The sequence below is a fragment of the Streptomyces sp. NPDC088194 genome (assembly GCF_040702025.1).
In the GTDB taxonomy this organism is placed as follows: domain Bacteria; phylum Actinomycetota; class Actinomycetes; order Streptomycetales; family Streptomycetaceae; genus Actinacidiphila.
The window spans coordinates 63,935-113,978 of the sequence record NZ_JBFBIV010000024.1; the positions used below are offsets into that span (position 1 = coordinate 63,935).

Below are 50,044 nucleotides of genomic sequence, written 5' to 3' on the forward strand. Positions count from 1 at the left end.
GTCTTCGGCGCCATGAACACCGCGATCGGCCTGGCCACGGACATGCAGACCGGGCTGAGCAACACGGCCCGTTCGGCGGCGCCCGTGAGGGCCCATGCCGCAGCCGTCCCGTGCCGTCAGTGCCGTCAGTGCCGTCAGTGCCCGCGACCCGGGCTCACGCATTGGCCGACCTCACAGAATCCGCAGCATGGGCTGCAAGCCCGCCCGGGTCCACCAGACCGGGGCGACCGCGATCCGGCGGGGGGGTGACTCGCCGTTTCAGCCGGCGCTCTCGATGCGGGCGAGGGCCTTGTCGGAGATCCGGTGCAGTGTGCGGAGTTCGTCCGGGTCCAGGACGTCGATGAACAGGTCCAGCACCCGGGCCACGTGTCCGGGTGCCGCCTCTGCCAAGTAGGCGTAGCCGGCTTGGGTCAGGATCGCTTGCGTGTACCGCCCGTTGTGCGGGTCGGGCTCGCGGCGCACGAACCCGCGCTTCTCGAGCCGGCCGACCATGTGGGACAGGCGGGACAGTTCCGTGTTGGCCAAGTCCGCGAGCTCGCTCATTCTCGTACGGCGCTCGGGCTGCTCGGACAGGTGCGCCAGCACGTGGTACTCGATGAAGCTGAGCTTGGAGTCCTGCTGGAGCTGCGACTCCAGCGCCGCCGGCAGTCGCTGGAGGAGTTTCACGAACCCGCGCCACGCCGCCAGCTCGTCACCGGTGAGCCAGCGTGACCCGGAGCCCTCTGGCTCCCCTGGAACAGACATGTGCGCAGTCTACCGAGAGACACTGACTTGAATCTTCATGTAAGGCGGGCTAGGGTTTCACTTGAATATTCAAGCGTGACCGGATCGGAAGGACCGTCCATGAGCAACTTGAAGCTCGCCGTCATCCTCGGCAGCACCCGCCCCGGCCGTAACGGCGAAGCGGTGGCGAACTGGGTGCTGACCAAGGCCAAGGAACGCGCCCATGCCGACTACGAACTGATCGACCTGCTCGACTACCCGCTGCCGCACCTGGACGAGGCCGTGCCCGCGAGCCGGGGCGTATACGCGGGCGAGCACACGAAGGCCTGGTCCACCAAGATCAAGGAGTTCGACGGGTACGTCTTCGTCACCCCGGAGTACAACCACTCCACCTCGGGCGTGCTGAAGAACGCCATCGACTACCTCTACGCCGAGTGGAACAACAAGGCCGCTGCCTTCGTGTCGTACGGCTCGCTCGGCGGAGCGCGGGCGATCGAGCACCTGCGGGCGATCGCGAGCGAACTGCAACTGGCCCACGTACGCCAGCAGCTGAGCTTCTCGCTGCTCACCGACTTCGAGAACTTCTCGGTGTTCAAGCCCTCCCCGATACACGACGACGCCGCATCCGTCCTGTTCGACCAGCTGGAGTCCTGGGCCCGCGCACTCGCGTCCGTCCGAAGCTGAGCCCCGATGCGGCTCTGCGGTCTTGAGGAGCACTTCGTCACTACCGACGTGGTCGAGGCGTGGAAGCGGCGCGACCCCCGGCTCGCCGAACCGATGATGAAGTGGGCCGTCGCCAGTGACATCACGTCGGCGTTGCCGGACCTCGACAGCGAACGCATCGCCGCGATGGACGACGCCGGGATCGACGTGTCGGTGCTGTCCCTCACGACGCCGGGGCCGCAGAACCTCGACACGGCGGAGGCGGTTGCCGTGCGGACGCCCACGAACGACGCGATCGCCGCCTCCGCTCCGTCGGCCGCAGCCGCCGAACCGCGGCGCGCGGTCACCGAACCGGGGCTCAACGGCACGCTGGTCAAAGCGAACTCCGATGGCCGGGCTCTGGACGCGCCGGAATTCTGGGACGTCCACGAGGCTGCCGAGGATCTGCGCGCGCCCGTCTACGCGCAGCCCAACGTTCCGTTCCCGGCTGTCACCAAGGCCTACTTCCGCGGTTTTCGGCGCGCCGGTGGACGACATGGCGGCCACCTGCGCGTTCGGCCGGCACTACGACACCGGGCCGACCGTGCTCCGGATGATCATCGCCGGCGTCTTCGACCAGTTCCCCGGGCGGCAGCTCGTCCTGGGGCACTGGGGCGAGGTCGCGCTGTTCGCCGACGCGGGCGGGGGGTCGGCCCTCATGCGACAGCTCGCCCGGCACCTGCCCGGGACGGAATAGACCGTCCTCAAAGGAACCGTGGGCGCGACCTGCGCCCACCCGGAGAAGGACGGCGCGAGCCACTGGGCGGCGAGCGCCCGCGCCGACCCCGCCGGCTCCGAACACGAGTCAGTCACCCCGGAACACCCAGCGAGGACACGTATGAATGCTGCTGCCGATCCTGCCGTTGCCTACGACCGGTTCATGGTCGAGCAGGCTCCCGCCAGTCGCGGTCAGCGTCCCTGGACGCCGGCCGAGGGCCCGATGCCCGCGCTCTACCTCAGCCATGGCTCTCCGGCGCTGTTCGAGGACGCGGTCTGGATGAGCGAGCTGTTCGGCTGGTCCCAGGCGCTGCCCAAGCCGACCGCGATCCTGATCGTCAGCGCGCACTGGGAATCCGCGCCGCTCAGCCTGTCGGCGACGCGCCCGGCCACACCGTTGGTCTACGACTTCGGGGGCTTCGCCGACCGGTACTTCCGGATGACCTACGCAACACCGGACGCCGGCGAACTGGCCGCCCGGGTCGCGGCCTCGATGCCGGACAGCGAACCGGTCCACCAGCACACCATCCGCGGCCTGGACCACGGTGCGTGGGTCCCGTTGAAGACCATGTACCCCTACGGCGACGTCCCGGTCCTGCAGATGTCCCTGCCCACCCACTCCCCCGCCCGGCTGATGGCCATCGGCCGCCGGCTGCGGGGCCTGCGGGAGGAGGGCGTGCTCGTGGTCGGGTCGGGCTACATGACGCACGGGGTTCCGTTTCTCACCCGGGACCAGTTCGTGCACAACGTCGTTCCGTCCTGGTCCGCCGACTTCGACGCCTGGGCGGCCGACGCCCTCACCCGTGGCGACGTCGACACCTTGGCCGACTACCGCAGCCTCGCCCCCGCGGTGCACTACGCGCACCCCACCGTCGAGCACTACACGCCGATGTTCGTCACCCTCGGAGCCGCGACCGCCGCCGGAGCACCCGTACGGACGACGATCGAGGGCTACCGGTTCGGCCTGTCCAAGCGATCCTTCCAAGTCGCTTGATGCCAGGTGCGGCTATGCCGCTCCGCGCGGCATGAGGGCTTCTTCGGCGGCCTTGGCCCGGCCCTCGTCCCCTCGACTCGGTTCGGCCCCGACGAGGCCATCTCCCTCCGGAAAGGCGCGCGGGAGCTCACTTCACTGCGCGAACGGGCACCGCGATGCCTCCGCACGTGCACGGTCGCGGCCGTCTCCCCCGGGTCCGAATCCGACGGTGCGCCACGTCTCACCTCACCAGCAGCCTTCGAAGGGGGCTCCGCCGGACGGCTTCGTCATGCCGTCGTTCGGTGCAAGCCGTCGAGGGCGGTCTCGAAGAGGGGTTGCAGGTAGTCGGGCGATTCGTTGACCTTGGCGATGGCGACGATCAGGTCGAAGACCTGCTCCAGCGTGAGGTCGTCACGGATCTGTCCTGATTCCTGGGCCGCGGCCAGCAGGGGACGACCCACTTCGATGGCTCGGCCACGGTGGCTGGTGATGCCGTCCCGGTCGGTGTGCTCCAGCAGTTCAGAAATGATCAGCCGTTTGTGCGGAATGAACGCGATCTGCAGACGAAGCCAGGCGATCAGAGCTGACGCGGGGGTCTGGCCAGGCTCGATCGTTGCCGCGGCGCAGATCTGATCGACCTCGTCCGCGTAGAGCGCTTCCAGGAGTTCCTGCCGGCCGGGAAAGTTGCGGTACAGGGTGGCCATACCCACCCCGGCGCGACGGGCGATCTCCGCCATGGAGATGTCGGGGACAGGATCGGCGAACGCCTCCCGGGCCGCGTCGAGGATCTTGTCGCGATTGCGTTCCGCGGCTGCCCGCCGCCTGGGGAACGCCGTGTTGCCCGCCTCCATGAACTCCTCCACGCGTGCTCTTCGTGTTCGGGTACGCCAGCCAGGGCCCGCACCTCCCAAGTGGACAGCCTATCCGGTATCGCCCTACGCTTAGCGGACAGGCTATCCGGAAACTTCGAGGAGCAGAGCCATGCCCAGCCGATCACACCCCTTCCCAGACGCCGGCGCATCCGCGCCGTCAGAGGCGGGTCCCTCACACGGGGTGGCCAAGCGCGGTGTGGCGCTCGCGGCCGTCGCGGCCGTGGCGTGCGTGGCGCAGTTCATGGTGGTGCTGGACTCGTCCATCGTGAACGTGGCCCTGCCGGCCATGAAGTCGGGCCTGGGCCTGTCGCCCTCCGCCCAGCAGTGGGTGGTCAACGGCTACCTGGTCGCTTTCGGCGGTCTGCTGCTCTTCGCCGCGCGGGCCAGTGACCTGTTCGGACGCCGCCGTGTCTTCCAGATCGGTCTGGTCGTCTTCTCGGTGGCGTCCCTCGCCGGCGGCCTGGCGCAGGACGGCTGGATGCTGCTGGCGGCCCGGGTGGTGCAGGGCTCGGGAGCGGCGGCGCTCGCACCGTCAAGCCTGAGCCTGATCACCGCCAGCCACAGCGAGCTCGCTCAGCGCACCCGCGCCATGACGTGGTGGGGCGTTGCCGCCTCCAGTGCCGGGGCGGCCGGCATCGTGGTCGGCGGACTGCTGGCGTCGGTGAGCTGGCGGTGGGTGATGCTGGTCAACGTGCCCATCGGCGTCGGGCTGCTGATCGCGAGCCTGACGTGCCTGGCACCGACCGCGACCGGACAACGGCGCTCCCCGATCGACCTTCCCGGCGCGATCACCGTGACGCTGTCGGCCGCGGCACTCGTCTACGGTGTCTCGGCCGCACCTGACGCGGGCTGGGGAGCGGCCCGCGTGATCGTCGCGCTCGTGGCCGGTGCGCTCCTGCTCGCGGCGTTCGTGTCCATCGAGCGACGCACCAGTGAGCCGCTGGTCCCGTTGGGGATCTTCTCCATCGCCAACGTGCGCATGGGCAACGTCCTCACGCTGTGCATGGGCGCCGTCCTCACCGCACCGCTGTTTTTCCTCTCGCTGTATCTGCAACAGGTTCTGGGACAGGGCGCCGCGCGCGCCGGACTGTCCCTGCTCCCCATGGTCGCGGTCATCAGCGTCGGAGTACTGCTGTCCCAGAAGCTGATCCCCCTCGTCGGAGCCCGCCGCCTGGTGGTGACAGGCGGGACCATCGCCGCTGCGGGCCTGGTGTGGGTGGGGCAGCTTCCCGCCCACTCCGACTACGTCGCCCACGTTCTGCTGCCCACCGTGGTCGTCGGTGCGGGCACCAGCCTGACGATGATGCCCGCGATCGTCGCATCGACCAGCGGCATCGACCCCCGCAACGCCGGCGTCGCCTCCGGGCTGATCAACATGTGCCGTCAACTCGGCGCGGCCCTCGGCCTGGCTGTCCTCGTCACCATCGCCGCCACCGTCACCAGCCACAGCACCAGCAGCGGCAACTCGGCCGTCGTGGACGGCTACCGCGTCGCCTTCTACGCGCTCGCCGCCCTCAGCCTCGTCACCGCCGCCCTGGCCCTGCGGCTCAAGCCCGCCCCGGGCACCGCGGCCGCGACGAACCCGGCGGCCGCCGACTGAGCCATACCGCCACCACGGTGGAGACCCCGTTCACCCCGGCCCCCACCGTGGCCCCGCCTCAATCCCCGCACCAGTCAGAAGGAAGCAACCCGTGCCTGTCAACGCCCCCTGCGGACCCATCGTGGGAATCACGCGCGAGGCCCACACCGCCTACCTCGGTATTCCCTACGCCCGCGCCCCCTACCCCAGCCACGCCTTCGACACCCCCCAGCCGCGCGAGACGTTCACCACCTGCTTCGAGGCGACACGTCACGGACCCAGCCCCGCTCACCCCCACGTCGGCCAGGAACTCTTTCCCGACCCCGTCGTCGCGGGCGATGAAGCCCTCAACCTCAACGTCTACGCCCCGTCCCACGGCGACGGGCCCTTCCCGGTGATCGTGTGGCTCTACGGGGGCGGCTTCTTCACCGGCAGCAACGCCAGCCCCTGGTACGACGGAGCCTCCTTCGCCCGCGACGGCGTCGTCTTCGTCGTCCCCAACTACCGTGTCGCCGCTGAAGGGTTCATGATCCTCGACGACCTGGTCGCCAACCGCGCACTGCTCGACATCACCGCCGCCCTGGCCTGGGTACGCGACAACATCGCCGCCTTCGGCGGCGACCCCGCCAACGTCACCCTGGCTGGACAGTCCGCCGGCGCAACAGCCGCCCTCGCCCTGACCGGTGCCCCAGCGGCTCGCGGCCTGTTCCGTCGCCTGGTCGTCATGAGCGCCGGGACTCCTCTGCTCACGCCGCTGGAGCGTATGCGGCAGCTCTCCGCCGACTTCGCGGACCAGCTCGGCATACCGCAGACCCGACAGGCCATCTCCGCCACGCCGACCCCGCGCCGCATGGAACTCGAACAAGCCTGGCTGCCCGGAGAAGTGCGGGCGCTTGCCGAGAGCGTCGACGACCGCGCCCGCCAGGCCGGCCGGGACGCACTGCGCTGGCAGCCCACCCTGGACGGCGACGTCGTCACCACCACACCCGAACAAGCACTCTCCGACCCCGGCGCGGTGGAGGCCCTGCTGATCGGCACCACCACACAGGAATGGAACTTCATCCTCGGCGACCTCACCACCGCTCCCAGCACCGACGCCAGCCTGAAGGGCATGGCCAACCTCGGCCTCACCGCCGACGACCTCGACACCTACCTCGACCGGCTCGGCAGCAAGAATCCGGGCCACGCACTCGCCCAGGCGTTGAGCGACCGCACTTTCCGGCGCCCCGCTCGCCGCATTGCCGACACCGCCGCCAAAGCCGGCATCCCCACCTACACCTACCAGTCCGCCTGGCCCGTTCCCCTCTTCGGCGCCGCCCACTGCGCCGACCTTCCCTTCGTCTTCGACCACCTGGACGCACCCCAGGCCCCCGAGCTACTGGGACCAGACGCTCCCCAGCACATGGCCGAGCGCATGCACACAGCCCTCATCCGCTTCGCACACGGCGACAATCCGGGCTGGAGCGCCTACACCGTCGACGAGCGCCGCACCATGGTCTTCGACCACGATTCCTACGAATGCTCCGACGGCCTCGCCAAGACCCCCAACAACTTCAGGAAGTTCACCTGATCTTCCTCGTTCACGCCGGTCAGGTCCCTGTTCTCGAAGTGTTCCCGCCTGGCGCACTGTCAGGTCGGACGACTTGGTGACGTTCCACTGCCGTCCTCGGCAGGAACGACATGGCGACCAACCGTCACCCCGAATCCGATGAGGTCCATCAGCATGTCCGACCAGCCCGATTTCGATCATCTCGACACCGACTACGACCGGTTCCTCCCCCTTCTCCAGGGGGCCGACGACGGCCTGCTCGCCGCGCTCAAGGCCGTCCCCGAGTCGGGCAGGGTGCTCGACCTCGCATGCGGAGTGGGGGAGCCGGCAGTGACACTGGCACGGCAGCGTCCCGACCTGCGGTTGACAGGCATCGACATCTCCGAGACCCAGATAGCAGCCGCGCGAGCACGCGCCACGCAGCTCGGAATCGACGGTGTGCGATTCGAGGTCATGTCCATGGACGCCCTGGAGCTGGGCACCGGTTCGGTCGACGCGGTCATGTCCCGCATGGGGGCCCTGATGATGGGCGATCCCGCACGCACCGCCCGGGAGGCCGCGCGCGTACTCACCCCCGGCGGCAGGCTCGCCGTCGCAGTATGGGGAACGCTCGACATGCACGCCGCCATGCGGCTCGGCCTCCGCTGCCTGGAATCCGTGCTGCCCGCGGAAGAGGTACCCGACTTCAGCGCCTTCGACCGGCTGGCCGCTGCCGGCGTACGTGACGGTGTCCTCCGCGAGGCAGGTCTGACCGCGGTCGAGTCGCACACCCTGCGCTGGACCTTCGAACGCGCCGATTTCGAGAGCTGGTGGTCCTTGGTCCTCAGCATCCCCGGCCCCATGCAGGACGCCTTCCGCCGTCTTGACCAGGACGCTCTGAGCCGGGCACGCCGCACCATGGCCGAACTCGCCGCCCCCTGTCGCCGTCGGGACGGCTCGTACGCGTTCCCCATGGGCTGCCAACTTCTGAGCGGGCGAGTCTGAGAGGCCGGTACGTGACCTGTCACGTTCGACGCGGGCACAGCACCCGCGGGCACCGCGTGACAGCACGTCCAACCGCTGACCGGCGACTGCCGACCGGGGCCGGATGCCCGCCCTCGGCCAACTGCGCCTTCGGGCAGGTCAGCGCCGAAGAAGCGGTAGCGGACCAGGTCGATGCGGCGGCGGATCTCACCGACCGCGTGATGCCGGCGGAGCTGCCGGACTCCAGGGCCGCACCCGCACCACCCCGATCTCTCCCGTGACCGACACGGCGGGGCGGCGGGGCGGCGACAGGGAACTTCCCGGGTTCGCCCCCACCGCAGCGCGCGGGTCCGCCGGAGACGTCAGTGGCCGGTCAGGCTCCAACCGGGCTCCACCGGAGGAAGAAGCCCGTCAGGGGGCTTTGCTGCCCTCGACGTTGGCGACCATCCTGCGCAGCACCTTGAGCGCGGCTACGTACTCTTCGTCGCTGATGCCCTCGTGGACCACGCCGCGCAGCTCGGTCACCAGCTCGCGCAGCCGCACCCTGGCGGCCTCCCCGGCATCGGTGAGTTGCAGGCGCTGCCCGGTGTCGATCCTGAGCCAGCCGCGGTGGAGCAACTGGTCGATGACACGAGCGATCTCGTGCGGCCCGTCCGCGAGGGACGTCAGCTGGACGACGACCTCCTCGCGGCTCGGCGCCGCGGCCCCACCGTTCACCCGGTTGAGCACCCAGTACTGCGGCTGCGTGACGTCGATCCTGGCCATGGCGTCACGCAGCTGCCGGGTGACAGCCGCCTGAGCGAGGCCACTCCAGTATCCGATGGGCTGAGTGGCCAGCATCTCATCGGGGGCAGCAGGATCGGCCGGCGCCTGGTCGGTGGCAGTGCCAGTCAGGGGTCTCATGATGACGACGCTATATCCCCGTGTTCGGCGTCACGGTGGTCGTCATGCCGGGGCGGGCGTGTGGCGACCGGAGCGTCGGGGAGGCGTGCGCTGAACGTGCTCGCGGTAGGCGGTGTGGGGCGGGTTCCCGAGGACCGGGCGCAGAACGCGCTGGCGCGCGCGTACGTGAAGGTGGGACCGCGTACGGCAGAGCGACGACATGGCCGCGTACGTGTGCCGGATCATGATCCACGCGCACGCCGACCGGTTCCGCAGACGGGCCGTACGTGAGTGGTTCACGCCGCGGCCGCCGGCCTGCCGGTGGGACCGGCCCCCGTGGACGCGGTCGTTCACCCGGGCCGGAGCACGGCACTGGCCGCCGCCGTGCTCGTTCCCGCCTCCGCCGTGGGCCCTCACCGTCACCGTCCCGCGCCGCTGACGGCACGATCCTGGCGCCCCAGACCCAGTCCACCGGCGGCTGACCACCCGGAAGGAGCTCCGAGACCGCCCCCCGAGCAACCGTGGAGGGTTGTGGGTGAGCTGAGTCCAGCTCTTGCTGGGGTGGCGAGGCCGGTGCCCGCAACGCACGAAGCTCCCGTGCCGCTGAGTGAGGTGTTCGACGTCTCAACTCATCAGCTCGGGAGCCTCGTTGCGGACACGGCACCGGGGCTGCTGAAGGTACCGCGGGAGACGGGTCGGGTCGGGTCGGATCAGCGAACGGTGAGGACCACTTTGCCGGTGATCCGGCCGGTGTCACCGAGCGCATGGGCCTTCGCGGCCTGCTCCAGGGGGAAGGACGCCTCGATGACCGGACGCAGGGCGCCGGTCCTGACCAGCTCCGCCACCGCGAGCATCCCCGCCTGATCCGCCTCGACCAGCATCAGTTGGTGACGTACGCCGAGTGCGGCGGCTTCCTCCGTCAAGGTGCGGGTGTTCGAGAGCACCAGGGAGACGAGGACGCCGCCCTTGCGGAGCGTCCGCAGGGAACGGGCCGCGTAGTCGCCGCCGATGAGGTCCATGACCACGTCGACCTTTTCGGTGGCGTTCTCGAAGTCCTCGGTGCGGTAGTCCACGATCTCGTCGGCGCCGAGCTCGCGGAGCAGGTCGTGCTTGGCCGCGCTGGCGGTGCCGACCACGTGGGCGCCCAGGGACTTGGCGATCTGGACCGCGATGTGGCCCACGCCGCCGGCAGCCGCGTGGATCAGGACGCGCTGGCCGGCCCGGACATCGGCCGTGTCCACCAGGGCCTGGCGGGCGGTCAGCGCGGCGAGCGGGAGCGCGGCGGCCTGGACGTGGTCGAGTTCGGCGGGCTTCCGCACCAGAGCGCGGGCGGGAGCGGTGACGTACTCGGCGAAGGCTCCGTGGCCGTGGGGGTAGGGCAGCATGCCGAAGACCTCGTCACCGGCCTTGTGCAGGGAGACGCCGGCACCGACCGCCTCGACGACACCGGACACGTCCCAGCCCAGGACCAGGGGAAGCCGTCCGATGAAACCGGGAAACTGCCGGTGCTTCCAGTCACTTGAGTTCATGCCCGCCGCATGGACCCTCACCAGGACCTCGGACGGTCCGGGGACGGGCCGGTCGATCCGGACTTCCCTCAGCAGGTCGGGGCCGCCCAGTTCGTCCTGGCTGATCGCCCGCATCGTCGCCTCCGTCATACGCCCACCCTTCCGCTCCGTCCGCCCGGCCCGACAGCCGCCCGGCGGTCACCAATTGAGAGTTCCAGCCACGTGCCGTGCGTCGAGCGGCGCCGCCACTCTCCCGGCGACCCCGGCACCCCCGCCGATCCCGAGCGACCCTGGGTGCCCCCGACGGCCCCGGCGATCCCGGGTGCCCCCGCCACCGGCACCGCCCCCGGGCCACCCGTCAGGGCTTCGCCGCCGACCCGATCTCCAACGTCCTGTGGCCCAGTTGGCGCATCAGGTCAGCCATGTCGAACCACGCCGAGCGCTCGATCACCTTCTCGCCGCGGAACCGGTCGATCCCGACGGCGGCGAAGGTGGCCGTGCGGCCGCTCGGCGGCAGCCCACGGAAGGGGCCGAGTTGGGTGCCCTCGCAGACGACCCGGGTCACCACGACATCGCCTTCCGAGATCTGCTCCTGCACCAGGTCCTTGATGTCCGGGAACGCCGTACGGAAGGCGCGGACCCAGATCCGGACGCCCTCGGGGCCGCGCAGGTCGAACTGCGGCCAGTGGAAATCCTCGTCGAACAGTTCGTCCGCAAGGTGTAGTTCGCCGCGCGTGATGATGTTCTCGAAAAGCATCGCGATGCGCTGCTTTCGGGCTTCCGCGGATGTCCCGGAAGGGACCGCCATGACGTGACTCCTCTCGGTCGCCGGTGGTACCCAGTCATAGAACAATCCACCCCGCACGGCCAAGAGCAGCCAATGCGGAAGATACGAGTTGGGCAAGTCCGACAACTCGCCGGCACATGTCGAAGAGGCGTTGCGACCGCACGGTGCAACAGTGACACTGGAGCCAGGCCGCACCCGGGAAACAGGAAACAGGGAGACGTCGAATGACCGGTGGTCACCTGAACAACGTCGGGAATGTTGACCGGTTCTTGGAGAGACTGCGGTCCTTCGAAGCGAACGAAGCCCTGATCTCCGACAATCGCCGTTTCCGTTACGGTGAATTGCTGGAGGCCGTCCGGGACTGGCAGCAGTACCTGGATTCCCAGGCGGTGGGTCCGGGGTCCGTGGTCAGCCTGGAGGGCGGCTACTCCCCCGGCAGCTGTGCCGCGTTGCTCGCCCTGATCGGGCGCGGCGCGATCGTCGTCCCGCTGGGGAGGCTGCCGGAAGCCAGACGCGCGGAGTTCCTCGACGCCGCCCAGGTGGAGGTCACCCTCGACGTGGGCGCCGACGGCGGACGGCGCGGCGCGTCCACGGGGCGTACCGCCGACCACGAGTTGTACCGCCGGCTACGGCTGGCCGGCCTGCCCGGGCTGGTGCTGTTCAGCTCGGGCACCACCGGGCGCAGCAAGGCGTCCGTGCTGGACTTCGACAAGGTGCTGGGGCGCTACCGGGCCCTGCGCAAACCCCTGCGCATCCTTTCCTTCCTCAGTCTCGACCACATCGGCGGGATCAACACCCTGCTGCACACGCTCAGCCAGGGCGGCACGGTGGTCACCGTGTCGGAGCGCACGCCGGACACGGTCTTCGCCGCGATCGCCGGGCACCGCGTCCAAGTGCTGCCGACCACCCCGACGTTCCTCAGCATGGCGCTGCTCTCCGGCGCGGCGGCCCGCCACGACACGTCGTCCCTGGAACTCGTCACGTACGGCACCGAGCCGATGCCCCAGCGGACGCTGCGGCACCTCGGGGACGCATTGCCGACGGTCCGGTTCAAGCAGACGTACGGCCTGTCCGAACTGGGCATCCTGCCCACTCGGTCCAAGAGCAACGACACGGTCTGGCTCAAGCTCGGCGGCGAGGGATTCGAATACAAGATCATCAACGATATCCTCTGGGTGCGTTCCGAGATGGCGATGCTCGGCTATCTCAACGCGCCGACACGGTTCGACGACGAGGGATATTTCGACACGCAGGATGTCGTCGAGGTGGAAGGCGACTACATCCGGATACTCGGCCGCCGTTCCGAGATGATCAATGTGGGCGGCGAGAAGGTCTACCCCGCCGAAGTGGAAAGCGTGTTGCTGGATCTCGAAAACGTGGCGGATGCCACGGTGTCCGGAATTCCCAGCCCGGTGACCGGAATGGCGGTGAAAGCGGTCGTGCGGCTGATAGCCGACGAGTCGGGTGAAAGCGTGGAACGCAGGCTGAGGAAGGCGTGCCGGCAGCGGCTCGAACCCTTCAAGGTTCCGGCGGTCGTGGAGGTGTCGGGAGACCCGCAGCACAATGACCGCTTCAAGAAGATGCGCGGGCTGTCGTGAGCGCCGCGGCCGCGCAACCGCGCACGGCGGTGGTGAGCGGCGGCAGCCGCGGGCTCGGCAGGAAGCTGGTGGAGAGGCTGCTGGCCGACGGTTGGCGCGTCGCGACCTTCAGCCGGAAGGCGAACGGTTTCATCGAGGAGCAGCGGGCAGCGCACCCCGACACGTTCTTCTGGCAGTCCACCGACGTGCTGGAACCCGGTGCGACACGCGAGTTCACCGACGCCGTCGACGCGCGGTTCGGCCGGATCGGCCTGCTGGTCAACAACGCGGGGGTGTTGCACCAGGGGCTCCTGCTGACCATGCCGCCGGCCCAGGTCAGGGAGTCGCTGACGGCGAACCTGCTGGCCCCGGTCGAGCTCACGCAGGCCTGCGTGCGGTCGATGAGCCGGACCGGCGAGGGCGTGGTCGTGAACGTCTCGTCCATCAACGCGGTCCGCGGCTACCGCGGGGTCGCCACCTACGCCGCCGCCAAGGCGGGCATGGAGGGGTTCAGCCGGAGCCTGGCCCGGGAGCTCGGCCCGATGGGCATCCGGGTCTGCACGGTCACTCCGGGCTACTTCGACTCGGACATGACCGCCGGCGTCACCGACCGCAACCGCGAGCGGATACAGCGGCGGACTCCGCTGGGCCGGCTCGGCACGGCCGAGGAAGTGGTGGACGCGGTCCTCTTCCTGGCCTCTCCGGCCGCCGCGTTCATCACCGGACAGTCCCTTGTCATCGACGGAGGCATCTCATGTTGACCCGTGAAGAGCTGACGAGCGTGATACGCGAGAGGATCGGCATGATCCTCCTGGACGACCTCGACGACCTCGGCGAGTTCGACCAGCACGACGACCTCGACGGCGCCCCGGGCACGGGTGCCGCTGCCTACCGCGGCACCGACAACCTCGTCGACATCGGCCTGAACTCCCTGATGCTGGCGCGGCTGGTCATCCAGCTCGCCGCGGAGTTCGGCGGCGATCCCTTCTCCGACGGGAGCGCCACCCTGGCGGACGCGCACACGGTGGACGAGCTGGTCACCGTCTACGAACGCGCCCTGCGCAGCGGCTCGGAGCAGCCGGCATGACGGTGACCGCCCCCCATCTGCGTCTCGACTCGATCGACGAGTACCTCGGCCCGGCGGAGCGGCGCTTCTTCGGGACCGGCTACCGCCGCGCGTCTCATCACGTCAGTGAGGTGCGCGTCCTCCCGGACGGCGGGGCGGACCAGGTCGTCACCGCGCGGGTCACCATCGGGTATCCCGGCGACTGGTCCAGAAAGAAGGACGAGATCGATGTGCCGCCGCACGTCAGCAGCATCGACACTCTCGTCCTGGGCCTCCAACTGGCCGAGGCCCACCTGGCGCACGGCTACCGGCTCGGCCCGGAGCAGCGGCGCGCCGCCCGGCTGCGCCGGATCACGCTCATCGCCGGCGGGACGCCGCAGGAGGAGCTCGCCGACCTGCCGGCGAGCGCGCGGCTCCGCGGCACCAGGCCGCTGCCGGAGGCGCCGGGCGCCCGCGTCTCGGTGTACGAGTGCCGCATCGGTGTGATGCGGGCGCGGTACGAGATCGCCCACGCGGCCCCGGCCGGCTCCGGCCGGCCGACCGGGTTCCCGCGGCTCGAGGACGCGCTGGGTCCGGCCGGGACGCGGTACTACGGCGCGGGGTTCGCCCTGCGTGGGCAGCGGTTGGCCGATGTCACGGTGGACACCGCGCAGTTGTCCGCGCATGCCTCGGTGCTCATGGAGCAGCCGGGGGCGATGCCGGACGGCGTCGAGGGCGCGACGACTCCGGTGTTCTCCCCGGTCGACTGCTTCGTCTCCTGCCTGCAACTCGCGCAGGTGCTGATGTACGAGATGGACGGCATCCGGCGCAGCGACAGCAACACCCTCTGGATGCTGCGGACTTCGCTGGACACCACCCGCCCGCGGGTCCCGGTGGAGTCCGGATCGCGGTATCCGGTGCGGACCGAGGTGACCGCGTCCCATCTCCTGCCGCTGCGCGGCAGGTCCTGGCGGAACACCGAGATCTCCGGCGAGCTGGCCGGCATCCGTCTGCGCTGCTCGCTCGCCCACGCTCTGCCCGAGAAGACCGAAACGACCGACGCCCCCGCCAGAACGCCGTAAGGAGCCGAGACCTTGAAGCTGGCAGTTTCCGGTACCTACTCGTCCGGCAAGACCCTGACCGTCATGACCCTGGCGCACTACACCGGCATCCCGCGCACGCTCGCCGCCACGATCCGGGAGATCATGCCCCTCGCCGTTCCCGGGAAGACGCTCTCCCAGGTCACCCCGGCGGAATACCTGCAGCTCGCGATGCGCCGGCACGTCGGGCGCGCGGTGGCGGAGTCCCGATTCCCCGACGGGTTCCTCTCCGACGGCTCGTCGCTGCAGGAGTGGATCTACGCGGCCACCCGTCTGGCGTACGGGATGGACCCCTCCTCCACCAGCCACCTGGAGCGGATACCGAGGGAGGAACTGACCCCGGAGATGCGCTTCTTCGAAGCGGTGGTCGCCCAGTACGGGCACGCGTTCAAGCAGCACGTGAAGGCGACGTTCGACTCCTTCGTCCACCTCGCCAACGAACTCCCGCTGAGCGCCGACGGTCACCGGCCGATGAACTCCGCCTTCCGGGACGAGTGCGACGCGATGCTGCTCGGCACGCTCGACGAGTTGCGTATCCCGTACCACGTGATCAGCGGTTCCTTCTCCGAACGGCTGGGCAGGATCGTCGACTTGTTCGGCTTTCCGGTGGTCATGCCGGTCGACGAGGCCATCGCTCTCGGCCGGCGGGAGTACGCACGGATCGACAAGCGGATGGAGGCCGACCGCGCCGCGGCCGCCGCCTGACCTGACCTGCCGCCCGCGGCCCACCGACCCCGCGTGCGGAACACGATCAACCCATGGCAATCCGCACATGACCACCAGAAGGAGAACCGACACCATGCCTGTCGACACCGGGCTCCAGCACTCCGGCGAGTTCACCCGCGTGGACTCGGCGAAGGACTCGAACTGGTTCATCCGCTTCATGGACCTGGCCAACGCGCTGCCCGAGTACGGGGCGGTGCGGCGCACCCTGGCCGAGGGGCTGGGACCGCTCACGGGCAGGCACATCCTCGACGTCGGGTGCGGCACGGGGGACGACGCCCGCGAGCTGGCCGCGCTGGTCGGCCCCGAGGGCCGGGTGACCGGCGTCGACCTGAGCGAGGCGATGGTCGGCGAGGCGCGCGGGCGCAGCGCGGGCTCGCCGCTGCCGGCCGAGTTCGCGGTCGGGGACATCCGGCGGCTCGACTTCGCGGACGGGTCCTTCGACGGGGTGCGGGTCAAGCTCGTCCGGCAGCACTGCCCCGACCTGGACGAGGCCGACCACGAGGTGCTGCGGGTGACGCGCAGGGGCGGGCGGATCGCGGTCTTCGACTACGACTTCGACACCCTGACCGTGGACCACCCGGACCGCGAGGCGACCCGGACCGCCGTACACGCCTTCTGCGACAACCACCGGCACGGCTGGAACGCCCGCTCGCTGGAGAACCGCTTCCTCGATCTGGGTGTGACCGGGGTGACCCTGACTCCGCACACCGTGCGGATGTCGTACGCCTTCTTCCAGGCCTCGCTCGGCGAGTTCGTGAACACCACGGTCGCATCGGGCGGCCTGGCCTGGACGCCCGAGGAGTTGGCCGCCTGGTGGCAGCCGCTGGAAGAGGCCGAGAAGCGGGGCAGGTTCTTCGCCTCGATCAGCGGCTTCGCCCTCTCCGGCACCCGTTGAGGCGGTCGAGGCGCTGAATCGGGCCCGTCTCCCGCGGGCCCCGTCTCCCAGGGGCGCGGCTTCAGCGCCTCGGGCCTCAGCGCCTCGGGCCCCGGGCCTCGCCGCCCGCAGGCTCCGCCCCAGGCCCTACGGTTCCTCCGCCACCAGGATCAGCTCGCGCAGCAGCGCGCCCAGCCGCTCCCGCTTCGTGGCCGAGATCCCGTCGAAGAGCTCGGCCGTGGCCTTCGCGTGCGCCTGCACGCCCCGCTCGGCCAGTTCCCTGCCCTCGTCGGTGAGAGCGACCAGCAGGGAGCGGCGATCGTTCGGGGCGAGCCGGCGGGTGATCAGTCCGCGGTCCTCAAGGCGCCCGAGCCGCTTGGTGAGACCGGGGCCGGAGATGAGCAGCCAGTGGCTCAGCTCGGTCGGCGTCGTCTCCCCGGCGGGTCCGCTGCGCAGCAAGGTGGCCAGCACGTCGAACTCGCCGCGGTCCATGCCGAGCGGAGCCAGGCACGCGGTGGCGAGGTCCTCCAGGACGCGCGCCATCCGCGTGATGCGTTTGGAGACGGCCATCTGCTCCAACGGGAGGTCATGGGTCCGCCATGACCACTGCCCCAGCATCCTGTCGATGGAGTCCTGTCGGTCCATGAGGCAATCGTACCCGACCGCAAAGCCGGGGAATAATTTTCCAGCTAATACATATCCAGCTAAGCAAACTGCTAGGGTCGTGCCTATGACTAGCCAGGACTTGAGCCGGCCTGTGCCCCGCACCCGCGAGGCGACGTCGGAGCCCGTCGGCCGCAGCAGCCTCGCGGTTGCCTTCATCACGCTTCTCGTCATCGGCACCGACCTGTTCGTGGTCTCGCCCCTGCTGCCGGACATCGCGCACCAGTACCACGTCTCCGCGTCCGTGGCCGGGGTCACCGTCACCACGTTCTCGCTCGCGTACATGATCGGCGCTCCGATCATCGGCACCCTCGCCGACCGGGTCGGCCGCCGGACCGTCCTCATCGGCGGCCTGACCGTCTTCGGCCTCGCCAACGCCCTGACCGGCCTGTCGCCGTGGTTCGGCATGCTGCTGGCCGCCCGGGTGCTCGCGGGTCTGTCGGCCGCCGCCGTCACGCCCTCCGTGCAGACCCTGGTCGGCCTGGCCGCTCCGCCCGAACGCCGCGCCGGCTGGCTGGCCGTCGCCGCGTCGGGCTTCCTCATCTCGCTCGCCACCGGCGCCCCCACCGGCACCGCCGTCGCCTCGCTGCTGAGCTGGCGGGAGACCTTCTTCGGGATCGGCGGGGTGACCCTCGTCCTCGTGGTGGTCAACCTGTTCTCCTGGCGCAGCGTGGCGCCGGGCGGCGCTCCGGGCGCCGGCCGCGCCCCCGCGGCCGGCCCGCGCAGCAGCGCCGTCACCAAGGCCCGGGCGGTCTCCGTCACCGGGCTGTGGGCCTTCGCCGTCTACAGCCTCTACACCTACGTCGGCACCGCGCTGACCGACAACGCCCACCTGTCGACCGGCATGGTCGCCGTCGCGCTGGTCATCTACGGAGTCGGCGCCGTCGCGGGGAGCCTGAGCGGAGGCCGGCTCGCCGACCGCTACGGTGCGACGCGGGTCGTCACCGGCAGCCTGGTGGGCCTGTCGGTGCTCGAAGTGCTCCTGGTCCTGGCCTTCCACGCCCCGACCGCGGTACTGCTCCTGGTCCTGGGCCTGTTCGCGCTCAGTGCCTTCCCCTGCCTGCCCGCCTTCCAGTCCCAACTGATGCACACCTTCGGGAGCGAGATCGGCTCGGTCATGGCGTGGAACAGCAGCTTCATGTACCTGGGCACCTCGCTCGGGTCCGCGGCGGGCGGCGTGCTGCTCTCCTCGGCCGGATTCTCCTGGATCGCCCCCGTGGCCGCCGCCGTGGGCCTGTTCGGCGCACTCGTCCACGCACGGTGGGCCCTGCCCGTCGCCCGGCCGGCCTGAATCGGCCCGCCCCGTCGAGACCGCAGGAGGCAATGACCCATGACGCCCCATCCGTTCACGGAGTCGACCGAGGTGGTTCTGGAGGTGAACGGGACGACGCACCGGCTCTCGGTGCCCGCCCGGATGACCCTGCTGGACGCTCTGCGCGACCTCCTCGGGCTCACCGGCACCAAGAAGGGCTGCGACCGCGGCGAGTGCGGTGCCTGCACCGTGCACGTCGAGGGGCAGCGGATCAACTCCTGCCTCGCCCTGGCGGCACAGCACGACGGACGGTCCGTCACCACCGTCGAGGGGCTGGGCGGCCGGACCGGCGAGCACCCCGTGCAGCAGGAGTTCGTCGCACACGACGCCCTGCAGTGCGGCTTCTGCACGCCCGGCCAGATCATGTCGGCCACGGCCTGCATCCGCGAGGGCCACGCCGATTCGCCGGAGGAGATCCGGGAGTGGATGAGCGGCAACATCTGCCGCTGCGCCGCCTACCCGCAGATCGTGTCCGCGGTGGCGGCCGCACGGGCCCGGACGGAGCGCGCCGGTGCCTGAACCCGGATACCTGCGGGTGGCGGACACCGCCGCCGCGCTTGCCGCACTGACGCGATACGGCCCCTCCGCCCGGCTCCTCGCCGGAGGTACCGACCTGGTCAACCTGATCAAGGAGGGGATCGAGCGGCCGGACGTCCTGGTCGACATCGGCCGGCTGCCGCTGGACACCGTCCGGGCGGACGGGGACGGCCTGTGGATCGGCGCTCTCACCACGATGAGCGCCGCGGCCGGACACCCGGCGCTGCGCTCCGGATATCCCGCCGTCGCCGAGGCGCTGGAACTGTCCGCCTCCCCGCAGATCCGCAACGCGGCGACGATCGGCGGCAACCTGCTCCAGCGCACCCGCTGCCCGTACTTCCGGGCGGAGACGAAGCTGCCGTGCAACAAGCGACAGCCGGGTTCGGGCTGCGCGGCGAGCGCCGGCCACGACCGGACCCTGGCGGTGATCGGTGGGAGCGACGCCTGCCGGGCCTGCCACCCCTCCGACCTCGCCGTGGCGCTGGTTGCCCTGGACGCGGAGCTCACCACCGAATCCCCGCGGGGCGGCCGCACCCTGCCGCTGGCGCGGCTCTACCTCCTGCCGGGCGACGCCCCGGAACGGGAGACCGTACTGGAACCCGACGAGATCATCGTCGCCGTCAGGGTGCCGTCCTCCCCCGCCGCCGCGCGCTCCGGCTACCTCAAGGTGCGGGAGCGCGCCTCGTACGAGTTCGCCCTCGTCTCGGCGGCCGTCGCCGTGGAGACGGACGGGGCGCTGATCCGCGACGTCCGGATAGCCCTCGGCGGAGTCGCCCCCCGGCCCTGGCGGCTGTACGAGGTCGAACGACGCCTGGTGGGAAGGGAGTTGACCGAGCCGGTGGTGCGGGAAGCGCTGGCGTCGGCGCTGGACGAGGCCCGCCCGCTGAAGAGCAACGGTTTCAAGATCGAGCTGGCCCGGCGCTCGACCCGCCGGGCACTGCTGGAACTCCGGGACAGAGGGGTGGTCCGCACGTGAGCACCGAAGTCACCCGCACGGACGCCTTGGCGAAGGTCACCGGTCAGGCGAAGTTCGCGGCCGACCAGGCGGTCGAGCCGCTGCGGCACGCGTTCCTCGTCACCGCCACCGTGCCGAGCGGCCGGATCTCCTCGCTCGCGACGGAGGCGGCGGAGCGCTCACCGGGTGTGGTGGCCGTGCTCACGCACCTCAACGCGCCCCGGTTGTCGCCGCCCCAGGGGCTGTACATGCACCGGCTGCTCCCGTTGCAGGACGACGAGGTGCACTACGAGGGCCAGCCGGTGGCCGTGGTGGTCGCCGAGCGTCCCGAGCAGGCGAAGGCGGCAGCGGAGGAGCTGCGCGTCGGCTACCTTCGCGAGTCCGTCCCGACGGTGCTGGACGACGCTCTCGGCGAGGCATGGCGGCCCACTCCCATCCCGCGCTGGGGCCCCGCGGACACCGCCGTGGGGGATGTCGCCGCGGGCCTGGAAGCCGCCGACGTCGTCCTCGAACGCCACTACCGGACGGCCAACCGGCACCACAACGCGCTGGAGCCGGCCGCCACGACCGCCCACTGGGACGAGAAGGCCGGGCTCACCCTGTACGACGCAACGCAGGGCGTCGCCAACGTCCGCACCGTCGTGGCCAGTGCCCTCGGCCTGGCACCGGAACTGGTCCGCGTGCTCTCCCCCTGGACCGGCGGCGGCTTCGGCAGCAAGGGCCACGTCTGGCCGCACCAGATCATCGCCGCCATGGCCGCCCGGGCAGTGGGCGGAGGGGTCCGGCTGGTGCTGACCCGTGCGCAGAGTTTCACCTCACACGGCTACCAGCCCGCCACCCGCCAGACCGTCACCTTGGGGGCCACCACGGACGGACGGCTGCTGGCGATCCGCCACGCCTCGGTCAACCAGACCGCGCGCTACGCCGAGTACCCCGAACTGGCCGCCACCGGCACCCGGACCGCGTACGCCTGTCCGGCGATCGAGACCACCCACCGGGTGGCACCGGTCGCCACCATCGTGCCGACCCCGATGCGAGCCCCGCACGAGGGCCCGGGCATGTTCGCCCTGGAGACCGCCATGGACGAACTCGCGGACGAACTCGACCTGGACCCGGTCGAGTTACGGCTGAGGAACTACGCGGAGACCGACCCGACCAGCGGCCGGCCGTTCAGCTCCAAGGAGCTGCGCGCCTGCTATCTGACCGGGGCCCGGGTCTTCGGCTGGAAGGACCGTCCGCCGCGCCCGCGCGCCCGGCGGGAGGGCCACGAGTACATCGGCTGGGGCATGGCCACCGCCCTGATGAACCAGTACGCCTTCCCCGCCTCGGCCCGGGTGGGTGTGGACCGCTCCGGGGCCGTACGGGTGGAGACGGGCAGCCAGGAGATAGGGACGGGCACGTACACCGTGCTCGGCCAGATCGCCGCGGAGACCCTCGGCTGCTCCCCGGACCAGGTCACCGTGATCCTGGGTGACAGCCGCCTGCCGGCCTCGGGGATGTCCGCCGGGTCCTCCACCACGCTCAGCGTGGGATCGGCGGTGCGTGCCGCGGCGGCCGACCTCCTGGAGCGGTTGGCCGCGATCGGCGGCGACCCGGGCGACCGCTCCGGACCGCCGTCCGGCGGGTCGCCCGAGGCCCGCTGGCGGCGGATGACCCGCGGCCTGGCGGGAAGCGGTACGAAGTGGCTGTGGGGCAGGGGCGAGTGGGCTCCGGAGGACAACGGCTCGTCCCCGCACACGTTCGGCGCGGTCTTCGCCGAGGTGGCGGTCGACGCCGAACTGGGGCTGACCCGAGTGCGCCGCGTGGCCGGCGCGTACAGCGCGGGCCGGATCATCAATCCGCTGACCGCCCGCAGCCAGATCATCGGCGGGATCGTGTGGGGCATCGGCCAGGCGCTGCTGGAGCAGTCGCACACGGATGCCGGACTCGGCCGGTTCGTCTCCAAGAACCTGGCCGGCTACCTCGTGCCGGTCCAGGCCGACGTTCCTGACGTGGAGGTGGAGTTCATCGAGGAGTACGACGCCTTGAGCGGCACGATCGGGGCGCGGGGCGTCGGTGAACTCGGGGCGGTCGGCGTGTCGGCGGCGATCGCCAACGCCGTCCACCACGCGACCGGCATCCGGGTCCGGCGACTGCCGATCGCCCCCGAAGCCCTCCTGGTTCCGGACGCGTGATCGTGACGGCCTTACCGGTGCCCTTGCGGAACCGCCACCGCGTCCGGCACCCGCGGGGCAGGCAGCGTCCGGCGCTCGGACCTGGCCAGGTGGCCGCGGTGCTCCGCCCCGCGGTGGGCGGTCGGGGGTTCCGGCTTCTCCAGGGCCGAGAACGCGAAGGCCGCCGACACCAGTGCCAGGTGCCGGTGCCAGCCGCCGAACGACCGTCCGCCGAAATCGTGGACGCCGAAGTCGCTGACGAGTCGTTCGACGTCCTGGCCGTGCCGACGCAGCACGGGCAGGGCCAGACCGAGGATGCGCAGGTCCCACGGGTCGATGTTCGTCACCCAGTGGCGCGCCGGGTCGTCGCGCTGGATCGGTTGCTGGGTCACGACCCTGATCGCCGAGTGCGCGGTGCCGCGATCGGCGAGCTGGACGACCGAACTGGTCACCCTCCCCGGAGTGGTGGCGATCTGGCCTTCCTCCGGAAGCGCCGACGCGTCGACGCAGACCAGGAACTCGATGTCCCGCTTGGCCAGTTCCCGGATCAGACACTCGGCCCGCGGCCACCCGGTGCAGTCCGCGACCACCGGGCGCCGGGGCGGACCGCCTCTGCGGATCGCCGCGTCCAGCAGATCGACGCCCGCCTCCCAGCCGTGCTCCAGGCGGTACTCCTCCGGCACCCCGGCGCCTTTGCGCAGCTCGCGGTCGACCATCCAGCGCCCGCGCAGCAGTATCCGCCAGTCGACGGGGACGCTGGAGCGCTGCGAGGAGAGGAAGAGCGCGACCCCCATCTGACCGTTGATCGTCCGGCCGGACCGCCGGACGAACCAGCGGCCGGCGCCCACCGACGCGTCACCGCGCTTCCGGATGAACACGCTGTCCAGCACCCACAGTTCCGGCGGCAGCCTGCTGGAGACCACCGGGGTACAGCGCCGCGCGACCGACTCCCACGACCAGGTGCTCTGGTTGATGAACTGCCGGAGCGACTGCACGTCGGAGAGCGAGGAGTGCGGACCCGCGATGTTGCGGATCGTCTTCTTGCCGGAAGCGGAAAGGATGCCTCGAAGATAGACATTCGCCCAACGCCGCTGATCGGCTCTCGCCAGGTCCGGGAAGATCTCTCTGGAGAAGGCCGAAAGCCTCTCTCCGTTCAGGAACACCGCGGATTCCGACCCACCCGAATTCAGGCTCATTTATCGCGATCCTCTCGGCGCTCCAGGCACCCGCGCGGATACGGGCGCTCTTGTGGGAACCTCAGCTGCTCCGAAATGTTCCGACCGTCGCGGCATGAGCCGTCCGGAACGACGGATTCCGCAAATCCCACCGCCGCCGAATCAGCGCGAACCCCCGCCACGCCCAAGCGCTTCAACCGACCCACGCAGGGGTTGAGCTGGGCAGAAGAGCCTCGCCAGGAGTACGAGCCTCCATCGCCTCTCCCCCTGACTGCACTCGTGAACCAAGCGTCACCCACTTGGCAGGGCCATATCAATAGGACTTTGGTCCTATGACATCCATGGCAGATGCCTTTTCGGCCAGAACCGGCCGGCGAGAAGCCGACAAGGCCCAGCCGAGGGAGAAGAACATCGTTGACGCACGCCTGTTCGTGCTGAAAAATGTCATCCGCTCATCGCTCCACCTGTAGATGGAATCTTTATCGATGCGCACAGCGAGGGACATGAAAATATGACTCGACAGGCCACCGACGATTCAACATCTCATGCCGGCGACCCGGCGCGGAGCGCGGCCGAGGAGGAGCTCTCCCCCCGGCAGACGGAGGTGCTGCGCCTCGTCGGCGGAGGGCTGAGCAATCGGCACATCTCCAGAGAACTGAACATCTCGGAGAAAACCGTCAAGAACCATCTCACCGCGATATTCCTCAAGACAGGACTGGGCGACCGCACCCAGGCCGCCATCTACGCCCTCCGCTCCATCCCCGCCGACGAGGAGATCGGGCGCGGAGCCAAGCGGGGCAACGGCTCCTCCACCGCGGCCGCCGGCCCCTGCCTGACTCCCCGGCAGACGGAGGTGCTGCACCTCGTCGGCGGAGGAATGAGCAATCGGCACATCTCCAGAGAACTGAACATCTCGGAGAAAACCGTCAAGAACCATCTCACCGCGATATTCCTCAAGACGGGGCTGGGCGACCGCACCCAGGCCGCCATCTACGCCCTCCGCTCCATGCCCCGGCGTCGACCGACGGCGCCCGGGCGCGCCGGCCAGGACGAGTTGGTCCCGCTCTGAGCGCCACCGGTCCGATCCGCACGGCGGTCCGACCCGCACAGCGGTCCGACCCGCACCCCGAACCGGCCCGCACCGACACGAAAAGGAGGGTGAGCGGCCGTGCGCGACATCGCGGAGGAACTCGCCACGTGGTACGCGAGCGGACAGGCGTTCGCGGTCGCGAGTGTGGTCGGCGTCAGCGGCAGCGCCCCGCGCGAACCGGGCGCGGCGCTGGCGGTGAACGCCGAAGGCGACGTGGTCGGCAGCGTCTCCGGCGGATGCGTGGAAGGCGCCGTGTACGAGTCGTGCCGCGAGGCGATCGCCTCGAACCGCCCCGCGCTGGAACGCTACGGCTACAGCGATGAGGACGCCTTCGCCGTGGGCCTGAGCTGCGGCGGCACCATCGAGGTCTTCGTCCAGCCGGTGCTGCCGGACCCGGTCACGCCGGACATCCGAAACCGAGCCGCCTGCGGCCACGGTGCGGACGGCCGCCATCTCCCGCAGGCCCGGCCCCCCGTCGCGAGTGGCCTCGCCGCGGCCCTGACCGCCATCATCGGCGGCGTACCGGTGGCGGTGGCCCGGGTCATCCGGGCACCTGACGGGCTGTCGGATCTCCTGGGCAGAACGGTCGTCGTCGGCGCCGGACCGGACAGCGGTGTCTCCGACGCGCTGGGCGCCGCCGTCGCCGCGCAGGCCCGGGCGATGCTCGACGCCGGACGCACCGGCCGCCTGGTGAGGGCACCCGACGGGCTCCCCTGCGAGCCCCATGACGAGGCGAGCGGCATCACGTTCTTCGTGGAGTCCTACGCGCCCGCGCCACGCATGCTCGTCTTCGGGGCCATCGACTTCGCCGCCGCGGTGGCCGGGATCGGGGCGTTTCTCGGCTTTCACGTCACGGTTTGCGACGCGCGTCCGACCTTCGTCACCGCCCGGCGCTTTCCGGCGGCCGATCAGGTGGTGGCCGACTGGCCGCACCGCTACCTCGACGCGGAGTACGCCGCCGGGCGCCTGGACAGCCGCACCGTCGTCTGCGTCCTGACGCACGACACGAGGTTCGACGTCCCGCTGCTGACCAGGGCGCTGCGCCTTCCACTGGGCTACGTCGGCGCGATCGGCTCCCGCCGTACGCACCGCCACCGCCTCGACCGGTTGCGGGAAGCGGGCCTCGGCGACACCGAACTCGCCCACCTGCGCTCGCCGATCGGCCTCGACCTGGGCGCGCGCACTCCGGAGGAGACCGCCGTCGCCGTCGCCGCCGAGATCGTCGCCCACCGCCGCGGCGGCGGGTGCCTTCCGTTGAGCGCCACCGACACCCCGATCCACCACGAGCCGTCGCGGCACACGATCCCCACGCCCGAACGGGCAGCGCGACAGACCTCCAGCGCATTCGCGTGGTAATAGCCGGACAATACCGACCCGTCCGCTCGCGGCCATTTGCGTCGATTCAGCACGATGACATAGCGGTGACGCCGGCGCGGGCGAAGTCGCCGACCCCGGCCGCCGACTCCGCGGCCGCGAATCAAGCCGCCGGAATACGGAAGGAAAAATTCCGAATGCAATTGCATCCACGCACGGATGATCATTGGTCGATTGCACAGAAAGAAACCCATGATATTGCAAAAACCGCAGTTCAGCGCACCAGGTGTCGTTTGACCGAGCATCGCTCTCCAAAACGGCGAACCGCGGCAGCCTTGACAACACGGTGGTCAAGCAACAGGCTATAGAAGGCATAGCCAGCATTCGACCGGTCAAATCGCTGCGCAGATTTTCGCCACTCAACAAGACGGAAATCTGCCGCCAGGACGAAAGGTTGAGATCATGGTAGCTCCTGTTGCTGAGGGAACTCAGACAACTTCCGCAGGAATCGTCTTCGATGCGCTCATCGGGCGCCTCAGCTACGACGAGGAATTCGCAAACGCGCTCACCGCGAACCCTGGCGACATGCTCGACCTCGCCGGCCTGCACCTCGACAAGTCGAGCGTCGAACTGTTCATCAAGAGCGACCCGCAGCGCTTCGACCTCATCTGCGACCGACTCGCGGAACTGGTTCACCCCGACGTGATCGTCGCGGTGTCGGCGCCTACCTGCGACTGAGCGACTAGGGCGCCCGGCCGAATTTCTTTTGGCCGGGCGCTTTCGGCCGCTTGGCCCTTCCTTGACCAGGTGTCCGATCTGCCCGCTGCTCCAGTGACTGCTTTGAGGAGGACGTCATCGTGGCGCGCATTGCTCTAGTAAACCTTGCCAGTATGCCGATGCCCGGGAACGAGCCCATCTTCCCTATCGGCGCGCGCTGCCTGCAGTCCGCGCTCGAACTGGCCGGACACGAAACCCTCCTGGTGGACTTCGTCGAGACACCGCGGGCCTTCGACGATCTGTCCTGGGCCTCGCAGCACTGGGACGTCATCGGCTTCTCGATCCGGAACATCGACCCCATCGACCTGGCCCGCGAAGGCTTCGTCCGCTACTACCAGCAGTTCATCCAGCGGGTCCGCGAGGCGGTGGGCTCGGCGGCGCCGGTCATGGTCGCGGGCGGGCCCGGCTACAGCCTGTTCGGCAGCGCCCTGCTCAAAAGGCTCGGGCTGGATGTCGGCGTGGTGGGCCCGGGCGAGACGGCCATGCTGGACATCGCCACCGATCCGGAGAAGTACCGGGGCTCAGGACGCAACCTCACCGGCGGACGTTACGAAGGCTTCCTGACCGACCGCCTCGATCATCCGGCCGCCCTCCTCCAGGCCTACGCCGGCTCCTCCACCGCCATGATCGGGATCGAGACGAAACGCAAGACCTGCTACCAGGAATGCGTGTACTGCCCGTACGCCCACATCAGCGGTGACAATCTCGGCGACCTCAAGCCCATCTCCCTGATCGAGCACGAGATCCGCGGGATATACGAGGCGGGCGTGCGCCGGATCTTCTTCACCGACGCCATATTCAACAGCGAGATCCGATTCGCCAAGCAAGTGGTCGCCCTGCTCGCCGACCTCAAACTGCCCGGCCTCACCTGGACCGGATACTTCGCACCGCGGCCGTTCGACGACGAATTCGCCGAGCTGGTCGCCGCCAGCAACGTCGAATCGGTCCTGATCTCCCCGGACAGCCTGGACGTCGCCATGATGGGGCGACTGGGCAAGCGTTTCGACACCCGGCACGTCACCCGGTTCATCGAGCGCTGCCGCGCACACGACCTCAAGACCCGCGTCAATCTGGTCTTCGGCGGTCCCGGCGAGACCGAGGAAACGGTCCGCGCATCGGCCGAATACGTGAACGCGCACCTGCGCACCGGGGAGCCGGTGCTGAACATCGGTTTCCGGGTCCTTCCGGCCACCGCTCTGGCCCGCCAGGTCGGAATTCCGGACGACGACCTCGTCGAACCGACTTTCTACCCGCTGGACCCCGACCTGTTCGGCTGGGTGATCAAGTACTTCGACGGCCAGTTCCTTCCCAACGAACGGCTGTTGCACATCATGGTCGGCAACATCGCCAGCAAGAAGATGACCAAGGTTCCCTATCCCGAGGAATCGGCCGAAATCGCGCCGACCGGATTCCCCTATCTGGCACTGACCCGGAGGCCCGCGGATGCTTGATACCGCGTCCGGGTCCGCGCTTCCACGGTCGCCGGAGGATGTGCAGGTCCTCGGCCCCGCCGACCTGCGGGACGTTGCCGACCTGGTGGCCGGGCACCGATTCACCGACGCGATCCTCCACGCGGAACTGTCCGACCACGACCGCTACCGGTGGATGGGACGACGCCGGCCCGACGGCAGCCTTGCCGCGGTGCATCGTTCACTGCGCTGGGGCGACTACCTGTTCCTCAAGGGCGTCTTCGTCCATCCCGAGGCCCGCGGCGGCGACCACGCCCTGCGTCTTGCGTTCGCGCTGCGCCGCCTGGCACAACAAGCAGGACTGCGCGGGATCGCCGCCTGGGTCTCCGAAGGCAGCCCGGCCCAACTCGTGCTTGCCGAGCGCTTGCGACTGCGGCGGGCCGGCGACCCGCTCCACCTGTTCGCGCTGCCCTTCGCGGCCCTGCCGGAAGGCGAAATGACCGGGGACAGCCCGCCGTCACGCTCCTTTGCGCTCGGGCGGATCGAGGACCTGCTTTCCCCCGACCGCGTCAAAGGGCCGGGGGAGGCTCTGGTGCCGGATCTGCTGCCCGTCCCGCCCTTGGCCGGCGGCCCCCCGATCGCCGGCCGGCGGGCGGTTCTCGACCGGGACCGCCTGCTCCTCGGTGCGCTTCCCTGCGCGGCGGTGAGTGACGTCGCGGCTCTCCTGGCGGAACTCGCGCCGTTCGCCGCCGTATGGGAAATGCCGGAGATCGAGATTCCGGTGCCGCTTTCGGCCATCACCCTCATGTTGTGGCTGGGCGGTCGCAAAGGCCGGCGGGTGAGCGGTCGGCCGGTCCACGTCGGCCGATACGAATTCTGACCTCAGAAGGGACAAGCGATGGGAACACAGGCTCCCGAAGCCGCTCAGCGAGGCGCCCAGGACGGATCGAAAGCGGTCGCCGAACTCCTTGACGACTACCCCGCCGTACGCGACGGCCAGTGGCTGTATCTCGTCATACCGAGGTCCATGCACGCCATCCGTGTCCCGGCCGACCAGGAGGCGGCCGCGCCATGGCGTCAGGTCCTGGCCGACTACCCCTCCCTGCGGGACTCCCGGCTCTACAGGCGTCAACCCGACCCCTGGGGCGTCACCCTGGTGGTCGGCCACCGGTGCAACCTCAGCTGCGTGTACTGCTTCAGCGAAGTGGGCCACAGCACCGCGAGTCTGGAAGCGGACCGCATGCTGGCCATCGTCGACCACACCCTGGAGCGTCGACCCGGTCCGCAGAACAAGCTGTTCGGGGTCAACTTCTTCGGTGGGGAACCCACCCTGGCCATCAGCGACATCGAGAAGGTGGTCGAGCACACCGAACGGGCGTGCGCGGCCAAGAACGTCACTCCCTACTTCACGATGGTCACCAACGGCACCGCGCCCCTCCCGGTGCTCCAGTACCTGGTGGACCACCGTTTCACGCTGACCGTGTCGATGGACGCGGCGCCGGAACGCCAGGGCGAGCAGCGGATCTACGGCAAGCGCCACAACGTCGGCCAGACCATGGACACCATCAGGTTCCTCGCGGAGGCCGGTGTCCCCTACCGCGTGCGGTCCACGGTCACCGGCGAGACCGTGCACCACATGGGAGAGACGGTAGGGTTCTTCGCCGACCTCGGCGCCAACTTCGTCCACTTCGAGCCGGTCGGACCGGTCGGGACCACGACGCCGGGACGGCTGTCCCGCTACTCCGAACCCTCGGCCGAGGACTACGCGGAGAACCTGCTGCGCGCCATGGACGTCGCTCGGGGCATCGACGCCAGCGTCTTCAGTTACGCCTTCCAGCACCTGCTGTCCAGCCCGCCCCGCTCCTACTGCGGACCGATGAGCAGCGGGGACTCCTACCACGTGCTCAACGCCACCGGCGAGCTGATCATGTGCCCCGAGATGCAGGACCCCGCCCGCAACAAGCAGTACGGCCACAACGTCGGGCAGGCCACCGACCGCAACGTGGTTTTCGTGGACCTGCTGCGCAAGGACCAGATCGGGCAGGCGGCGCTGCCGTCCCAGCATCAGTCCTGCCAGACCTGCTACGCGCGCGACATCTGCGACAGCGGGTGCCCGTCACGCAACATCCAGGCCACCGGCAGCCTCACCAAGCTGGACCGGTACTCCTGCGCCGTCGCCAAGCGGGTGTGCGCGGACGTCCTGCGCCGCCTGGCGGTCGAGACCTTCCGTTCCGTGGAGCCGAGCGCGGAGCCGCTGGTGAAACCCATCGCGCTGCCCCGGGAGCTCTGCTCCGTGCCGCTGGTGGGCAGCGCGATCGGCATCCTGCAACGGGCCAGGGTCGTGTTCGCCCTGACCGGAGAGCGCCTCGACCCGGCCGTCGACACCGAGATCGCCCGGCTCACCCGGCTCGGAGCCACCCTGTGAGTTCCATGCGGTCATGGCCGAACCCCCTGGTGCCGGTGGGGGATCGGCCGCCGCCCATGGAGGAGGGCGTGCGCCTGGGCGCCGCCAACCTCCGCAGGGCACTTCGCCGGTTGGGCACGGACCGGGCGCCGGTGCCCGGCACCTCGACGGTCGAGCTCCGCCTCGGTGCGCGGACCACCACCATGGTGGTGCACGTGCCCGAGTCGGCGGGCCCTCGCCCGCCGGCCCTGATCGTGCTGCACGGCGCCGCGAACACCGGGGCCAGGATGCTGCCGTCCTTCGTCGGCATCAGCGAACGGCTGGGCATGGTGCTGCTCTGCCCGGACGCGCAACTGCTCGACGACGTCGTGGGGAAGCTGGACGTGAGCGGCGTCTTCGCCAAGCACTTCCGCCATCCGCGGTGGAGCGGCCGCGACGACGACTTCCCGGTGGCGGCCCTGCGTTGGGCTCTGGAGCACCTCGACGCGGACCCGGACCGTATCGTGCTGGCCGGCGTGTCCATGGGCGGACTGGCGTGCTGGAACCTCGCCATGCGGGGGTGGCCGCGGTTGGCGGCGGCGGTGCCGATCAACGGCGCCCTGTCGATGTGGGAAGCGTTCGGCAGCGACCGGCGCACCCGCTTCCTGCTGGACAACGTGCTGCCGCTACCGCTGTTCGTCATCCACGGCGCCCAGGACAAGCGCATCCCGCCGCAGTTCGACCGGACCTCCGTGACGCAACTGCGCGAGGCCGGCCACCAGGCGCTGACCTACGTCGAGGTACCGGACGGCGACCATCCGCTCGGTTCGCTGCACTTCGAGGACGACGGCGAGCTGGTCGCGAGCCTGTCGGCCTGGTTGAGGGACCGCCGACGGGAACCGGATGTGGCACGCGTGCGCCACCGCGCCCTCGACGACCGGCACGGCAGGGCCCACTGGGTCGCCCTGTCGGGTGTCGACCCGGCGGGCGCCGAGGTGACCGCGGAGCGCACCGACGACGACGCGTACGACCTGCGGGCCGAAGGCGCGGAGCAGGTCCGGCTCTACCTGACGAGTGATCGGCTCGACGCCGGGCAGCAGGTCCGCGTCGTGGTCAACGGCGAAACCTCGACCGTCCGCTTCCGTCCCAGTGTCGACACGGTGTTCCGTACCCACCGCCGGCACTGGGACCCCGCACTGACCGCGGAGGCGGTCGTGACCCTGGACGTGCCCGGTTCGCCGCCGCGTCCCCGTGACGATCCGGAGGAAGAAAGCCCCAGCGATGCTGACACGATCTGAAGTCCGACACGCGCTCCGGTCCGTCGGCGCGGACCAGGAGGCACTGTTCGCCGAGGCGAGCCGGCTGAGGGACGAGAACTTCGACCGGGCGGTGCTCCTTCGCGGGGTCATCGAGATCACCAACGTGTGCCGGGTGAACTGCGACTACTGCCCGATGCGGCGGGACAACCTCGGTCACCTGGACCGCTTCGTCATGAGCCCGCAGCAGATCCTGGAGCGCGCGGAGCACATCCGCGGCGCGGGTATCGACATCGTCCTGCTGCAGGGCGGCGAGACGCCGAGTCTCTTCCCCACCCTGCGCGAGGTCATACCGGCCCTGCGGCGCATGTGGGACGGCCAGGTGGAGATCCTGCTCAACCTCGGCAACTTCTCGCGCCGACAGTACGAGGAACTAAGGGAGTTGGGCGCCAACAGCTATATCATCAAGCACGAGACCAGTGATCCCGTGCTCTTCGAGCAGATGCGCCACGAGAAGCTGGACGCACGGCTGGAACGGATAAGGACCCTGCTGGACCTGGGATTCAAGGTGGGCACCGGACTCATCTCCAGCCTCCCCGGGCAGAGTCTGGAAAGCGTGATCGACGACATCGAACTCGTCGGCGAGTTGGGTGTGCAGATGTGCAGCGTGAGCCCGTTCGTCCCGGCTCCGGACACCCCGCTGATGCTCTCTCCCGCCGGCGACCTCCAGCTCGCGCTCAACGTCATCGCGACCCTGCGGGTCTGCTATCCGGGCCTTCTCATACCGTCGGTCAGCGCCCTGGAGAAGACCAGTTCGGGCGGGCAGTCCCTCGGTCTGGCCGCCGGAGCGAACGTGATGACCAGCAATTTCACCGGCGACGCCAACGCGGAGCGGTACCTGATCTACGGAAAGGAACGGTTCGTGGTCGGTCTGGATCACGTGCGGGCCGTGATCGACAGCATGGGGCTGGCCGTCCGAGGGTCGGCCTTCCTGCCCGAGGGGGCGGAGTGACGCCTGGGAAAGAACGGCGGCCGCCCCTCGAACGGCGGCTGATCCTGTCCTTCGGAATCCTGTCGCTGGGCACCGGCATGTCCACCTCGGTGTTGGCCGTCTACCTGGTGCGGCAACTCCACGCGAGCGCGGGCGCCTTCGGTGTGACGATGAGCCTGGCGGCCTTGTGCGGCATGGTGTCCGGCCCGCTGGCCGGCCGGCTCGCGGACAACGGCAGCGCCCGACGCACGTATGCCGGGCTGGTCTGCACGATGGCCGTCGCCACCGGGCTGCTCGCGGTCGTGAACGCCTGGACGGCGTTCGTGCTGATCTGCCTGCTCTTCATCTGCGGTCGGGGCAGCGGCGCCGTCATGGGCGCGCTCGTCCGGCGTGAGGTACCCGCCGACCGTCGGGTGCGCTACCGGGCCATGGTGAAGACCGTGAGCAACGCGGCCATGCTCATCGGTCTGAGCCTGGGAGGCGTCGTCCTGTCGCTCGACTCGCGCCCGCTGTTCCGGACCGCCTTCGTTGTCGAGGCCCTGACCCTGTGTACCGCGGGCTTCCTCGTCGCCACCGCACCCCGCGGAACACCGCAGCCCCGGCCCGCCGACGCACCGAGCGGCCAGAACGCCGGTGCGGGCGCGGCACCCGAACCGGGCAGGCCGGGACGCCGCATGGTCTACCGGGACGGCCGCTTCCTCGGTCTGGCGGGGCTCAACGCGTTCCTGCAGCTCTACTCGTCGGTGTTCTCCGTCGCCCTCCCCCTGTGGATCTCGGCCCAGGCGTCGTCACTGCTGTGGCTGGTCTCGGTCGTCTCCGCCCTCAACATCGGCGTCGTGCTGCTGCTACAGGTTCCGGTCTCCAAGAACCTGAGCGGCGCGGTCGCCGCGGTGCGGGCCGGGCGGCGCGGCGGCATCCTGCTGGGCGCGGGCCTCGCGATGTTCGCGGCCGCCGGTACCGTGCACGGCACCGGGCCCAAGGTGGCGGCGATCATCCTGCTGGGTCTGCTGGTGGCCGGCGGCGAAGTGCTGTACTCCGCCGCGTCCTGGGAACTCGTCTACACGCTCGCGCCCGCCGAGTCCGTGGGGGAATACCAGGGCGTCTACAACATGGGCCTGGACGTCAGCATGCTGGTCGCGCCCGCACTGTTCGGCTGGCTGGCCGCCGACCGGCACACCGCCGCATGGCTGGTGATGGCGGGACTCTTCGTCGCCTGCGCGCTGGCCCTGGGCCCGATCGCGGGCCGGGGCCCCCAGCCGGACCCCAGTGACGCGGAGCCGGACCGCGATGTGGCGGAGGCCGTCCGATGACCGCCCCCGGCGCACCGGCGACGCGGCGCGAACTGGCCGAGCTCGTCACGGAGGCGGGCGGCCGTCTCGACGACACCGGGATGGCGGAACTGCGGCCGCTGGTCGACGACTACGTCCAGCGGCTGGACTCCGCGGGTGCCGGTGAACGCGCGGTGATCGCGGTGACGCAGCAGCGGGCGGAGGACTTCTTCGCGGTCGTTCTCGCGGCCTGGCAGACGGACTCCGTACCGCTGCTGTGCGAGAGCCTGACGGACGCGCCGCTCGGTCCGCTCGGCGCGGAGCTGTCGCCGTCGGCGCGCGTGTGCCGGCCGGCGGGCTCCGACATCGCGGCGGAAGGGGATTCGACCGCCGTACTCCACATGACATCGGGTTCGACCGGCCCGCCCAGGATCGCCAGGCGCAGTTGCGGCAGCGTGCTCAACGAGGCCGCCGGGTACCGCACACGGCTCCCGCTCGGCCTGGACGACACCGTGTACGTGCCGACACCGCTGACGCACTCCTACGGCTGGGGGATCGCGTTCGCCGCGCTCATGGCCGGCTCCCGGCTCGACGCGCGCCGCCTCGTGCACGCCCGACGGGCCGCCGCCCGAGCCGGAGCCGCGAGCGTCGTGGCGCTCACCGCCCCGACGGCCGACCTGCTCGCCGCCACGCCGGCGACCGCGTCCGCGGGGCCGCGGATCGCGATGGTCGGCGCCAGCCGCGTCAGCAGCGACCTGGACGAGCGGTTCGCCGCGAGGTTCGGCATCCGGCTCACCCGGAACTACGGGTGTTCGGAGACCGGCCCGACCTTCATCGGCTCGGCCGGACTGCCGGAAGGGGCCATCGGCACCCCCATGCCGGGGGTCACGGTGCTGGCACCGGACCCGGGAGCCGAAGGCGAGCTGCGCCTGCTGCTGGACGCGCCGGTCGAGGGCTTCCTGGGCGCGGCCGATCCGCCCCGGACGCGATGGGACACCGGCGATCTGGTGCGGCGGGGACGGGACGGCGTGGTGACGTTCGTGTCCCGGCTGCACCCCTCGGCCCGGCTCAACGACCGGACCGTGGACCTCGACGGACTGTGCCGCGCGATACGTCACGTACCCGGTGTCGTCGAGGTGGTTCCCGTCGTCCTGGTCCGCTCCGCCGGGGAGACCGAGGACCTGTACGCCGTCGTGCAGGGCGAGGGCGTCGACCGGGCCCAGGTGGAGCGGAGCCGTTCGACCTTCCCGGCCGGCACGGGCTCCGTCCGGCTGGTCCACTGCGACGAGTTGCCCGTGACGGCCGGCGGAAAGGTCGACCGGGCCCACGTCATCAAGCTCATCGACGCGCAATGGCCGGGACGATGAGCGGGCCCCCGCCGGACCGGGACCGGGCCCGGGAGACCACGCAGGCGATGGCCCGGATCGTCGCGGCCAGGCTCGAACGCAGTGGGGTCCGCGGAATCCCGGCCGACGCTCTGTCGGATGACCCGCGGCTCAGCCGGCTCGACTTCGCGGCGCTGGGACTCAACTCGGTCGACTGGATGGGCCTGGCGACCGAGGTGGAGGACGCGTTCGGGATCGAGCTCCCGGACGAGGTGCTGCTGGACCCGGAGCACCGCTCGGTCGCCGGATGGAGCGAGCACGTGCACCACCTGATCCGGCCGCGGACGGCCACCGCGGCTGAACCGGAGCGCGGCATCGACGACGATGCGCGCGGGAAGAAGGGCGATCCATGCGAATGACAGAGCGCGGCGAGCGCTACGTGGTGTACGACGACTTCCTCCCCCCGGAGGTCTTCGACCAGGCGGTGGAGCTGATGGAGCGCTCGGCGCTGGGCGAGACCGGAAGCGTGATCTCCGCCGAACTCGACGGCCCGGCGCACCGGACCCGGGGCATGCACTTCCCCGCGTCCATCGGCGAGACCGGGAGCAGTGGCCGGCCCGCGGTGTTCACCCGCGTCACCCAGGCCGTGCGCACCGAGACCGGGCTGTTCGGCGCGGCCGGTACCGACTGGGACCGGCTCACCTTCACGTTCTGGCAGTACCCCGCCAACAGCCGGCTGGGCTGGCACAACGACGCCGGGCGCGGCCGTCGCGGGGAGTACATCGTCTATCTGCACCGCGAGTGGGACATCTCGTGGGGTGGTGAGTTGATGCTGATCGACCAAGAACCGCGCACCCTTCTCCCCGCGGCCGGCAGCGGGCCGGACCCGGAGGAGACCGCCGCGAGCGGCTCCGCGGGCCTGGTGAACAAGATCCTGCGCACGTGCGAGCGGAGCCCGGTCGCCGTACTGCCGCGGCCCAACCGCCTGGTCATGGTGATGTCGGACACCCTGCACACGATCCGGAGGGTGGACCACACCGCGGGCGAGAACCGGCGCTGCTCGCTGACCGGCTTCGCCTACCTCAACAGGAAGTTCCAGCCGGATTCCGAGCGCAACCGGGATCTGGCCAGGAACTCCATCCTGAACAGCACGACCCCCTGAGGCGAGGGCGCAGGCCGGACGTCCGCAGGGTGTACCCGCATCCGTCACCACTCTCCCTCTTCTCTCTCCGGAGGAATGCCCGTGAACGCATCACAGCCCGCCGTCACCGACAGGCGGCGGTTGCATGTCGTGTCCCAGGAGCTGGCGCCGCGCAGCCTGGAGTCGGACGGCGCCGGACGGCGCTACGCGACCTTCGAGGTCCGGCCGCTGTCCCCGCTCATCGGCGCGGAGATCCACGGGGTCGACCTCGCCCGGCCGGTGGACGCCGACACGCTGACCGAACTGAGGGGGGCGTTCCTCGACTGGAAGGTCCTCTTCTTCCGCGACCAGACGCTCACCGGCCGTCAGCAGGCCGCGTTCGCCCGGAACTGGGGGGAACTCCAGGCGGCCCACCCCCAGCGCAGGGCCGAAATCGACGAAGTGGCGCGGCTGGAGCACGACCGGGACAACCCCGGGAGTGAGAACGTCTGGCACAGCGACGCGTCGTTCTACGAGGCACCGCCGCTCGGCGCCGTCCTGCGCGCCGTCGACCTGCCGCCGCTCGGCGGTGACACCTTGTGGGCCGACACGGCCGCCGCCTACGACGGGCTCCCGCAAGACGTCAAGGAGCGCCTTGAGGGGCTCCGGGCGGTCCACGAGCTTCCCGCGGCGAGCGGCAGCATCGCCGTCCTGCTCAGGAGCATCAACGCGCGGAGCGGCCGGCCTCCGGTCGAGCATCCCGTGGTGCGCACGCATCCGGAGACAGGTCGCAAGTCCCTCTACGTGAATGCCGCGTTCACCTCCCACCTCGTCGGTCTCCCCGACGACGAGAGCGAAGAACTTCTCGGCTTCCTGCTCCATCAGCTGTCCTACCCGGAGTACCAGGTGCGCTTCCGCTGGGAGGCAGGGTCCGTGGCCTTCTGGGACAACCGGACCACCGTTCACTACGGGGTCAACGACTACTTCCCGCAGCACCGTCTGATGGAGCGCGTCGTCATCGCCGGCGACCGTCCGGAGTGACCCGGAGATCGAGGAGGGGTCGAGGAGGGTCGAGGAGGGGTCGAGGAGGCGTTCACCGTCCTGTGACGAGGCCGATGTCGTAGGCGAGGATCACGGCCCGTACGAGCGACCACCGGCCGCGCCCACCCACCTGTTCCGGCTGCCGGTGATCCGCCGCGCGACGCCCGGGACCGTCGCGACGGGTCGCGCGCGTATCCGCGCCCGGTCGCCTTCTCGTCACCCGCAGATCGCCTGCCGCTCACCCTGGCTCGGCAAAGTTGGCTGTACAACTTGACCGACCCGACCCACCGAGGGGAACAGCATGGCGGCGCAACCAGCGGTCGTACCTGCCACTCGTCACCTGTCCGCACGGATCAGGGCCCTGCCGGCGGCCTGGCTGCGGGACAACTGCCCGTGCCCCGAGTGCCGCGATCCGCGCACCGGCCAGAAGCTCTTCCAGATCACCGATCTGCCGCGGGGACTCGCCGTCGAGGAGGTGGTGGAGCCGGGCCCCGACTCGCCCTGCGTAGAGGTCGGATGGGCACCGGACGGCCACCGGTCCCGCTTCACCGTCGGCTGGCTGGACGCCCACCGCCCCGCGGACTCCCCCCTGACCGGGGACCGGCGCACCGAGACGGGGAAGGAGCTGTGGAGCGCGGCAGATCTGGCGGGGCGCCTGCCGGAGGCGGCCTGGGACGACTACCTCGCCGACCCGGCCCGGCGCGCCCGCGTGCTCGAAGCGTTGCAGCGGCTGGGCTTCGCCCTGCTGCGCGGGGTGCCGGTGCGGGAGGGCCAGGTGCTGGCGGTCGCCGAGACCTTCGGCCACGTCCGGCAGACCAACTACGGCCGGCTCTTCGACGTCAGGGTCGAGCCGGACCCCAACAACCTCGCCTTCACCTCGGCGCGGATCGCCCCGCACACGGACAACCCCTACCGCGACCCGGTCCCCACCGTGCAGTTGCTGCACTGCCTGGAGAACTCCGCGTCCGGCGGCGACTCCGGGCTCGTCGACGGCTTCCACGCGGCGGCGCTGCTGCGGGCGGAGGACCCCGAGGCGTTCGCGGTGCTGACCGGTACGCCCGTCCCGTTCGTCTTCCGCGACGACCGCACCGAACTGCGCGCGGACCGCCCGCTGATCGAGGTGGACGCGCGCGGACGGATTCGCGAAGTCCGTTTCAACAACCGGTCGTTCGGCACGGTACGGCTCCCCGCGGCGGAGCTGGACGCGTTCTACGCCGCCTACCGCGCCTTCGGCGAACTCCTGCTCCGGCCCGGCCTGCAACTGGACTTCCGGCTGGCCCCGGGCGACTGCCTGGTCTTCGACAACACCCGCCTGCTGCACGCCCGTACCGCGTTCGCGCAGGACGGCTCCCGGCACCTGCAAGGCGCGTACGCCGACCTGGACGGGCCGGCGAGCTGCCTCGCCGTACTGCGCCGGGCGGATTCGCCCGCCTTGCTGGCCGCGCTCTTCGACGGGGCCGGGGCGGCGGAATACCTGGGCGAGGAGGTCACCATGGCCGCGCACATGCTCCAGGCGGGCGCGCTGGCCGAAGCCGCGGGCGCCCCGCCGCACCTGGTGGCGGCGGCCCTGCTGCACGACGTCGGCCACTTCGGCGAGCACGCGACGGGCGCCGAAGCGGGAGCGGACGCCGACGCCGACGCCGACGTCACGGAGTACGGCGACACCCGGCACAGCCACACCGGCGCCGACTTCCTCGCCCGCTGGTTCGGCCCCGAGGTCACCGAACCGGTACGGCTGCACGTCGCCGCGAAGCGGTACCTGTGCACGGTGGAGCCGGGCTACCGGGAGGGCCTGTCCGCCGCCTCCGAGCACACCCTGCGGCTCCAGGGCGGCCCCATGACCGACGCGCAGGCCGCCGCCTTCGCCCGCCGTCCGTACGCGGCCGACGCGGTGGCCGTACGCCGCTGGGACGAGCAGGCCAAGGAACCAGGCGCCGCCACACCGGAGTTCGGCCACTTCCTGCCGCTGCTCACCTCGCTGCTGCACGGGTAGCGCCCTGGCCACGGGGGGCGCCGCGCCGGGGTCGGGGCGTACGGCCCGGCGGGGTCAGGGCGTACGGCGGTGGCGACGGCCGAGCGCCGACGCGGCTATCGAGTTGTGCACCGTGAACGCGACGGTCCCGGGGAGGTAGCGGTCCTCCGACCACTCGACGGGCGCCCCGACCGGGTCGGTGGAGCGGCGGCGCTCGCGCAGCAGCGCCTGCCCCTCGCCGCATTCCAGCAGCCGGGCGTCGTCGGTGTCGGCGAGCACGAGGTCGATGGTGTGGTCGGCGTCGGCGAACACCACCCCCTGCTCCTGGAGCGGTTCGGTGTGCGAGACGGCGTCGGCGGGGATGCGGGCCACCAACTCCCCCACCCACACCGGGTAGACGCTGCGTTCGACCATCACCGGGCGGCCGGACAGCGTCCGCACCCGCAGCACGACGACGACCTCCGCGCCCGGTTCCAGGCGCAGTTGCTCCCTCTCCCGCGCGTCGGCGGCCCGCCGCTCGATCCGCTCCACCCGCCCGCCGGGCTCCTCGCCCACCGAGCGCGCCCAGCTGGTGAAGCTGACCAGCTCCGCGAAGCTCTGCACGCGCGTCGTGGCGAGCACCACCCGCCGGGTGCCGCGGCGGGAGGTGACCAGGCCGTCGGCGCGCAGCGACCCGAGGGCCTGCCGGATGGTGCCGCGGGAGACGCCGTACCGCTCCGCCAGCGCGCTCTCGGGGGGGAGCTTGCCGCCCGATCCGTACTCGCCGGCGGCGATCGCCTCGCGGAGGTCGGCCGCGACCTTGCGATAGAGCGTGCCCTTCGCCGGCACCGCGCTGTCACCTTGCAACGTCGCTCCTCGTCACCGCGCCACGGTCGAGCCCTTCCGCTCCGCTGGACCCTATCTGCTCTCCGTCACCAGGCGTCCCCCGCGACGGACCGCCGGCGCCGGACGGACGCCGACATTTCGCCACCGTCTCCCGGCCGTCGCCGTGCCGTTCACCCGCCGGACACGGGCGTCGGGCGTACTGGCGAAAGTTGTACAGCCAACCTCGGCGTTCGTTCCGTCGGCGGTCATCCGACCCGCCCTCCGCGCGCCGCTCCCCAGGAGGAATCCCGTGACAGTCCCTCGTGTCCGCGTTGCCGCCATGGCCGCCGGGCTCACCGCCGCGGCGCTCGCCCTGACCGGGTGCGGCTCCGCCTCAGGCACCGCGGCCTCCGCGGGCGGCAGCGGCAAGAGCGCGGCGACCGCCGCGTCCGCGGCGGACTTCGGCGGCATGCCCGCCCTGGTCGCCGCCGCCAAGAAGGAGGGAACGCTCAACGCCATCGCGCTTCCCCCGGACTGGGCCAACTACGGCGCCGTCATCAGCGCCTTCGAGAAGAAGTACGGGATCAAGGTCTCCGACGAGAACCCGGACGGCGCCAGCCAGGACGAGATCACCGCGATCACCTCGCGCAAGGGCCAGGGCCGCGCCCCCGACGTGGTCGACCTGGGCAACTCCTTCGCGCTGAAGGCCGCCTCGCAGGGCATCCTCGCGCCGTACAAGGTCGCCTCGTGGGACGACATCCCCGCCGCCCAGAAGGACTCGGGCGGCCTGCGCTACGACGACTACGGCGGCTACGTGTCCATCGGGTGCGACGCCAAGGCGGTCAAGGAGTGCCCGACCACCTTCGCCGACCTGCTCAAGCCGCAGTACAAGGGCAAGGTCGCGATGAACGGCGACCCCACCAAGTCGGGTTCGGCGTTCGGCGGCGTCTACGCGGCCGCGCTGGCCAACGGCGGCTCGCTGGACGACATCCAGCCCGGCCTGGACTTCTTCCACAAGCTGAAGGCGAACGGCAACTTCAACCCGGTGGAGTCCACGCCGGCGACGGTCGAGAAGGGCGAGACGCCGATCAGCATCGACTGGGACTACCTCAACGCCGGCTACGCCAAGGAGTTCGCGGGCAAGGGCCTGGACTGGCGGGTGGCCGTGCCGGCCGACGGCCAGTACGCCCAGTTCTACAGCCAGGCGATCAACAAGTACGCCCCGCATCCGGCCGCCGCCCGGCTGTGGGAGGAGTTCCTCTACAGCAGCGAGGGCCAGAACCTGTGGCTGCGGGGCTACTCCCGCCCGGCGGAGCTGCCGGCCATGACGCAGAAGGGCACCGTGGACAAGGCCGCCGCCGCGAAGCTCCCGGCGGTCTCCGGCAGCCCGCGGTTCCCGACCACGGCCCAGGTCGACGCGGCGCAGAAGACCGTGCTCGCCGGCTGGGCCAAGGCCGTGAGCTGACCGGCACCATGACCACGGCTCGCGCCGCGACGCCGTCCCCCGCCGCCGGCTCCTCCGCTCAGGAGGCCGGCGGCGCCGGGACCGCTGCCGCCCCCACCCCCCGCAAGGCCACTTTCGGCAACGCCACTTTCCGCAAGGAGTCCTCCCGGAAGGCCGGCCCCCGCCGCCGGCCGCGCGCCGCCGGATGGCTCGCCGTCCTGCCGCTGATCGTCTTCGTCCTGGTGGTCTTCGGGCTGCCGGCCTTCGCGATCGTCACCAACGCCTTCAGGACGTCGGCCGGCACGCCCGGCGGCCGGCACTGGACCACGGACAACCTCAGCCAGTCGGTGCACGGCGCCTACCTCACCGCGCTGTGGGGCAGCGTCAAGCTCTCCGCCCTGACCGCGGCCGTCGGCGTGCTGGCCGGCCTGCCGCTCGCGCACGCCGTCGTGACGTCGCGCTTCCGCGCGCTGCGGGAAGGCGTGCTCGCCGCCTCCGGCGTGCTGGCCAACTTCGGCGGCGTGCCGCTCGCCTTCGCCTTCGTCGCCACCCTCGGCAACTCCGGCGAGCTGACCCGCGCCCTGAACCTGGGCGGGCACGGCTGGAGCCTGTACTCCTTCACCGGGCTGAGCGTCGTCTACCTGTACTTCCTCGTGCCGCTGATGGTGCTCACCATCACCCCCGCGCTGGACGGCCTGCGGGCCCAGTGGCGCGAGGCGGCACAGAACAGCGGCGCCACCAGCCGCCAGTACTGGCTGCACGTCGCCCTGCCGGTCCTCGCCCCCTCCCTGATGGGCGGCTTCGTCCTGCTCTTCGGCAGCGCCTTCGCCGCCTACGCCACCGCGGCCGCGATCGTCGGCAGTTCCGTGCCGCTGATCACCCTGCAGATCGCCAACGCGCTGTCCGGCAACGTGCTGGCCGGGCAGGGCAACGTGGCCCTCGCGCTGAGCCTGGACATGATCGTGATCGCGGGCGCGGTGATGGCCCTGTACATCCCCCTCCAGCGCAGGAGCGCACGATGGCTGCACTGACCCCGCCGGCCACCGGCCCCGCCCGGCCCGCGCGGGCACCCGGCGGCCGCCGCCGGCCCCGGCTGTGGCGCGGGGTCGTCGGCCTCGTCGCCGCGCTGTACTTCCTCGGCCCCATGGTCTTCTCGGTGCTCTTCACCGTGGACGTCCCCGGCCAGGGCCTGACCTTCGGCTCCTACCGCGGGATACTCGGCGCCGAGGGCTTCGGGAGCAGCCTGCGGCTGACCCTGGAGCTGGCCGCGGCCACCTCCGCGGTGACCCTGCTGCTGCTCGTGCCCGCGCTGATCGCCGTGCGCCTGACCGCTCCCCGGCTGCGGGTGCTGGTGGAGGTGCTCTGCTCGCTGCCGCTGGTGGTGCCCGCGGTGGCGCTGACGGCGGGCATCAGCTCGGTGTTGCAGTGGGGTCCCGACGACTTCGCCGACACCCCGCTCTTCCAGACCTTCAACGCCGTGCAGAACCCCGGCTTTCCGGTGGTCCTGCTGCTCGCCTACGTACTGATGGCCCTGCCGCTGGCGTACCGGACGCTGGACGCCGGGCTGCGCGCGGTCGACCTCACCACCCTGGTCGAGGCCGCCCGCAACTGCGGGGCGAACTGGCCGCGCGCCGTCCTCCAGGTGGTGCTGCCGAACCTGCGCGGCGCCCTGCTGAACACCTGCTTCCTCACGCTGGCCCTGGTGCTGGGCGAGTACACCGTCGCCTCGATCCTCGGCTTCCGGCCGTTCGCGGTGTGGATCGTCTCCCTCGGCGGCAGCAACGCGCAGATGTCGGTGTCGGTCTCGGTGCTCAGCCTGGTCCTCACCTGGGTGCTGCTGCTGGTGCTCGCCGCCGCCGGGCGCGGCCGATCGGCCCGTACCTCCGCCGGCAGCCGCGGCATCCGTACCTCCCGCAGCAAGCGGAGCGATCGCGGCCCCCGCGGCGCCCGCACCGCACCGACGCCCACCGCCGAGGAGAACTCATGACCGCCACCACCGCGGCCGCCCAGGCCGCCGCGCACGCGCCGGGAACCGGCGGCGCCACCGTCGAACTCCGCGGCCTGCGCCGTACGTTCGGGAGCACGGTGGCGCTGGACGGGCTGGACCTGTCCGCCGGGCCGGGCGAACTGCTGGCGCTGCTCGGCCCGTCCGGCTGCGGCAAGACCACCGCGCTGCGCATGGTGGCCGGTTTCGAGCATCCGGACGCCGGCGACGTGCTCGTCGACGGCGAGGACATCACCGGCGTGCCCGCCCATCGGCGCGGCGCGGGCATGGTGTTCCAGTCCTACAGCCTCTTCCCACACCTGACCGCCGCCGGGAACGTCGCCTTCGGGCTGCGGATGCGGGGCGCCGGCAAGGCCGAACAGCGCGGCCGGGCAGGTGAGTTGCTGGACCTGGTGGGCCTGTCCGACCTCGCGGGGCGCTACCCGCACCAGCTGTCCGGCGGGCAGCAGCAGCGGGTCGCGCTGGCCCGCGCGCTGGCGCTGGAACCGCGTGTACTGCTGCTGGACGAGCCGCTGTCCGCTCTCGACGCCAAGGTCCGGCTGGCGCTGCGCGAGGAGATCCGCCGGCTCCAACTCGACCTGGGGATCACCACGTTGTTCGTCACCCACGACCAGGAGGAGGCGCTGTCGATGGCCGACCGGGTGGCCGTCCTGCGCGCCGGGCGGCTCGAACAGGTCGCGGCCCCAGCGGAGTTGTACGCCCGCCCGGCCACCGCGTTCGTCGCGGAGTTCGTCGGCACCATGAGCCGCATCCCCGCGGCCAGGGCCGGCGGCGGCCCGCAGGTCGAGGTGCTGGGCGCACGGCTGCCGGTGCAGGGCGAGCTGCCCTCCGACGGCGAACTGGACGCCCTGGTACGGCCCGAGGCCGTGCGGGTCAGCGCCGATCCGCGCGGCGCCGCGCTGGTGGTCGCCGCCTCCTTCCTCGGCGCGGTCACCCGGGTCACCGTGCGCCTCCCGGACGGCACCGAGGTCAAGGCCGACGTGCCCACCGAGAGCGCCGCCGCCTTGCCGCTGGGCTCGCCGGCCGCGCTCACCTTGCCCGAGCGTCCCGTGCTGGTGGACCGCCGGGCCGCCTGACCCGCTCCCGGCCGACTCCGAACTCCCCCTCCAGGAAGGGCATTCGTGCACTCCCGTACCGTCCGGCTCCGTCCCGCCGCCGTCCTGTTCGACATGGACGGCACCCTCGTCGACACCGAGCACCTGTGGTGGCGGGCCGTCACCGAGATCGCCGACCGGCTCGGGTACCGGTTGACCGACGCCGACCTGCCGGAGGTGGTCGGCCGCCCGGTCGGGCACACCGCCGGGTATCTCCACCGCGTCGTCGGGCCGGCCGTCACCGAGGCGAGGATCGCCGCGGAACTCGACGACGCCTTCGCCGCACGCGTGGCCGGCGACGTACGGCCGCGGCCGGGCGCGCTGCGGCTGCTGGCGGAACTGCGGGACGCCGCGGTGCCCGCCGCCCTGGTCACGGCGTCCCCCCGGCGGGTGGTCGACCTGGTGCTGCGGACGCTGGGGGCGGACTGGTTCGCGCTGACCGTGGCGGCCGAGGACACCGCCCGCCCGAAGCCCGACCCGGGACCGTATCTCGCCGCGGCGGCCCGGCTCGGGGTGCCGCCCCGGACCTGCGTCGCGGTGGAGGACAGCCCGCCCGGCCTGGCCTCCGCGCGGGCGGCCGGCTGCCGGGTGGTGGCGGTACCGTCCACGGTGCCGCTCGCGCCGGGGGCCGGCGTCCTGGTGGTCGGGAGTCTGGAGGAGGTCGACCTGGCGCTGCTCTCCTCGCTCGACGCCGCCGGGGTCTGATCCCCGCCGCACCCGCCGCCCGCCGCCGGGCCCGACCAGCTCCCCGGGAGTCACGTTGCCCTACCTGCTGCTCGCCCTCGCCATCGCCTGCGAGGTCTGCGCCACCAGCTGCCTGAAACTCACCGACGGCTACACGCGGTTGCTGCCCACCGTCGGCGTGGTGATCGGCTACGTGGTCTCGTTCGTCCTGCTGGGGCGGGCACTGACCCGGATACCGGTGTCCGTCGCCTACGCCGTCTGGTCGGGGGCCGGCACCGCGGCGGTGGCGGCCATCGGAGCGGCAGCCTTCAACGAGGCGCTGGGGTGGCCCCAGTGGACGGGCATCGCCTTGATCATCGCCGGCGTCGTGGTGCTGAACGTCCACCGCGCCTGAGCGTCGGGCGTGGGCGTCGGGCGTGGGCGTCGCGCCTGAGCGTAGGGCGTGAGCCTCGGGCGTGGGCGTCGGGCGTGAACGCACCCCCGGCCCGACCCGCCCGCGTGCCCGCGTGCGCGTTCGATCCGGCCTCCGGCCTGCCCGGCCCCGCCTCCGGCCCGAATGGCGGGTGAGATGTTGCCGCGCCGGGGGGCCGTGGTGACGATGAGCGGGACGTCACCCCGGTACCGATGAGCGCGGGGCCGAACCGCGCCGGTCACGGCGAGCGGAAGGAGCCCGTGCGATGAGGGTCATGCTGAGTGCCCGAATGGACACCCAGGTCGCCAACAAGGCGATCAAGAACGGCGCCATGGAAAAGCTCATGCAGTCGCTGGCGGCGCAACTCAAGCCCGAGGCGGCCTACTTCTTCGCCCGCGAGGGCGAGCGGTGCTCCCTCTTCGTCTTCGACATGCAGGACAGCTCGCAGCTGCCCGGCATCGTCGAGCCGCTCTTCGAGGAACTCGGCGCGCGGATCGAGATCCAGCCGGTGATGAACGTCGAGGAGCTCCGGAAGGGCCTCGCCGCCGCGCGCTGACCGCCCCGGGGCCGCCACCTCCACGGCCGCCCGCGTACGTCGCCGCTCGGCGAGCGGCCTCGTACGCGGGCGGCTCCATGACGCGGAGCGGCCCGGTACGCCTCGCGCCCCGCCCACTCCTCCCGCTCCCTCCGCCCGCTCCCTCCGCCCGCCGCCCCGCTCCCGTCGGTCAGAGTTCATCTGCGACCGGTGTGCCGCTCACCCGCGCGCTGCTGAAATGAATGGCGCCGGCGAGCAACAGGACGTGTCACAGGGCGACTTGGAGGTCCGAGCTGATGAAACTCCGGTATGCGGGAGGTGCGGCCGCGGCGGTCGCCGCCGCGATGGCGCTGCTGCTGCCGCAGGCGGCGTACGCGACCACATGGACCAGACTCCCGGACTACTCCACCTGGACCGGGATCACCGCGCTGGAGCGCGGGCAGGGCATCGCGACCGACGGCACGTACTTCTACTACTCGGGCACCTACAGCCTGGACAAGGCGACGGTCGGCGGGAACCAGGAGACCGCCTCCAACGCCCTGGCGATCCCCGCCGCGTTGAGCGGCCCCTACGGCTCCGACCACATCGGTGACATCGACGTCTACGGCGGATACGTGATCGCCCCGCTGGAGGACGGCAGCGACTACCAGCACCCGCTGCTGGCGCTGTACAACACCGGCGACCTGAGCTGGACCGGGCGCTACGTCCAGTTGCCGCTGGCGCTGCTGCCCGGCGGCGTGCCGTGGGTGGCCGTCGACGCGGCGGCCGGGCTCGTCTACACCGCGGCGTGGAACCAGGACGCGGCCCTGGGCACCGACGAGTTGGTCGCCTACCGGCTCGCCGACCTGCTGTCCCTGCCGGCCGGGGCGGCGCTGCCGGTCGCCCGGACCGTCCGGCTGTCGCGGCCGCTCAGCCGAATCCAGGGCGCGGCCATGCTGAACGGCGTGCTCTACGCCTCGGTGGACGGCGACGGCGACAAGGCGGTGTACGGGATCGACCCGTCGACCGGTGCGGTCACCCGCGCCTTCTCGCAGGACGTCCAGCCCGACGACGAGGTCGAGGGGATCGCGGCGCTGGACCTCGGCCCGAGCGGCGGCCAACTGCACGTCCTGAACGTGGGGTCCGGCTGGAAGTCGATCTTCCTCTACCTCCAGCACTACCAGCCGGCGGGCTGACCTCGCCCGCCTGAGCCCGCGCCGGCCCACCGCCGGCGCGGGCCGACGCCGTACACCAGCACTGCCGTCACGGGGGGACGAGCCGACCATGGGCGACTACTTGAGCGCCGACAACATCGTGGCGCTGGTCACCGCGCTGATCGGCGTCGGGGTGTCGATCGGCGTGGTCTGGTACGAACGCCTGGTCCGCGGCAAGAGCATCGGCTACCGCGTGCAGATGGACATAGCGGTCGACAGCGACAACGAACTGTTCAACGCGCTGCCCCGGATGCCCGACGCCACGCTGGTCCTGCTGCGCATCGAGAACGACGGCGCGGAGGACATCCGGCAGAGCGACTACACCGACCGCGACGAACAGCCGGGCCTCACCGTCCGGTTCGCCGGCCGGCACGTGCAGAGCGCCGCGGTCACCCAGCCCGATCCCAGCGGCCTGATCGAGCACTTCAGGCTGTCCGCGGACGCGACGGGCGTACGCCACCAGGGGAACAAGGTCTTCCTGCCGCGCGTGCCGCTCAACCCGGGTGAGCACTACAAGTTGCTGATCCGGCTCACCGGCGGTCCGGTCCGCTCCAGGGTCGAGATCACCGGCGGGATCGCGGGCGGCCGGGTGAAGCCCAACCGCTCGGTCCCGATGGACGAGAAGCCGCCGCTGTTCAGCCGGCCCAGCCGCCTGATCACCCTCATGCTGACCGTCTGCGTCACCGTACTGGCGGGCATCATCATCGTGGGCAAGGACACCCCGCTGCCGATGGGCTGCGCGACCGGGCACCTCACGGTCACCGGTTCCACGGCGTTCGCCCCCGCCATGGACCGGATCGCGCACGAGTACCAGTCCGAGTGCCCGCACTCCACGGTCACGGTGGCCGCCCAGGGCAGCGAGCAGGGCGTGCGCCAGTTGTCGGAGGAGGGCGATGCGGCCGGCAAGGGCGCCGCGCCGGCCGTGATCGCCATGTCCGACGGCCCCGCGCCGGACGGCGGTTACCCGAACCTGCGGGACCACCGCGTCGCCGTCATCGCCTTCGCGCTCGTGGTCGACGACGACGTGCCGGTCAGGAATCTGACCACCGGCCAGATCCGGGCGATCTACCGCGGCGACATCACCAACTGGGACCAGCTCGGCGGCCCCGACCTGCCCGTCCTCCTCGTCAGCCGCAGCGCCGACTCGGGCACCCGGGACATCTTCCGCAGCCGCATACTCGGCGGCCGGGGCGAGCCGGCCTTCACCTCACGCGACTGCCGGCACAGGAACTCCCCCTCCGACAAGGTGATCCGCTGCGAACTCGACAGCACCGGCGAGGTCCTCCGGACCGTCGCCCGGCAGCCGGGCGCCATCGGCTACAGCGAACTGGGCGCCGCCACCACCTCCGCGGGAGTGCGCACCCTGACCATCGACGGGCACGCGCCCACGCCGCAGGCCGTGGCCGACTCCAGCTACCCGTTCACCGAGATCGAGTACGCGTACACCTACGGTCTGCCGCCCGCGGACTCGCTCGCCGCCGGTTTCCTGGACTTCACGCTCCGCGGCGCCGGCCAGGACCTGCTGACCGCCGGCGGCCACCTCCCCTGCTACACGCCGGAAGGGCTGAAGCGCTGTCAGGAGCCCGCCGCCGGCGCGACGACGTAGCCCGGAGCGGACCGGCGTAGGCGGCGACGTAGCGCGGAGCGGACCGGCGCACGCGACGACGTAGCGCGGAACTGCCGGGGCGCGGCGTGACGTTCGTCTCCGTCGTATGACAGCGGTCACCGTCCCGTCACAGGCGGCGCACAGCGGAAACCCCCGCAGGCGCCTCGCTGTCCTCATGAGTGTCAGCCGATGCAAGTGACCAGCTCATCGCTAGGGGAAACCATGATCCGCCGTACCGCACTCGCCACCGTCGCCCTGGGTTCCGCCGCTCTGCTCCTCACCGCGTGCGGCTCTTCCCACTCCGCCGCGAGCGGGCCGGCGAACGGTGCCAAGGCGTCCACCACCGGTTCCGCGGCCCCCTCGAACCCGGCGAGCCCGGCGACCCCGGCGACTCCCCCGAGCAGCCCGGCCGGCGCCGGGAACGCGCCCGCCCCGAACGCGGCCGCGCCCACCACCGCGCCCGCGCCCGCGCCCACCACCGCTCCGGCCGTCGCACCCGCCGCGCCCGCCGCCGCGACCAGGACGGCGAAGCCGATCCACACCCAGACCCTGGTGGACGGCAGCAAGGCCGAGATCTACAAGCTCGGCGACGAGCACTACCTCGCCAAGGTCGTCCACAACGGCGAGCTCTTCGTCACGCTGGAGACCCACGGCCACGACGCCGGGCTGGACGCCAACGACATGTTCATCGAGCTCTCGCTGGACGGCACCCTCCACTCCTGGATGGGCGGCGGGAAGCAGGGCCCGGGTACGTTCAAGCTCGCGGGCGGCTGGACCGCCAAGGTCACGAAGATCGGCGAGCTGCGCTACCGCGCGCAGATCCTCGGCAACGAGGGCGAAGTGGACGCCACGGTGGACGAGGTGGTGATGTCGATCGCCGGGAAGACCCGGCGTTCGGCGAGGAAGCGGTCGAGGTGCAACTCCATGTTGCCGGTGCTCTTGAGCTCCT

The 50,044-nt window shown here is 71.0% G+C and carries 49 protein-coding genes; 41 read left to right on the plus strand and 8 right to left on the minus strand.

All coding sequences use genetic code 11. The features are described from left to right. Positions 1-258 precede the first annotated feature (258 nt). Entirely contained in the window at positions 259-744 is a 486-nt protein-coding gene (locus AB0399_RS15775) for a MarR family transcriptional regulator (protein ID WP_366411658.1), read from the minus strand. 99 nt (positions 745-843) lie between these two features. Here AB0399_RS15775 and AB0399_RS15780 point away from each other — a divergent pair, with 99 nt between their 5' ends. From AB0399_RS15780 to AB0399_RS15790, 3 genes are all read left to right on the plus strand, one after another. Next, positions 844-1,407, plus strand: coding sequence for an NAD(P)H-dependent oxidoreductase (locus tag AB0399_RS15780; RefSeq protein WP_366411659.1), 564 nt, complete (start codon positions 844-846; stop codon positions 1,405-1,407). A gap of 505 nt (positions 1,408-1,912) precedes the next feature. Then, entirely contained in the window at positions 1,913-2,122 is a 210-nt protein-coding gene (locus tag AB0399_RS15785; protein ID WP_366411660.1) for a hypothetical protein, read from the plus strand. 183 nt (positions 2,123-2,305) lie between these two features. Beyond that, the gene (locus tag AB0399_RS15790) at positions 2,306-3,136 is read left to right on the plus strand and encodes a class III extradiol ring-cleavage dioxygenase (RefSeq protein ID WP_366411661.1); all 831 of its coding nucleotides are present in this window, start codon (positions 2,306-2,308) and stop codon (positions 3,134-3,136) included. Positions 3,137-3,402: 266 nt separating this feature from the next. On the opposite strand, the gene AB0399_RS15795 is transcribed toward AB0399_RS15790, so the two are convergent. Then, positions 3,403-3,978, minus strand: a complete 576-nt coding sequence (locus tag AB0399_RS15795) for a helix-turn-helix domain-containing protein (protein ID WP_366411662.1) — start codon at positions 3,976-3,978, stop codon at positions 3,403-3,405. A 190-nt stretch (positions 3,979-4,168) separates the two neighbouring features. On the opposite strand from AB0399_RS15795, the gene AB0399_RS15800 reads away from it, so the two are divergent. The 3 genes from AB0399_RS15800 (at position 4,169) to AB0399_RS15810 (ending at position 8,099) form a co-directional block, all read left to right on the plus strand. Then, positions 4,169-5,587: an MFS transporter gene (locus AB0399_RS15800; RefSeq protein WP_366411663.1), complete on the plus strand. Its 1,419-nt coding sequence runs from the start codon at positions 4,169-4,171 to the stop codon at positions 5,585-5,587. A 91-nt stretch (positions 5,588-5,678) separates the two neighbouring features. Beyond that, on the plus strand, positions 5,679-7,136 hold the full coding sequence (locus tag AB0399_RS15805; protein WP_366411664.1) for a carboxylesterase family protein: 1,458 nt from the start codon (positions 5,679-5,681) through the stop codon (positions 7,134-7,136). 153 nt (positions 7,137-7,289) lie between these two features. Further along, positions 7,290-8,099 (plus strand): class I SAM-dependent methyltransferase, encoded by an 810-nt coding sequence (locus tag AB0399_RS15810; protein WP_366411665.1) that lies wholly within the window; start codon positions 7,290-7,292, stop codon positions 8,097-8,099. 390 nt (positions 8,100-8,489) lie between these two features. Here AB0399_RS15810 and AB0399_RS15815 read toward each other — a convergent pair whose 3' ends face one another. The 3 genes from AB0399_RS15815 to AB0399_RS15825 all read right to left on the minus strand — a co-directional run bounded on the left by AB0399_RS15815 (position 8,490) and on the right by AB0399_RS15825 (position 11,276). Beyond that, positions 8,490-8,981: a MarR family transcriptional regulator gene (locus tag AB0399_RS15815; protein ID WP_366411666.1), complete on the minus strand. Its 492-nt coding sequence runs from the start codon at positions 8,979-8,981 to the stop codon at positions 8,490-8,492. A gap of 689 nt (positions 8,982-9,670) precedes the next feature. Beyond that, the gene (locus AB0399_RS15820; protein WP_366411667.1) at positions 9,671-10,618 is read right to left on the minus strand and encodes an NADP-dependent oxidoreductase; all 948 of its coding nucleotides are present in this window, start codon (positions 10,616-10,618) and stop codon (positions 9,671-9,673) included. A 208-nt stretch (positions 10,619-10,826) separates the two neighbouring features. Next, on the minus strand, positions 10,827-11,276 hold the full coding sequence (locus AB0399_RS15825; RefSeq protein ID WP_366411668.1) for an ester cyclase: 450 nt from the start codon (positions 11,274-11,276) through the stop codon (positions 10,827-10,829). 203 nt (positions 11,277-11,479) lie between these two features. Here AB0399_RS15825 and AB0399_RS15830 point away from each other — a divergent pair, with 203 nt between their 5' ends. The 6 genes from AB0399_RS15830 to AB0399_RS15855 all read left to right on the plus strand — a co-directional run bounded on the left by AB0399_RS15830 (position 11,480) and on the right by AB0399_RS15855 (position 16,598). Next, positions 11,480-12,853: a long-chain fatty acid--CoA ligase gene (locus tag AB0399_RS15830; protein ID WP_366411669.1), complete on the plus strand. Its 1,374-nt coding sequence runs from the start codon at positions 11,480-11,482 to the stop codon at positions 12,851-12,853. After that, on the plus strand, positions 12,850-13,593 hold the full coding sequence (locus AB0399_RS15835; RefSeq protein ID WP_366411670.1) for an SDR family oxidoreductase: 744 nt from the start codon (positions 12,850-12,852) through the stop codon (positions 13,591-13,593). The genes AB0399_RS15830 and AB0399_RS15835 overlap by 4 nt, the downstream gene beginning before the upstream one ends. Continuing rightward, complete coding sequence (locus AB0399_RS15840; RefSeq protein ID WP_366411671.1) at positions 13,587-13,919, plus strand: phosphopantetheine-binding protein; 333 nt, start codon at positions 13,587-13,589, stop codon at positions 13,917-13,919. The genes AB0399_RS15835 and AB0399_RS15840 overlap by 7 nt, the downstream gene beginning before the upstream one ends. Next, positions 13,916-14,959: an AvrD family protein gene (locus tag AB0399_RS15845; protein WP_366411672.1), complete on the plus strand. Its 1,044-nt coding sequence runs from the start codon at positions 13,916-13,918 to the stop codon at positions 14,957-14,959. Before AB0399_RS15840 ends, AB0399_RS15845 begins: the two co-directional genes overlap by 4 nt. Positions 14,960-14,971: 12 nt before the next feature. Continuing rightward, positions 14,972-15,682, plus strand: a complete 711-nt coding sequence (locus AB0399_RS15850; RefSeq protein WP_366411673.1) for an AAA family ATPase — start codon at positions 14,972-14,974, stop codon at positions 15,680-15,682. Positions 15,683-15,776: 94 nt separating this feature from the next. Then, positions 15,777-16,598 (plus strand): methyltransferase domain-containing protein, encoded by an 822-nt coding sequence (locus AB0399_RS15855; RefSeq protein WP_366411674.1) that lies wholly within the window; start codon positions 15,777-15,779, stop codon positions 16,596-16,598. Between the two features lie 126 nt (positions 16,599-16,724). Here the strand turns inward: AB0399_RS15855 and AB0399_RS15860 are convergent, their stop codons facing one another. Further along, positions 16,725-17,222 carry a MarR family transcriptional regulator gene (locus AB0399_RS15860; RefSeq protein ID WP_329364589.1) on the minus strand — a complete coding sequence of 166 codons (498 nt, stop codon included), beginning with the start codon at positions 17,220-17,222 and terminating at the stop codon, positions 16,725-16,727. Positions 17,223-17,307: 85 nt separating this feature from the next. Here AB0399_RS15860 and AB0399_RS15865 point away from each other — a divergent pair, with 85 nt between their 5' ends. From AB0399_RS15865 to AB0399_RS15880, 4 genes are read left to right on the plus strand one after another with little or no spacing between them, the layout of a single operon-like run. Next, a complete protein-coding gene (locus AB0399_RS15865; protein ID WP_329364591.1) occupies positions 17,308-18,531 on the plus strand; it encodes an MFS transporter in 1,224 nt (407 codons plus the stop codon). Between the two features lie 39 nt (positions 18,532-18,570). Next, positions 18,571-19,071 carry a (2Fe-2S)-binding protein gene (locus tag AB0399_RS15870; RefSeq protein WP_366411675.1) on the plus strand — a complete coding sequence of 167 codons (501 nt, stop codon included), beginning with the start codon at positions 18,571-18,573 and terminating at the stop codon, positions 19,069-19,071. Continuing rightward, positions 19,064-20,065, plus strand: a complete 1,002-nt coding sequence (locus AB0399_RS15875) for a xanthine dehydrogenase family protein subunit M (RefSeq protein ID WP_366411676.1) — start codon at positions 19,064-19,066, stop codon at positions 20,063-20,065. The genes AB0399_RS15870 and AB0399_RS15875 overlap by 8 nt, the downstream gene beginning before the upstream one ends. Further along, entirely contained in the window at positions 20,062-22,218 is a 2,157-nt protein-coding gene (locus AB0399_RS15880) for a xanthine dehydrogenase family protein molybdopterin-binding subunit (RefSeq protein WP_366411677.1), read from the plus strand. The genes AB0399_RS15875 and AB0399_RS15880 overlap by 4 nt, the downstream gene beginning before the upstream one ends. Before the next feature lie 11 nt (positions 22,219-22,229). On the opposite strand, the gene AB0399_RS15885 is transcribed toward AB0399_RS15880, so the two are convergent. Then, a complete protein-coding gene (locus tag AB0399_RS15885; RefSeq protein WP_366411678.1) occupies positions 22,230-23,393 on the minus strand; it encodes a transposase in 1,164 nt (387 codons plus the stop codon). Between the two features lie 311 nt (positions 23,394-23,704). Between AB0399_RS15885 and AB0399_RS15890 the strand changes: the two genes are divergently transcribed. From AB0399_RS15890 to AB0399_RS15960, 15 genes are all read left to right on the plus strand, one after another. Then, positions 23,705-23,842 (plus strand): hypothetical protein, encoded by a 138-nt coding sequence (locus AB0399_RS15890; protein WP_366411679.1) that lies wholly within the window; start codon positions 23,705-23,707, stop codon positions 23,840-23,842. 41 nt (positions 23,843-23,883) lie between these two features. Beyond that, positions 23,884-24,441: a response regulator transcription factor gene (locus AB0399_RS15895; RefSeq protein WP_366411680.1), complete on the plus strand. Its 558-nt coding sequence runs from the start codon at positions 23,884-23,886 to the stop codon at positions 24,439-24,441. Positions 24,442-24,540: 99 nt separating this feature from the next. After that, positions 24,541-25,818 (plus strand): XdhC/CoxI family protein, encoded by a 1,278-nt coding sequence (locus AB0399_RS15900; protein WP_366411681.1) that lies wholly within the window; start codon positions 24,541-24,543, stop codon positions 25,816-25,818. Positions 25,819-26,238: 420 nt separating this feature from the next. After that, the gene (locus tag AB0399_RS15905) at positions 26,239-26,514 is read left to right on the plus strand and encodes a hypothetical protein (protein WP_328469445.1); all 276 of its coding nucleotides are present in this window, start codon (positions 26,239-26,241) and stop codon (positions 26,512-26,514) included. A 119-nt stretch (positions 26,515-26,633) separates the two neighbouring features. Next, positions 26,634-28,004 carry a radical SAM protein gene (locus AB0399_RS15910; protein WP_366411682.1) on the plus strand — a complete coding sequence of 457 codons (1,371 nt, stop codon included), beginning with the start codon at positions 26,634-26,636 and terminating at the stop codon, positions 28,002-28,004. Then, on the plus strand, positions 27,997-28,842 hold the full coding sequence (locus AB0399_RS15915) for a hypothetical protein (protein WP_366411683.1): 846 nt from the start codon (positions 27,997-27,999) through the stop codon (positions 28,840-28,842). Before AB0399_RS15910 ends, AB0399_RS15915 begins: the two co-directional genes overlap by 8 nt. A gap of 18 nt (positions 28,843-28,860) precedes the next feature. Continuing rightward, positions 28,861-30,387 (plus strand): radical SAM protein, encoded by a 1,527-nt coding sequence (locus AB0399_RS15920; protein ID WP_366411684.1) that lies wholly within the window; start codon positions 28,861-28,863, stop codon positions 30,385-30,387. Between the two features lie 68 nt (positions 30,388-30,455). Further along, a complete protein-coding gene (locus tag AB0399_RS15925; RefSeq protein WP_366411685.1) occupies positions 30,456-31,643 on the plus strand; it encodes a CocE/NonD family hydrolase in 1,188 nt (395 codons plus the stop codon). Beyond that, positions 31,627-32,613, plus strand: a complete 987-nt coding sequence (locus AB0399_RS15930) for a radical SAM protein (RefSeq protein ID WP_329364612.1) — start codon at positions 31,627-31,629, stop codon at positions 32,611-32,613. Before AB0399_RS15925 ends, AB0399_RS15930 begins: the two co-directional genes overlap by 17 nt. After that, positions 32,610-33,902: an MFS transporter gene (locus tag AB0399_RS15935; RefSeq protein WP_366411686.1), complete on the plus strand. Its 1,293-nt coding sequence runs from the start codon at positions 32,610-32,612 to the stop codon at positions 33,900-33,902. Before AB0399_RS15930 ends, AB0399_RS15935 begins: the two co-directional genes overlap by 4 nt. Next, the gene (locus AB0399_RS15940; protein ID WP_366411687.1) at positions 33,899-35,227 is read left to right on the plus strand and encodes an AMP-binding protein; all 1,329 of its coding nucleotides are present in this window, start codon (positions 33,899-33,901) and stop codon (positions 35,225-35,227) included. Before AB0399_RS15935 ends, AB0399_RS15940 begins: the two co-directional genes overlap by 4 nt. Beyond that, positions 35,224-35,604, plus strand: a complete 381-nt coding sequence (locus AB0399_RS15945; RefSeq protein ID WP_329364619.1) for an acyl carrier protein — start codon at positions 35,224-35,226, stop codon at positions 35,602-35,604. The genes AB0399_RS15940 and AB0399_RS15945 overlap by 4 nt, the downstream gene beginning before the upstream one ends. Further along, positions 35,595-36,347: a 2OG-Fe(II) oxygenase gene (locus AB0399_RS15950; protein WP_366411688.1), complete on the plus strand. Its 753-nt coding sequence runs from the start codon at positions 35,595-35,597 to the stop codon at positions 36,345-36,347. Before AB0399_RS15945 ends, AB0399_RS15950 begins: the two co-directional genes overlap by 10 nt. A gap of 81 nt (positions 36,348-36,428) precedes the next feature. Continuing rightward, positions 36,429-37,346 (plus strand): TauD/TfdA family dioxygenase, encoded by a 918-nt coding sequence (locus AB0399_RS15955; protein WP_366411689.1) that lies wholly within the window; start codon positions 36,429-36,431, stop codon positions 37,344-37,346. Positions 37,347-37,647: 301 nt separating this feature from the next. After that, positions 37,648-39,339, plus strand: a complete 1,692-nt coding sequence (locus tag AB0399_RS15960; protein WP_366411690.1) for a TauD/TfdA family dioxygenase — start codon at positions 37,648-37,650, stop codon at positions 39,337-39,339. 54 nt (positions 39,340-39,393) lie between these two features. On the opposite strand, the gene AB0399_RS15965 is transcribed toward AB0399_RS15960, so the two are convergent. Further along, positions 39,394-40,164 carry a GntR family transcriptional regulator gene (locus AB0399_RS15965; RefSeq protein WP_366411691.1) on the minus strand — a complete coding sequence of 257 codons (771 nt, stop codon included), beginning with the start codon at positions 40,162-40,164 and terminating at the stop codon, positions 39,394-39,396. 298 nt (positions 40,165-40,462) lie between these two features. Here AB0399_RS15965 and AB0399_RS15970 point away from each other — a divergent pair, with 298 nt between their 5' ends. The 10 genes from AB0399_RS15970 to AB0399_RS16015 form a co-directional block, all read left to right on the plus strand. After that, positions 40,463-41,587, plus strand: coding sequence for an extracellular solute-binding protein (locus AB0399_RS15970; protein ID WP_366411697.1), 1,125 nt, complete (start codon positions 40,463-40,465; stop codon positions 41,585-41,587). Between the two features lie 8 nt (positions 41,588-41,595). Beyond that, positions 41,596-42,597 carry an ABC transporter permease subunit gene (locus tag AB0399_RS15975; RefSeq protein ID WP_366411692.1) on the plus strand — a complete coding sequence of 334 codons (1,002 nt, stop codon included), beginning with the start codon at positions 41,596-41,598 and terminating at the stop codon, positions 42,595-42,597. Positions 42,598-42,710: 113 nt separating this feature from the next. Next, positions 42,711-43,553, plus strand: a complete 843-nt coding sequence (locus AB0399_RS15980; protein ID WP_366411698.1) for an ABC transporter permease subunit — start codon at positions 42,711-42,713, stop codon at positions 43,551-43,553. After that, positions 43,550-44,647 carry an ABC transporter ATP-binding protein gene (locus tag AB0399_RS15985; RefSeq protein ID WP_366411693.1) on the plus strand — a complete coding sequence of 366 codons (1,098 nt, stop codon included), beginning with the start codon at positions 43,550-43,552 and terminating at the stop codon, positions 44,645-44,647. Before AB0399_RS15980 ends, AB0399_RS15985 begins: the two co-directional genes overlap by 4 nt. A gap of 45 nt (positions 44,648-44,692) precedes the next feature. Then, positions 44,693-45,370 (plus strand): HAD family phosphatase, encoded by a 678-nt coding sequence (locus tag AB0399_RS15990; RefSeq protein WP_329364631.1) that lies wholly within the window; start codon positions 44,693-44,695, stop codon positions 45,368-45,370. A 55-nt stretch (positions 45,371-45,425) separates the two neighbouring features. Next, positions 45,426-45,743 carry a multidrug efflux SMR transporter gene (locus AB0399_RS15995; protein ID WP_329364632.1) on the plus strand — a complete coding sequence of 106 codons (318 nt, stop codon included), beginning with the start codon at positions 45,426-45,428 and terminating at the stop codon, positions 45,741-45,743. 283 nt (positions 45,744-46,026) lie between these two features. Next, positions 46,027-46,317 (plus strand): hypothetical protein, encoded by a 291-nt coding sequence (locus AB0399_RS16000; protein WP_366411694.1) that lies wholly within the window; start codon positions 46,027-46,029, stop codon positions 46,315-46,317. A 275-nt stretch (positions 46,318-46,592) separates the two neighbouring features. Then, a complete protein-coding gene (locus AB0399_RS16005; protein ID WP_366411695.1) occupies positions 46,593-47,471 on the plus strand; it encodes a hypothetical protein in 879 nt (292 codons plus the stop codon). Positions 47,472-47,559: 88 nt separating this feature from the next. Continuing rightward, positions 47,560-49,095, plus strand: coding sequence for a substrate-binding domain-containing protein (locus AB0399_RS16010; RefSeq protein WP_366411696.1), 1,536 nt, complete (start codon positions 47,560-47,562; stop codon positions 49,093-49,095). 222 nt (positions 49,096-49,317) lie between these two features. Then, positions 49,318-50,044 (plus strand): hypothetical protein (locus AB0399_RS16015; RefSeq protein ID WP_366411699.1); only part of this gene is annotated, 727 nt, incomplete at its 3' end.

What these genes read in the sequence shown, in the direction of transcription:
- AB0399_RS15980 (WP_366411698.1), top strand. Translation starts at nt 42,711, where the DNA reads ATGGTCTTCTCGGTGCTCTTCACCGTGGACGTCCCCGGCCAGGGCCTG.
- AB0399_RS15920 (WP_366411684.1), top strand. Translation starts at nt 28,861, where the DNA reads ATGGGAACACAGGCTCCCGAAGCCGCTCAGCGAGGCGCCCAGGACGGA.
- AB0399_RS15945 (WP_329364619.1), top strand. Translation starts at nt 35,224, where the DNA reads ATGAGCGGGCCCCCGCCGGACCGGGACCGGGCCCGGGAGACCACGCAG.
- AB0399_RS15775 (WP_366411658.1), bottom strand. Translation starts at nt 744, where the DNA reads ATGTCTGTTCCAGGGGAGCCAGAGGGCTCCGGGTCACGCTGGCTCACC.
- AB0399_RS15970 (WP_366411697.1), top strand. Translation starts at nt 40,463, where the DNA reads ATGGCCGCCGGGCTCACCGCCGCGGCGCTCGCCCTGACCGGGTGCGGC.
- AB0399_RS15885 (WP_366411678.1), bottom strand. Translation starts at nt 23,393, where the DNA reads ATGAGCCTGAATTCGGGTGGGTCGGAATCCGCGGTGTTCCTGAACGGA.
- AB0399_RS15845 (WP_366411672.1), top strand. Translation starts at nt 13,916, where the DNA reads ATGACGGTGACCGCCCCCCATCTGCGTCTCGACTCGATCGACGAGTAC.
- AB0399_RS15950 (WP_366411688.1), top strand. Translation starts at nt 35,595, where the DNA reads ATGCGAATGACAGAGCGCGGCGAGCGCTACGTGGTGTACGACGACTTC.
- AB0399_RS15855 (WP_366411674.1), top strand. Translation starts at nt 15,777, where the DNA reads ATGCCTGTCGACACCGGGCTCCAGCACTCCGGCGAGTTCACCCGCGTG.
- AB0399_RS15915 (WP_366411683.1), top strand. Translation starts at nt 27,997, where the DNA reads ATGCTTGATACCGCGTCCGGGTCCGCGCTTCCACGGTCGCCGGAGGAT.
- AB0399_RS15815 (WP_366411666.1), bottom strand. Translation starts at nt 8,981, where the DNA reads ATGAGACCCCTGACTGGCACTGCCACCGACCAGGCGCCGGCCGATCCT.
- AB0399_RS15890 (WP_366411679.1), top strand. Translation starts at nt 23,705, where the DNA reads ATGACATCCATGGCAGATGCCTTTTCGGCCAGAACCGGCCGGCGAGAA.
- AB0399_RS15860 (WP_329364589.1), bottom strand. Translation starts at nt 17,222, where the DNA reads ATGGACCGACAGGACTCCATCGACAGGATGCTGGGGCAGTGGTCATGG.
- AB0399_RS15830 (WP_366411669.1), top strand. Translation starts at nt 11,480, where the DNA reads ATGACCGGTGGTCACCTGAACAACGTCGGGAATGTTGACCGGTTCTTG.
- AB0399_RS15905 (WP_328469445.1), top strand. Translation starts at nt 26,239, where the DNA reads ATGGTAGCTCCTGTTGCTGAGGGAACTCAGACAACTTCCGCAGGAATC.
- AB0399_RS15810 (WP_366411665.1), top strand. Translation starts at nt 7,290, where the DNA reads ATGTCCGACCAGCCCGATTTCGATCATCTCGACACCGACTACGACCGG.
- AB0399_RS15840 (WP_366411671.1), top strand. Translation starts at nt 13,587, where the DNA reads ATGTTGACCCGTGAAGAGCTGACGAGCGTGATACGCGAGAGGATCGGC.
- AB0399_RS15960 (WP_366411690.1), top strand. Translation starts at nt 37,648, where the DNA reads ATGGCGGCGCAACCAGCGGTCGTACCTGCCACTCGTCACCTGTCCGCA.
- AB0399_RS15930 (WP_329364612.1), top strand. Translation starts at nt 31,627, where the DNA reads ATGCTGACACGATCTGAAGTCCGACACGCGCTCCGGTCCGTCGGCGCG.
- AB0399_RS15780 (WP_366411659.1), top strand. Translation starts at nt 844, where the DNA reads ATGAGCAACTTGAAGCTCGCCGTCATCCTCGGCAGCACCCGCCCCGGC.
- AB0399_RS15790 (WP_366411661.1), top strand. Translation starts at nt 2,306, where the DNA reads ATGGTCGAGCAGGCTCCCGCCAGTCGCGGTCAGCGTCCCTGGACGCCG.
- AB0399_RS16005 (WP_366411695.1), top strand. Translation starts at nt 46,593, where the DNA reads ATGAAACTCCGGTATGCGGGAGGTGCGGCCGCGGCGGTCGCCGCCGCG.
- AB0399_RS15820 (WP_366411667.1), bottom strand. Translation starts at nt 10,618, where the DNA reads ATGACGGAGGCGACGATGCGGGCGATCAGCCAGGACGAACTGGGCGGC.
- AB0399_RS15895 (WP_366411680.1), top strand. Translation starts at nt 23,884, where the DNA reads ATGACTCGACAGGCCACCGACGATTCAACATCTCATGCCGGCGACCCG.
- AB0399_RS15870 (WP_366411675.1), top strand. Translation starts at nt 18,571, where the DNA reads ATGACGCCCCATCCGTTCACGGAGTCGACCGAGGTGGTTCTGGAGGTG.
- AB0399_RS15975 (WP_366411692.1), top strand. Translation starts at nt 41,596, where the DNA reads ATGACCACGGCTCGCGCCGCGACGCCGTCCCCCGCCGCCGGCTCCTCC.
- AB0399_RS15825 (WP_366411668.1), bottom strand. Translation starts at nt 11,276, where the DNA reads ATGGCGGTCCCTTCCGGGACATCCGCGGAAGCCCGAAAGCAGCGCATC.
- AB0399_RS15865 (WP_329364591.1), top strand. Translation starts at nt 17,308, where the DNA reads ATGACTAGCCAGGACTTGAGCCGGCCTGTGCCCCGCACCCGCGAGGCG.
- AB0399_RS15940 (WP_366411687.1), top strand. Translation starts at nt 33,899, where the DNA reads ATGACCGCCCCCGGCGCACCGGCGACGCGGCGCGAACTGGCCGAGCTC.
- AB0399_RS15985 (WP_366411693.1), top strand. Translation starts at nt 43,550, where the DNA reads ATGACCGCCACCACCGCGGCCGCCCAGGCCGCCGCGCACGCGCCGGGA.
- AB0399_RS16010 (WP_366411696.1), top strand. Translation starts at nt 47,560, where the DNA reads ATGGGCGACTACTTGAGCGCCGACAACATCGTGGCGCTGGTCACCGCG.
- AB0399_RS16000 (WP_366411694.1), top strand. Translation starts at nt 46,027, where the DNA reads ATGAGGGTCATGCTGAGTGCCCGAATGGACACCCAGGTCGCCAACAAG.